The sequence below is a fragment of the Salipiger marinus genome (assembly GCF_035481585.1).
Taxonomy (GTDB): Bacteria; Pseudomonadota; Alphaproteobacteria; order Rhodobacterales; family Rhodobacteraceae; genus Salipiger; species Salipiger marinus.
Genome location: NZ_JAYKSL010000002.1, coordinates 53420 through 109288 on the forward strand (window position 1 = coordinate 53420; position 55869 = coordinate 109288).

Below are 55869 nucleotides of genomic sequence, written 5' to 3' on the forward strand. Positions count from 1 at the left end.
AACTGCCCATCGCGTCGCGAAGGGCGCGCTGCGGCGTGGCTTGCGGGTCGGCCATGGCAGTCTCTCCTGTGCTTCGGTCAGAGCGGGATGTCGATGTCGAGCACCGGCGCGTGCTGCTGGCAGCCATAGACATCGGTATCGCCGATATCTCCGGCGGGAACGGCGCGCGGGAAGGTGATCTTGAACGCCGCCGCCGGGTCATAGGGGGTAAAGAGGATGTCCGCCTCCGCCACGCCGTAAAGCTGCGCGAACAGCGCGGGCGTCAGCACCCCCGTCGCCTTCACGGCGCGATACATGTCGTGATCCTCGAACAGGATGTCGACCGTGACGTTGAAAGGCCCGGCATTCTTGCTTTTGCAGATCTGGGCGATGTCCTTGATAAGCGCCATGGCTTAGACCTTTTCATGTTCGATGGGGAACATCGCGCAGGGATCCTTCACCGCGACGGTGTGGAACACCGAAAAGCGGTACATGGCCCCCATGGCGATGTCGGAGGGGCTGAACGGGAAGGCCATGTTGCCCTCCTTGCAGAGCCGCCCCGGGAAATCCGCGTGCAGCAGCGAGGTGCGGGCCATGGCCAGCACGGCATCCGCGATTTCCTGCGTGTCGGCGACCACCTCGACCACGAAGCCCAGTTCATGCGCGGCGCTGTCCTGCTTCGGCTCCCACGGGCCCATGACGCCGTTCTTGCCATAGGCATGCACGATCATGCGATAGGTGCCGGGCGCCACGCCGAAGCTTTCCGCCTTGGCCGCCACCTTGGCCCGGTGGGTGTCCAGATAGCTGTCGATCTGGCCGATCAGCACCGGGTCGCGCGTGCCGCAGATGGTGATGGCGCGGTATCCGGCAAGCTCGACGCCCTCAAGCTTCACGGTATACTGCTCTGCCGGGGTCCATGTCATGCCGTCGATCTTCACCGCGCGGTCGCTCACGGCGGTGAAGCGGCAGGCGGAGGTGTCAAGCAGCCCGCCCGGTTCGGTGTGATGAATGGGGCTCGCGTTTTCATGCAGGGCGAAGTTCGACACGGCCAGCGGGGTAGAGCGGCGGATCGGGTTCGGCGGCTCGCAGATGACGTGATCGTCGCGCACCCGCAGGAAGATGCAGTCCGGTTCTTTCGGCACGCTGGGTTCGGCGCCGCATTCCAGCATCTTGCCTGCATACCACGACGGCGCCGGGGCCATGCCCGCGCGGATCGCCGGGGCCGCCCATTGCGCGGGATCGCTGCTGCGCCCGGTCAGGATCACCTGCGCGCCTTCGTCCAGCGCCTTGGCGATGGGTTCGGGCCCCATCATGCCGACGATGCGGGTGGCGCGGCGGATCGTCGCCTCGTCCAGCGGCGGCATCTTCACCAAGGGCGCGGTCAGCCCCTGCGCCACCCAGTCCACCAGCGCATCGGCGGGCTGTTCGGAATGGATCAGCGCCATGTTGAAATGCAGCCCCTCCTCGCGCGCGATCTCGCGCACCAGCGCGGCGGTGTCCTGCAGATGCGGCTCGCCGCCCGCGCCGCCGGAGGTGCCGATGATGCAGGGGATCCCAGCCTCCACCGCCGCCATCAGCATCAGCCGCAGGTCGCGCTTCACCGACAGGCGCGAGCAGAACGAGGTGCCCGATCCAAGGTAATGCGGGCCGGGATCGGTGCTGCCGCCATCGCAGCCGATCACATGCGGCTGCCATGACATGCCGATTTTCAGCGATTCCTCGGCATAGCCATAGCCAAGGATGCCGCTCGTCGAGAGCATTCGAAATTCGTCCAAGATTGTCTCCTCCTGCAACGCGGTCCGGGGCTCAGAGCGCCGGAAGTCCAAGATTTTCGCGCAGCGTCGTGCCGGCGTAGTCCTTGTGGTAGACGCCGCGGCGCTGAAGTTCGGGCACCACGAAGCGGGTGAAATCCTCGAACGCGCCGGGGGTGTGGGTGGCGGCCAGCACGAAACCGTCGCAGGCGCGGGCCTCGAACCAGTCCTGCATCTGGTCGGCGACTTCAGTGGGCGTGCCGCAGAAGATCGGAAATTCCGCGATGGTGCCGCGCTTCGAGAATTCGACAAAATCGCCGACGGTGGGGTTCTCCTTGCCGCTCAGCGCCACGACCCGCTCGCGGAAGCCGGTCCACGAGATTTTCGCCAGCTCTTCCTCGGTGAACTCATCCTCCAGCGACTTGCTGCCGAAGTCGAAATTCAGCGCCTCCGACAGCAGGCAAAGCGCGTCGATGGGCTTGGCGAGGTTCAGGATGAAATCGCGCTTCTGCTCGGCGATCTCGCGGGTTTCGCCCACGCAGACATAGCAGGCGGGGCAGATCGCCACCTCGTCGGGGTTGCGCCCGGCCTTGGCCACCTCTTCCTTCACGGCGGCATACTGTTTCTGGCCCAGCTCCTTGTTGGGATAGACCACGAAGATCAGGTTGCCCCATTTGCCCGCGAATTCGCGCCCGCGCCCGCTTTGGCCGGCCTGAATCAGCACCGGCTGGCCCTGAGGGGAGCGCGGCACCGGCAGCGGACCCTTGCAGCTGAAATACTTGCCCTTGTGATCCAGCCTGCGGACCTTGTCCGGATCGGCGAAGCGCCCGCCTTCCTTGTCGAGCACGATGGCGTCATCGTCCCAGCTGTTCCAGAGCCCGGTCACCACATCCAGAAACTCGTCGGCGCGGTCATAGCGTTCGGCATGGGCCAGATGGCCCGCGCGTCCGAAATTCGCCGCCTCGCTGTCATTGAGCGAGGTCACGACGTTCCATGCGGCGCGGCCCCCGGTCATCAGATCCAGCGTGCCGAACAGCCGCGCGACGTGGAAGGGTTCGTAATAGGTGGTGGAATAGGTGATCCCCAGCCCGATGCGGCTGGTGGCCATGCCGATGGCGGTGATGATCGACACCGGATCCATCTTCACCACGCGCACGCCGTTTTCCACCGCCTCGCGGTGGTCGTCGTTGTAGATGTCGGGCATGGCCAGCCGGTCGTCAAAAAACGCGAGGTGGAACTTGCCCTCCTCCAGAACCCGGCCCACGCGCTGGAAATAGTCGGGGGTCAGAAAATCGGTCGCCCCCGCAGGATGACGCCAAGACCCCGGCGCGATCGAGCAGTTCTGAGCCTGCAGGAATCCCACCATCTTCATCTGTCTGCCGGTCGCGGCCATATGTCCTGATCCTCCCTTGATTGCGGCGGTGCGCCGCGTAAGTTGCGCACACGTTTGCGCACTGTGTTCAAGCAATCCGACTGGTGTATAAAAGTCAAGGCTCGGTTATGGGATTTGGCGGTCGAAATGCGGCGCGCGCGGTGCTGCGGCCATCGCCGGAGGGGAGAAGACGTTTGAAACGCAAAGCTTTGCAGCACCCCGCAGGCAGTTCCGGGCTGCCCGGATGAGCCGCTCTGACGAGGAGGGCGGCACCCGCAGGCCCACCGTGGTCACGCTGTCGAAGCTGGCGGGGGTCGCGCCGTCGACGGTGACCCGGGCGCTGCGCGGCGATTCCCGCATCTCCAAAAAGACCCGCGACCGGATCCTCGCGCTGGCCAAGGGCGCGGGCTACACGCCCAACATCATGGCGCGCACCCTGTCCTCGGGGCGCAACGGGCTTTACGGGCTGGTGCTTGGCCCGCAGGACAACCCGTTTTACGCCCATATCCTGTATGAAGCGACAGCCCAGGCCGAAGACCTTGGGTTCCGGCTGCTCATCATCCATGCCGGGCCCGGCCCGATCGAGGAAAGCACCGCGCAGGCGCTGCTGAACTATCAGGTGAATGGCTGCCTGATCTCCTCCGCCATGCTGTCTTCGCAGGCGGGGCGCATCTGCGAGGAGAACCGGGTGCCGCTGGTGATGGTCAACCGCGTCGCCTATCAGCAGGGCTGTGCGGTGACCTGCGACAATCGCGGCGGCGGGGCCGAACTGGCGCGCCATCTGCTGTCCCGGGGGCGGCGCAGCTTCGGCATCATCCGCACCTCGAACTTCAGCTCCACCGCGCGCGACCGCGAGGAGGGCTTCGCCGGGGCGCTGGCCGAGGCGGGGCTGGAGGTGATGCTGCGCTATGACGGCAAGTCGAATTATGACGGCGGGTTTGCGGCGGGCGAAGAGATCGCAAGACTGCCCGACAGCCAGCGTCCGGATGCGTTTTTTGCCCTCAGCGACATCATGGCGATGGGGCTGATGGACGGGCTGCGGCTGAACGGCCTGCGCGTGCCGGAGGATGTGGCGGTGGTGGGCTTTGACGGGCTGCCGCAGGCGGCGCGGCGCATCTATGACCTGACGACCATCGAACAGCCGCTGACGCTGATGCTGCGCCGCGCCTTCCAGATGGTGGAGGCGCGGATGGAGGATCGCAGCCTGCCGGAAGAGGTGGTCACTCTTCGCGGCAGGCTGATCGCGCGCGCCAGCGGGTAGCGCGCGCGCAGGCTCAGCTGGCGAAAGGCAGCCAGAGCACGATGGCCGGGAAGGCGTAAAGCACCCCCACCATGGCCAGCATGATCAGCGCATAGGGCACGACGCCAAGGATCACCTCCTTGAGATCGGCGCGGGCCACGGACTGGATGACGAAGAGGTTCATCCCCACCGGGGGCGAGATCAGCGCCAGTTCGATCATCAGCACGAAGAAGATGCCGAACCAGATCGGGTCGATGCCATGCACGCCAAGCGAGGGCAGCAGGACGGGGAGCACGATGAGGATCATGGCGATCCCTTCAAGGAACAGCCCCAGCACGATCAGCAGCAGCATGACCACAAGGATGAACATGCCCGCCGAGGTGATGTTGGCGGCGATCCATGTCGAGATGTCGAAGGGAATCCGGTAAAGCAGGATCGCCTTGCCGAAGACATTGGCGCCCCCCACGATCAGCAGCAGGTTGGCCGTAGTGGTCCCCGACTGGACCACGGCACCGCGCAGGCCGCGCATGTCCAGCGACCGGCGCAGGAACATCACGTAGATCACCGTCATCGCAAGGCCCACGGCGGCGGATTCCGTCGGCGTGAAGATGCCCGCATAGATGCCGCCGATCATGGTCAGCGCGATGGCCACGGTAGGCAGCGCCTTGAGCGAGACACGCCAGCGCGAGCCCAGTTCGGCGGCGGAATCCTCGTGCACCGGCGCGCCGCCCATGAAGGACTTGATCACGCAATAGACCAGAAAGGCCCCCACCAGAACGATGCCCGGCCCCACACCGGCCAAGAACATGGCGGCGGTCGACTGTTCGGTGACGGCGGCATAGACGATCAGCGGAATGGAAGGCGGGATCAGGATGCCCAGCGTCGCCCCTGCCGCCAGCGTGCCCATGACAAAGCGCTGGTTGTAGCCGCGGCGGGTCATCTCGGGAATGGCGACGGTGCCGATCATCGCCGCCACGGCCACGGATGAGCCCGAGATCGCGGCGAAGATCGCACAGCTGAGGATGGTGGAGACGGCAACGCCGCCCCGGATGCCGCCGACCCAGCGCTGCACCGCGTCGAACAGATCGCGCGCCACGCCCGCCCGCAGCAGGATGTTCGAGGTCAGCAGGAAGATCGGCACGGCAAGCAGGATGAAGCTGTTGAAAGATCCCAGAAATTCCTCCGGGATACCTGCCAGCGGGATGCCCTTGAAGAGATAGAGCGCGGCCCCCATCAGGGTCAGCGCAAGCCCCACCGGCACACCGGCAAAAAGGCAGGCGAACAGGGCCGTAAGAATGGCGACGGTCTGCATGTCAGATTTCCTCTTGGCCGAAGCCGGGCTTGAGACGGTGGCCGGTCAGCAGCATCGCCCCGATTTCGGCCAGCGCCTGCAGCAGGAACAGCACGAAGCCCAGAACGATCGGCAGGTAGAAGATCCAGTAGGGCAGCGACAGCGTGGTGTTGGTGCGCCGGTTGACCGAGATGGTCTGGATCATCGACTCGATGCCGTACCATGCGATCACCCCTGCCAGCAGCGTGAAAAGCACAAAGATCACAAGCTCTTGCACGAACCGCGCCCGCGGGCCAAGCGCTTGGGAGACGATGGTGATGGTGATCAGCTGACGGCGGCTGAGGCAGGTGGCGAGGATCAGGAACGTGCCCCAGACCATGCCGAGCCGCGACATCTCTTCGACCCAGTGGGTCGGGCTGTTGAACACGTAGCGCGAGACCACTTCGTAGACCACGCAGACGCCGATGATGAAATAGATCCACGATCCGATCTCGCCGGCGGTGTGGGACACCCGTTCGCACAGGCGCAGGAGTCGCGGGTGCGGACCGGTGGGAGGGGAATGGGGGTCGGTGGGCATGGGCTGCTCGCTTGGAAAAGGGAAGGGAGCCGCGCTGCACCCGGTGCGCGCTGGTCCCCGGCAGCCACGGGGGCGCCGGGGACAGGGCTGCAGCAGGCGCGCCGTGCGGCGTGTTACTGGATCTTCTCGGCTTCCTCGAAGACCGTAACGGAGACGGGATCGGCGCCTTCGACAAACTGCCGGGCGATCGGGGCGGTGGCCTCTTTCCACGCGGCCTTTTCTTCGGGCGTCAGTTCGACGACCTCCATCTTGCCGTCCAGCTCTGCCTTGACCTCGTCGACCACGGCAAAGACCTCGTCCAGCAGCTTGCCTTCCAGATCCTGACCAACCTCGCGGAAGACCTCCTGATGCTCGGGCGACAGGCTTTCCCATGTGCTCTGCTTCATCAGGGCGAAATGGGTTTCATACATGTGGTCGGTGGTGACCACATATTGCGCCACGTCATAAAGCCTGCGTCCGGTGATCGAACTCCAGCCGGTGAGCCCGCCATCGACCAGCCCGCGCTGCAGCGCAAGGAACTGCTCGCCCCCGCTGGTCACGACCGGGGCCGCACCAACGGATTCGATGAATTCGCTGACGGTGGCGCCGAAGCTGCGGATCTTCTTGCCCTGCATCTGGTCGGGGGTGCGCACCGGATCGTCGCGCATCACCATGGCGATGGCGCCATAGGGAATCCAGAACACGGCGTTCAGGCCGACATTGCGGATTTCGGCATCAAGCGTGTCCCGGATGGGCGTGCCGACGCTGACGGAATTGTCCAGCTTCTCGCGCGTGTCGAAATAGAACGGCACCGCAAAGATGTTGAGCGCGGGAATGGTCCCGGCAAGGATCGAGGCGGAGCCAACACCAATATCGACGATGCCGCTGGCCACGGCCTGATCCATCTGCTGGTCGGTGACCAGCGACTGCGCCGGGTAAATCTCGAACGCGATGTCGCCGCCGGTCCGTTCGGTGACCTGATCGGCGAATTCGGCGATGCTGACCGTCAGGTAATGATCCTGCGGCACGCTGGTCGCGATGCGCAGGGTCCGCTCCTGCGCCCATGCAGCCGTCGATCCGACCGCAAGCACAAGGGCAGCCCCCAAGGTGACATGAGTTTTCATTTTTCCTCCTCCGTTGTTGGTGGTCCGAAGTCCCGTGCGCAGCGTCTGGCCGCGCGCCGGGTCTCCCCTCCCGGGCGAAAACGGCTGGCATTTATGCAAGCGTTTGCGCACTTCGATCAGAGAAGAAAAAGTTACATCCGTCAACCCGGTTTATGGGGGAGGCGGCGAAGTTCTTGTGGCAGCCCCCGCCCTGCCGCGCCGCTGGCAGGGGCCGCAGCGCCGGCAGTCCCGCCACGGTGACCGCCGCATAGGGCGGGCCACGCGGCAGGGGGCGGCTCAATCCGTGACGGGCTGGGGCAGGTGGAACAGGTCGACAAAGCGGCGCAGCAGATCCGGATCGCCAAGGCAGCGCACCCCCGCCTGATCCGGCGGAACCTTGCCGTAGACCATCGCCGCAAGCGCGGGCGCGGCAGGCGCCTCGATCCGCAGGTCGGGCGAGGCCGCAGCGCCCCGCTCCACCGGCATGGCCCCCCCGGCCAGCCGCGCGGTGAACTGCATGCGGTCGATCTCGAACACCACCGTCGCCGTCAGGGCCCGCGCCGCCGCACCGTCAAGCATGGTGCGCAGCGACAGCATGAAGGCGGCAGGGGAAAGCGGCAGCGTCGGGTCATGCAGCGGCGAGGCGGCGGCCCAGCGGCCCAGATCCTGAATGATGGGCTCGGCGGCGTAGCCCCATGCGGTCAGCCCGTAAAGCTGCGCGGGGGCGGGGTCAGGGGCCGCGTGACGGCGCAGCACGCCGCTCGCCTCCAGCCCCGACAGCCGTTCGGTCAGCACCTTGGCGCTGAGGCCGGGCAGCTGCGCGCGGATGTCGCTGAAGCGGCGCGGCCCGAACATCAGTTCGCGCACGATCAGCAGCGACCAGCGTTCTCCAAGGACTTCCAGCCCGAAGGCCGTGCCGCAGGCATCACCATACCAGCGGCCATGGGGGGTTTTCGCCTGCTCAGTTTCTTTTTGTAACTTCATGGTTGCTTTTTGTAATCGACTCCGCCTAGCCTGTCCATATCGAAACCGTGGCGTGCCCGGAGGCCAACATGTCGAGACTGATTTTCGTGAACCTGCCCGTGACCGATGTGGCGCGCGCCACCGCTTTTTACGAAGCCATCGGCTTCGAGAAGATCGCGGCCTTTTCCAACGAACAGGCCAGCGCGATGCGCTGGTCCGATGCGATCCATGTGATGCTGCTCGATCAGGCCTATTACGCCACCTTCACCTCCAAGCGCATCATCGATGCCAAGACGGAAAGCGGGGCGCTGCTCTGTCTGTCCTTCGACAGCCGCGAGGCGGTGGACAGCATCCATCAGCGCGCCGCCGCCGCAGGCGGGCACGTGACGCGCCCGATCGAGGATCAGGGCTTCATGTATGGCGGCGCCTTCGACGATCCCGATGGCCATGGCTGGGAAACGGTCTGGATGTCCCCCGCCGCCATGGAAAACGGCCCGGAGGCAGCGCAGGCCAAGTGATCCCGCCCTCCGCCCCGGCGGGCGGCTGACGTCCCGAGCCAAGACCCCGATCCCACAGGAAGGACCGATCATGCGCAACGAACACGGCGATTTCATCTGGTATGAACTGGTGACCGACGATGCCCCCGCCGCGACGGCGTTCTACAGCCGGATCGTGGGCTGGCGCACGTCCCCCGCCGATGCCTCGGCGGCGGAGGGCTACCAGCTGTTCCGGGCAGACGGCCCGCCCGTCTGCGGCCTGCTGCCCCTGACCCAGCAGATGCGGGCCTCGGGCGCCCGGCCCGCCTGGCTGGGTTATATCGGTGTTTCGGATGTCGACGCCACCGCCGAGGCCGTCCGCCACGCGGGGGGCGCGGTGCTGATGCCGCCGGTCACGATGGAGGGCGTCGGGCGGCTGGCGCTGGTGCAGGATCCGCAGGGACTGCCCTTCTACATCATGCGCGGCGCGGTCGACATGCCCAGCCAGTCCTTCGCGCAGGACGCCCCGCGCGACGGGCATTGCGCATGGAACGAACTGGCCACCCCCGATCCGGAGGGCGCGCTGGCCTTTTACGGCAGCTGCTTCGGCTGGGAGGTCGCGGACAGCCTCGATATGGGGCCGATGGGCGCCTACCGCATGCTGCGCAACCCGCCGCACCGGACCCTGCTGGGCGCGGTGATGAAGGCGCAGGAGGCGCCGCCGGGCTGGAGCTTTTACATGCGTGTCCCCGACATCGATGCCGCCGCTGCCGCAATCGCCGCGCAGGGGGGCAGCCTTTTGATGCCGCCCGGCGAAATCCCCGGCGGCGAATTCACCCTTGCCGCCCGCGACCCACAAGGCGCCGCGTTTGCGCTTATCGGCCCCCGGATGGCCTGAGGAGAAAGCCATGACCCAGCCGAAAGCCGCCGTCTTTCTGTGGTTCGACAGCGACGCCGAGGAGGCGGCGCGGTTCTATGCCGCGACCTTCCCCGAAAGCGCCATCACCCAGATCATCCGCATCCCCGAAGGCCATCCCACCGCCGCGCCGGGGTCGGTGCAGGTGGTGGAGATGGTGCTGCTTGGCCTGCCCTATGTGCTGCTGAACACTGGGCGGCCGATGCCACCCAATGACGCCTATTCGCTGCAGGTCTATACCGAGGATCAGGCCGAGACCGACCAGCTCTGGGATGCGATCCTCAGCGATGGCGGTGCCCCGATCATGTGCGGCTGGTGCAAGGACCGCTGGGGATACCGCTGGCAGATCACCCCGCGGATCCTGATGGCGTCGCTGTCGCATCCGGATCCCGCCGCCTCGGCCCGGGCGCAGGCCGCGATGATGCAGATGCAGAAAATCGACATCGCGGGGATCGAGGCGGCGCTTGCGGGCGCGTCCTGATCCCGCGCGCGCCCCCGGTCAGTCCGGGAACAGCTCCACATGGGTTTCGGCGGTGCGCCCGAAATAGACCACGCGGCGCCCGGGGAAGGACACCAGATAGCCCGCGCAGCCCGCAGCCTTGGCCCGTGCGGAAAAGCGGGCATAGCTGTAACCGTCAGGCTGCGCCTGCGCCCAGCGGACAAGGCGGGCCATCTCGGCGGCGTCAAAGCGCGGCGCGACCGGCGCCTCCGGCTGGTCCATGGCCAGCACAAGGCTGTCGCCCTCGGGCAGATAGAAGGTCTGGCTGGTGCGGCGGTAATCCACCATGTAGCCGTCAAATCCGGCGGCGATCAGCCTGCCGGTGATGTCGGGAAAGCTCAGGCTGCCATCATGGGCGGCCTTCAGGCAGGTTTCGGCAACGGCACTCCGGTCCGCATCCATGGCGGGTCCTTTCGGTCTGGGGTGGGGGGCAGATCCGGCGGGTCAGTCCACCGGCGGTTTCGTCAGGCCCCGGCGTTCGGCAAGGGCTCGCAGGATCCGGTCAAGCGCGTCACGCTCCTCCGCGGTCAGCACGCCGAAATGCGCGGCGTCATTCTCGTCGGCGAGCCGCGCCAGCACGGGCAGCTTCGCCCGCCCTTCCGGCGTCAGCGTCAGGCTCTGACCGCGCCCGCCGGTGGCCGAGCGGCGCAGCAGCCCTTTCGCCACCAGCCGGTCGGCCAGCTTGCTGATCGCGCCGCGCGTCATGCCCATCCTGTCCGCCAGCGCGGTCGGAGAGGTGCCGTCCTCGCCATAGACAGCCCGCAGAAACGCCCATTCCGCAACCGTCACCCCCTCTGCCGTGACCTTGCGGGCAAACTCCTGCGACACCGCATTGGACACCATGCGCAGCCAGTATCCGGTGTGGTCGGTCAGGTCAGAAAGGGGCATCGCGACTCGCTTCATCTTGTTGACTAGGAAACTAACCCGCGCGTGTTTCCTAGTCATCATGAAGGAGCGCGCCACGGACCGCAGCCCGGATGCCTTGACCGCGCGCAGGGGGGCGTGTCACCTCGGACCAGCAACGGAGAGATCATGACGCAGAGCACAGATATGGTGGCCGGGATGCCGGTCCTGTTCGTGATGGCCGCCGAGGCGGAATATGGCCCGGCGCTGCGCGCCCGGATCACGCCGCTGATGACCGGCGTCGGCCCGGTGGAAGCGGCGGTGGTGCTGACCGCGACGCTGGCGGCGCTGCCGCGGCCGCCGCGCCTGATCGTCTCGCTGGGGTCGGCAGGCTCGCGCCATCTGGAGCAGGGGCAGGTCTATCAGGTCTCCGCCGTGGCCTATCGCGACATGGATGCCTCTGCGCTGGGGTTCGAGCGGGGGCGCACGCCGTTTCTGGACCTGCCCGCGCGGGTCGACCTGCCGCACCGGCTTCCCGGTCTTGCCGCCGCCAGCCTGTCCACCGGGGCGAATATCGTCAGTGGTCCCGCCTATGAGGCCATCGCCGAGGAGATGGTGGATATGGAAACCTTTGCCCATCTGCGCGCGGCGCAGCGTTTCGGCATTCCGCTGATGGGGCTGCGCGGCATCTCTGACGGCGCCGAAGAACTGCGGCACCTGTCCGACTGGACGCAGTATCTGCACGAGATCGACCTGCGGCTGGCCGAGGCGGTGGATCTGCTGCGCGACACCATCGCCGCAGGCGGGCTGCGGCCCTGATCCCGCGCCTAGCGCTGCGACCAGTCCTCCAGTGCTGCGACCACGCCCGCGCCGATGCCATGCGGCTTGGCCGTCAAGAGCGGGCAGGGGGAGGACAGCCGGTCCCGCGCATCGTCCATGTGAAAGCCGTCGGCGCGGTCCAGACCGGCCAGCTCTGACCAGCTGACCGGCAGGGCCACGGCGGCCCCGGGCCGGGCACGCAGGGCGTAGGGCGCGATGGCGGTGGCGCCGCGTTCGTTGCGCAGCCAGTCGATGAAGATGCGGCCCTTGCGCTTGGCCTTGGACATGGTCGCGGTATAGCGGTCGGGATGGCGTTCGGCGAGGATGCGGGCGAAGGTCTGCGCAAACCCCTTCACCGTGTCCCAGCCCGCGACGCGGCGCAGCGGCACCACCACATGCACGCCCTTGCCGCCCGTCACCATCGGCGCGCTGTCGAGCCCCACCGCCGCCAGCCCCTCGCGCAGGTCCGTGGCTGCGGCGACCACATCGGCGAATCCCAGCGACGGGTCGGGATCAAGGTCAAAGACCAGCCGGTCGGGCCGCTCCAGCCGGTCGCGGCGCGCGCCCCACAGGTGGACTTCCAGCGCCCCCATCTGCGCGGCCCCGACCAGCCCTTCGGCTGTGGTCACATACATGTAATCGGCGGTCGTGCCGTCCTTTTCGCGGATCGGCACCGGCTTCACGGCATCGGGAAAGCCCTTGCCGGCATGCCGCTGGAAAAAGCACTCCGCGCCGATGCCATCGGGACAGCGCAGCAGCGACAGGGGCCGGTCCGCCGCGTGCTGCAGCATCCGGTCGGCGATGTCGGCATAATACTGCGCCACCTCGCCCTTGATGACGCCCGCCCCGGGATAGACCACGCGCCCGGCGCTGGACACGCGCAGGCCCGCGATGCTGCGGGTTTCCGTCTGGCTGTCGGCTTCGGCTTCGGCTTCAGCCATGGCGCTGACCTCCTCTGCTGGCTTGTCCTCGCGCAGCCCCCGGAACACGCCGTGGCGCAGACGGCCCTCGCCGGTGAAATCGGCATAGGACACCTCCACCACCAGCCGGGGGGTGATCCAGCGCGCGCCGCGCGCCTCCTCCGGCAGGGTGCCGTCAAAGGGCGTGGTCTTGCGCGAAATCGGCGCCATGGCCGCCGTCAGCGCCTCAAGATCCCGTTCGGTGAAGCCCGAGCCGACCCGCCCGCGATAGACCAGCGCGCCATCCTCGTAACTGCCGAGGATCAAAGAGGAAAACGCCCGCCCGCGCTTGTCCGACGGCGACCAGCCCGCCACCACGAATTCGGCGCGGCGCAGACATTTCGACTTGATCCAGCTGCCGCTCCGCCCGCCGCGATAGGGCGCATCCAGCCGTTTTGACACCACGCCCTCGCCGCCCGCCGCGCAGACCGCAGCCAGCGCCGCCGCGCCATCTCCCGCCAGCACCGGGCTCAGCCGCAAGGGGCCGCGCGGGGGCAGCGGCTGCATCAGCCCCTCCAGCGCGCGGCGCCGGTCCGACAGCGGCCGGGTGGTCAGGTCGGCACCATCCAGCGACAGGCAGTCAAAGGCGTAATAGGTCAGCGGCGCGCCCGACCTCAGCGCCTCCTGCAGGGCGCCAAAATCGCCGCCATGACCCGCAACCACCTCGCCATCGATCAGCGCCGCCGCGCAGGGCAGGGTGGCGGCAGGGGCGCAGAGCGCGCCGAAGCGGTCCGACCAGTCCTTGCCGTTCCGGGTGTAAAGCCGCACGCCGCCCTTGCCGACCGCCATCAGGCAGCGGTAGCCGTCGAACTTCGCTTCGTGCTGCCAGCCCTCGCCCGAAGGCGGCGCGTCCTTCAGCGTGGCCAGCTGCACCGCGCGGAACCGGGGCGCGGGCTTGGTATGACGGGCCTCAGCGGGGGGCTGCGCCTGCGCGATGGCCCGCATGGCGCGCCCGGTGGTGACGCTGGTCCGGTGGCGACGGGTAAGCCCGTCCGGACTGCGCCCGGCGAAGCGGTCGCGTTCCTTGATCAGCAGCCAGTTCTCGGCCCGCTCGCGCGGCTTGCCCCGCATCCGCACCAGCGTCCAGCCGCCCTTCATCCGCGCGCCATGCAGGCGGAATTTCAGCTTGCCCGCCGCAAGCCCTTCGTCCGGATCGCCAAGCGGCTCCCACCAGCCGCTGTCCCACAGCATCACCGTGCCGCCGCCATACTGGGATTCGGGAATGGTGCCCTCGAAAGCGCCATAGGCCAGCGGGTGATCTTCGGTGCGCACCGACAGGCGCTTCTGCCCCGGATCCGCCGAAGGCCCCTTGGTGACCGCCCAGGACAGCAGCACGCCCTGCCATTCCAGCCGGAAATCGTAATGCAGGCGGCTGGCGTCATGCTTCTGCACGACAAAGGAAAGCTGCGGGCTCCCGGCCTCCGCCAGGTCGGCGCGGGGTTCGGGCGTCGCCGCAAAATCGCGCTTCGCCTCATAGGTCTCCAGCGATCTCATGACGCTTTCTTGCGGCGCGCGCCGCCCCGGCTGTCCTTGAGGCTTTTCTTCAGCGCATCCATCAGATCGACGACGTTTTCACCCTCGCCACCCTTGTCCTTGTCATCCGCCTTGGCGCGGGGCGTCTTGCGGGATCTGCGCTTGCGATCGATCAGATCCTGCAGCGCCGAGGCATAATGATCCTCAAACGCGGTGGCATCAAACGGCGCCGTCTTCTTTTCGATCAGCTGTGTCGCGACCTCCAGCAGCTCGTCGTCAGAGGCGGCATCGGCGATGCCTGAAAACATCGGATCCGCCGCGCGCAGGTCTTCCTTGTAATGCAGCGTCTCCATCAGCAGCCCGTCGCCGCAAGGCCGGATGGCACACAGATGCTCGCGCCCTCGCATGGTCAGCTGCCCGAGCCCGCATTTGCGGGTCTTGCGCAGCGCGTCGCGCACCACGCGATAGGCGTCTTCGGCCAGCTCGTCCGTGGGCACGACGTAATAGGGCCGGTCAAACCAGATCGGCGCGATCTCGGAGCTTTCGACGAACTGCACCAGCTCCAGCGTCTTTTTGGTGTCTAGCTTGATGGCGTCGATCTCGTCCGGGTCCAGCAGGATATACTCGCCCTTGTCGGTCTCGTATCCCTTGAGGATGTCGGCGCTGTCGACCGGGCCCACGCCCTCCACCGTCTTCTGGTAGCGCACCGGCTTGCCGGACGGCCCGTGGATCTGTCGAAAGGACACCCGCGCGCCGGAATTGCGGGCAGAGTAGATCTCGACCGGGATCGACACCAGCGACAGGCGCAGCTGGCCTTTCCAAAGCGCTCTTGGGGCCATGTTCACGTCCTTTCCCCAGGCGGGGCCGGGCGCACCCGGCCAGACACCTGTTCCAGACGTGAACCCGCAACCCGGCAGAAGGTTTCCGAAACCCTGCGGCGCGGGCGCGCGCTATTCGCGCCACGCCCGTTCGCTGACGGTGTAAAGAAAGGTCGCCGACCATGTCAGCACCATGAAGCCGCCCAGCGACTGCATCATGCTGACAAGGCGGATCGGGCCGCTGGTTTCGATCTGCGTATAGCCCAGCGTGGCGAAATTCATCCCAGAAAAATAGACAAGCTGCTCCCAGTCCATCTCCTGCCCGGTGCCGATGCCGCCAAGCGCGCCCCAGTGCAGCAGGCCGCGATAGATCGCGGCAAAGGCCACGATTTCCAGCATATGCAGCGCCAGCAGCCCCAGAAACGCGATGGCGATGGCGCGCTGCGGCGCCTCGTTCGGGTTCGGTTTCAGCGCGCGCACACCCCGCAGGCCAAACTGATGCGCAATCCCAAGCGCCGCAACAAGCAGGAAGCCGATGATGAGTGCCATGTCCAATCCTTTCGCGCGGGGCTGCCGCTGCGCCCCTAGCGGGTCGGCGTCGGGCAGGTCAACCGTAGGGCTGTCGCGTAGAGCGTTGCAGGGGTGGGAGGCGACGGCCTCAAACCGGCACACAGACCATATGGACTTTACTTTACGGCCATATGGCCTATGTTTGCCCCAAAGGAGATCAAGATGCAGCTTGTCGCCGAAACCCGCGATTCCGCCCGGATCACTGCCGTCGCGCTCAAGGCCTATGCGCGCATCGTCGAAGCTTGGGCGCTGAGCCTGAAAGAGGCGGCGGCGCTGGCGGACATGTCCGAAAGCACGTGGAAGCGCGCCAGAAAGCCCGATTTTGCCGGCGAGTTGACCAAGGACCAGCTGCTGCGGCTTAGCGCGGTGGTGGGCATCTACAAATCGTTGGAGCTTTACTTTTCCGACCCGCTTGCCCGGACATGGATCACCCGGCCCAACACCGGCCCGCTTTTTGGCGGGGCACGCCCGCTCGACAGCGCGATCGAAGGCGGCCTGCCGCAGATCCTTGCGATCCGGACCTATCTGGATGCCCTGCGGGGCGGCGCATGACGCAGACCCAGATTTCGGACCGCGGGCTTGTCCGCCTGCTGCCCGCGACCCATCACAAGCCGCCCGCGCTGCGCGGTCTGGTCGATAGTGATGACGAACTGGCGATCCTTGCCGAAATCGAAGGCATGACCAGCGGGCGGCTGCAGGCCGAGCGGGGCCGCAACCCGCATCTTGACCCGCGCGAACTGGCATGGCGGCGGCGCAGCCAAGACCTGCGCATCTATGGCGACACCCATGTCAACGCCGCCTTCACCTATACCCGGGCGGGCGGCAACCGCTTCAACAGCGAAGAGCGCGGCGCATGGTATTGCGCGTGGGATGTCATGGTGTCCGTCAGCGAGGTCGCGTGGCACCGCACGCGGGAGCTGACCTATACCGGCAGCCTGCGGGACAGCGCCCGCTATGTGGAACTGCTGGCGGATTTTATCGGCGGGTTCAAGGACATCACCGCCGAACCCGGCCATCCGGCGCTGCATCCCGACCCCGCGATCGGCTATCCCGAGGGCCAGAGCCTTGCGCAGCATCTGCGGCGGCAGGGCGCGCGCGGGCTGATCTATCCCTCCGTGCGCGCGCCCGCACCGGGTGGCACCTGTCTGGTCTGTTTCGAACCCCAGGCCATCCAGAACGTGCGGCCCGGGGCGTCATGGGATCTCGTCTGGGACGGCACGCCGGACTATTCGATCATCGCCGTCGCCTGAGGCTCCGGCCCCGGCAGCGGCATTCCCTTGCGCCTGCGCAGGGGAGGGCGCTCAAGCGCCCTCCTCCTCCAGCAGCTTGTCCAGCGTCAGCGGCAGATCCCGCAGGCGCGTTCCGGTGGCGTTGAACACCGCGTTGGCGATGGCGGCGGCGACCCCGGTGATGGCGATCTCGCCGATGCCCCGGGCGCCAAGCGGCGATCTGGGATCGGGAAGGCCGGTCCAGCGCACATCGATCTCGGGAATGTCGAGATGGGCGGGAATGTGGTAATCGGCAAGGCCCGCATTCATGATCCGCCCGCTGCGCTCGTCAAACAGCACCTCCTCGCTTAGCGCCATGCCAAGCCCCATGATCATCCCGCCGCGCAGCTGGCTGGCGGCGGTGCGGGGGTTGAGGATGGTGCCCACATCAAAGACGCCCAACAGCCGGGTGATGCGGATCTCGCCGGTCACCGCGCTGACCCGCAGGTCGCAGAAATTGGCGGACTGGCTTTGCATCGCATATTTGAACATCTCCAGCGGGGCTGCGGCGCTTTCGGTCACCGTGATGTCCTCGCGCCCCGCCCGGGACAGGATCGCGTCAAAGCTGTCGCGGCGCGTGGGATCGGCAAGGCTGACCAGCCCGCCCTCCTGCAGCCGCACCTCGCCCGCGCGCAACCCGGCCAGCGGGCTGGCATTGCCCGCAAGCCGCAGCAGTTCGCCGGTCAGCTTGGTTGCGGCAGCGGCCACCGCCGCCACAATCGATACGGTCTGCCCCGATCCCCCGGCCATCGGCGCGGGCGGAAGGTCTGAATCCCCCATCTCGAAACTGACCGCCGCCAGCGGCAGGCCAAGCCGGTCGGCGGCGTGCTGGCTCTGCACCGTGGCGGTGCCCATGCCCATGTCCTGCGCCGAACAGGCAACGCTGGCCCGCCCGTCACGGGTCAGGCGGATGCGGACGGCACCTGCAGGCATCCGGACATAGGGAAAGCTCCCCGTCGCACAGCCCATCCCCAGCAGCCATTCGCCCTCGCGCCGGGATCGCGGCGTGGCGCTGCGCGCGGCCCAGCCGAACGCCTCCGCCCCCTGACGGTAGGCTTCGGCCAGCGCCCGCTGCGAAAAGGGGATGCCGCTGAGCGGGTGAACCTCGGGATCGTTGCGCAGCCGCAGCTCGATCGGGTCCATGCTCATCTGATGCGCCAGCTCGTCCACGGCGCTTTCCAGCGCAAAGCTGCCCACGGCTTCGCCCGGCGCGCGCATGTAGGTGTTCGGCACCACGTCAAGGTCGAGATGTTTCTGCCCGAACCGGACGTTCTGCGCCCGATAGAGCGCACGGCTGCCCAGCGTATACTGCTCGGGGCAGGCGCCATAGGGGGGCATGACCGAATAGCCGGTATGGATCAGCGCCGTGAACCGGCCCCCGGCCTCCGCCGCAAGTGCCACGCGCTGTTCGGTCGGGCTGCGGCCACCGACCATGCGGAACACCGCCTCGCGGCTCAGCACCAGCCGCACCGGACGGCGGACCAGCCGGGCGGCGGCAACCGCCAGCACGTGATGGTCCCAGAACCCCTTGGCGCCAAAGCCGCCCCCGACAAAGGGCGACAGCACGCGCACATCCTCGCGCCTGATGTCGAAAAGCTTGGCCAGCGCCGCCGCCGTTGGGGCGATGGCCTGCGTCGCGTCATGCAGCACCAGCCTGTCGCCGGTCCAGGCGGCGGTCACCGCATGCGGCTCGATGGCGGCGTGGTTGTGGCCCGGGGTGGTGTAAATGGCATCGACCTGAAACGCGGCCTGCCGCAGCGCCGCCTCGGCATCGCCGACCGCCTCCTCGTTCCGCTCCACAAGGATGGAGGCGGGGGTGCGCGCCTGCGGTTTGGCTGCGTCGAACCGGGTGCGGGCGGGGGCCTCGTCATAGCTGATGTCGATCAGGCTTGCGGCAAAATCGGCCTGCTGCGGGGTCTCGGCAAGGACAAGCGCCACGACCTGCCCGTTATAGCGGATTTCAGGATCCTGCAGGATCGGCAGCGCGCTGTTGCCGACCGCCGTCATGTTGGTGATGCTGATCAGCGGCACGGGCTCCAGGCGCGGCATGGTGCGGTGCGTCAGCACCAGAACCACGCCCGGAGCCGCCTCTGCCGCGCGGGTGTCGAGCGTGGCGATGCGCCCGCGCGCGACCGGGCTGTGGACCAGCGCGGCATGGCAGAGCTGCTCCAGCGGCACCTCGGCGGCAAAGCGCGCGGCCCCGGTTACCTTCAGCGGGCCGTCGAGATGGCCAAGCTGCCGCCCGACCTCGCCATGTCGCCCGATCAGCGGATCGGGCGACCCGCCCGGCAGCCAGCGTTCCGGCAGCCAGCCGACCACGGTGCGGACGGAGCCGATGACGGCGTTCTGAACCCGGCTCATGCGGCATCTCCGATCAGATCGGCCAGAACCGCCATGGCGGTGCGGCTGGCAAGTGGCAGTTTGAAGGCGTTTCCGTCCAGCGGCTTGGCCTCGGCAAAGTCCAGCGCCAGCGCTGCCGCGATGGCCTGCGGCGTGGCGGGGGCGCCGCGCAGCGCCTCTTCGGCCCGCAGGGCACGCCATGGCTTGGGCGCGATGCCGCCAAAGGCCAGCCGGATGTCGGTCAGCGTGCCCCGGTCAACCGTGACGCAGGCCGCGACCGAGACCAGCGCAAAGGCATAGCTCGCCCGGTCCCGCACCTTGCGATAGGCGGACCGCATCGCGGCGGGCGGGGGCGGCAGTTCAAGGGCGGTGATGATCTCGCCGGGCTGCAGGACAGTGTCCAGATGCGGCGCATCGCCGGGCAGGCGGTGAAATTCCACCAGCGGCACCACCCGCAGACCGGCGGCATTGGCAAGGTGGACCTGCGCGTCCAGCGCGGCAAGGGCCACGCACATGTCCGAAGGATGGGTGGCGATGCAGGCGGAGGACCCGCCAAGGATGGCGTGATAGCGGCTGAAGCCGCCCTGCGCGTCGCAGCCGCTGCCGGGGCTGCGCTTGTTGCAGCCACGGGTGGCGGCATCGGTGAAATAGGCGCAGCGGGTGCGCTGCATGATGTTGCCCGCCACCGTCGCCATGTTGCGGATCTGCGCCGAGGCCCCGGCAAGCACCGCGCGCGACAGCACCGGATACTCGCGGCGCACCGCAGGATGCCCCGCCAGCGCGGCGTTGCGGACGGCGCCGCCGATCATCAGCCCGCCCTGCGGCGTCGGGCGGATGTCATCCGACAGGCCGGTCACATCGACCAGCCTCTCCGGCTGCTCCACCCCCCGGCGCATCAGGTCGACAAGGTTGGTCCCGCCCCCCAGCAGACGGTGCCCGGATGCGGCGGCGGCGGTGGCCTGTTCTGCGGTGCCGGCGCGGCTGTAGCTGAAGGGGATCATGCCGCGCGCTCCTCTGCCACCTGCAGGATCGCCGCGACGATCCCGGGATGGGCGCCGCAGCGGCAGAGATTGCCGCTCATCCTTTCGCGGATTTCCTCGGCGCTGAGCGGGGCCGGGGCCGTGATGTCAGCGGTGACATAGCTGGGCAGCCCCTCCGCCAGTTCGCGCAGCAGCGCCTCGGCGGCGCAGATCTGGCCGGGCGTGCAGTAACCGCACTGAAACCCGTCCTGCGCGATGAAGGCCGCCTGCAGCGGGTGAAGCTGGTCTGCCTCCGCCAGCCCTTCGATGGTGGTGACCCGGCGGCCTTCGGCCTGCACGGCCAGCGTCAGGCAGGACAGCACGCGCGCGCCGTCCAGCAGCACGGTGCAGGCGCCGCAGCCGCCCTGATTGCAGCCGATCTTGGTCCCGGTGAGGTTCAGGTCGTCGCGCAGCAGATCGGCCAGCGACACGCGCGGGTCGTCCGGAAGCGCTACGTCTCTGCCGTTGATGGAAATGGCCATGTCTTCATCCCTTGCGATGTTGGGGTGAGCCGTCATGCAAGGAGATATTACTACGACATTCGGACTATTCAATCCTCGGAGGAAGAGATTTTCCCGATCAGGCCGATAAAAACGGGCCGTTCCTCTGGCAGAAGCTGGTCCAGCATGGCGCGGAACATGGTCTGATGCGCGGCGCGCTGCGCTTCGGCATAGGCGACGCCCTCGTCGGTCAGCTGCAGCGCCACCGCGCGGCGGTCATCCGACGGGCGCAGCCGCTGCAGCAGTCCGCGCTTGGCCAGCCGGTCCGTGGCCGAGGAAATGGTCGTCAGCGCAATCCCGAAAGCGCGCGCCACATCCGAGGGCCCGCAGCCGGGCTGGGCCGCCACATGCTGGAGGATATGCTTGTCTATCTCGGCCAGCGGGCGCCCGCCCAGACTGGCATCCGACAGCTTGAATCGCCGCGAGAGCCTGTCCAGCGCGGCAGCGAGTTCCGCAACCTGATCGTTCGTAGGATCTTTCATCCCGCCAGTTTACGGCCCCGCGCGCCGCGGTGCCAGAGCTGTTCGCCGGGTGCGGAGTTTCTGCCGCGCGCGGGGCCGCGCGGAGGCCACACCACCCTGTGTTTGCCGCGCGGGCTTTGCCCTTGCGTTGGCGCAGGCTCGGGCAGACCGCCCCGGGCGCCCGGTTCAGGCCAGCGCCGAAGTCAGCCATGTGCGGAAGCTGCGCATTCCTTGCGTTTCCTTGCGGGTCTGCGGCCATGTCAGCCAGTAGCTGCCCATGTCCACCTCCGGCGCGAAGGGGCGGACAAGGCGCCCGGTCTCCTCCCAGAGCCGGAAGAGCCGGTGCGGCAGGATCGCGACCCCGTGGCCCTGCGCCGCCATTTCGGCCAGCGCCAGCGAGCTGTCCAGCGTCGGGCCGCGCAGGGGCGGGCAGGGCAGCCCCACCTCCTCGAACCACCGCTCCCATTCCGAACTGCGGTAGGACCGCAGCAGCGTCAGCCCGCGCAGATCCGCCGCCCCCTCCAGCCCCGCGGCAAGAGCGGGCGCGCACATCGGCGTCAGCGGCGCCTCCATCACCTTGACCGAGGCCAGCCCGTGCCAAGACCCGTCGCCAAAACGCAGCGCCAGATCCAGCCCCTCGCCGGTGATGGTGACGCGGTTGTTGTTGGTGAAGATGCGCAGGTCGACCTCGGGATGCGCGGCCTCGAACTCGGGCAGGCGCGGGATCAGCCAGCCGATCGCGAAGGTGCCGACCACGCCAAGGTTGAGCGCTTCGTGGAACCGGCCCCCGGAAAACCGGTCCAGCGTCTCGCCGATGCTGTCCAGCGCGGCGGTCACCACGGGGGCCAGCGCCACACCCTCCTCGGTCAGCACCAGCCCGCGCGGCACGCGGCGGAACAGCGCCACGCCCAGCCGGTCCTCCAGATTGCGGATCTGATGGCTGAGGGCGGCCTGCGTCACGCAAAGCTCCACCGCCGCATGGGTCAGCGTCAGATGGCGGGCGGCGGCTTCGAAGGCGCGTAGCGCATTCAGCGGAAGGTTCGGGCGATCCATGGTGACCTATTAGTTTTTCTACAGACTATCTCAAGAATTGATCTTTTGAAGCGGGTAATCACCCAAGATAGGCAGGGACAGGCAAATTCAGTTCAAGTCAGGCGTAATGACACGCCCCCAGCGACAGGCGACAAAACCATGACATCCCCCTTTGTGTTTACCCTCGCGGCTGCGGTTTGCGCCGCCCCGGCTCTGGCCGCGCCCCTGTCCGACGCGCGGATCCAGCAGCTTGGCGACGCGGTCTTCGGCCCGGTGATGGCCGCGCATGACATCCCCGGCATGGCCATCGGCATCACCTACCGGGGCGAAAGCCATGTCCTCACCCGTGGGCTGGCCGTGCGGGAGGGCGCGCAGCCGGTGACCGCCGACACGCTTTTCGAACTGGGCTCGGTCAGCAAGCTGTTCAACGTGGCGCTGGCCGGGCTCGCGGCAGAGCGTGGCCTGCTGTCGCTGGACGCCGCCGTGTCCGATCTGCGGCCCGACCTGCAGGGCAGCGCCTTTGACTGGATCTCGCTTTATGATCTGGCCGCACATGCCAATGGCGGGCTGCCGCTGCAGGTGCCGGACACGATCACCACCGAGGCCGAGCTGTCCGACTGGCTTGCGGGCTGGACCACCGCCGCAGAACCGCAGAGCCTGCGCGCCTATTCCAACCTGAGCATCGGCCTGCTGGGATGCCTGACCGCCGAGGCGTTTGGCCGCGATTACGAGACGGCGCTGACCGAGGAACTGCTGCCGGAGCTTGGTCTGAGCTACACCTATGTCACCGTGCCGGAAGCGGCGATGCCCGACTATGCCTTTGGCTATGCCCGGTCGGACGACAGCGCGGTGCGGGTCACTCCGGGGATGCTGGATGCCGAGGCTTATGGCATCAAATCCTCCGTCACCGACATGCTGCGCTTTCTGGACGCCCATCTTGGCGCATGGCCGGTGTCGCCGGAGGTGGAGGCGGCGCTGTCCCGCACGCGCGAGGCCCGTTATGATACCGCCCATTACGCGCAGGCGATGATCTGGGAGGACTATGCGTGGCCCGTCACCGCCGCGCAGCTGGCGGCGGGCAACAGCAGCGAGATGGCGCTGACCCCGCAGCCGATCACCCGCCGCGACACTGCGCGCAGCGGGCCGGTGTTCCTGAACAAGACCGGGGCGACAAACGGCTTTGGCGCCTATGTGGCCATGGTCCCGCAGGAAGAGATCGGCGTGGTCGTTCTGGCCAACCGCAACTATCCCAACGCGGCCCGCGCCGAGGCGACGCTGGACCTGATCACCCGCATCCTTGCCGAAGACTGAAACCCGCGGCGGGGAGGGCTTTGCCTTCCCCGTCCAGACCCTTGCGCTTGAGTCCTGTAATGATGATTATGTAATATCAATGTCGAAAGCTCCGCCCCGTCAGGCGGCCCGCCTTTTGGCAAAAAGCGGCTTGCTCTGCCGCGCGACATGTTCGACGAAAAGCCGGATCTTCGGATCCTGCAGCTTCTTGTGCGGGTAAAGACAGCCGAAGATCGTCGGCAGCGGCGGCGTCTCGGGCAGCACCTCGACCAGACGTCCCGTGGTCAGATGATCCTGCACGTCAAAGCGCGGCTTGTTCACGATGCCCCGGCCCGCCAGCGCCCAGTCGGTCAGCACGTCGCCGTCATCCGCATCATATTTGCCGCGCACTTCCAGCTTCTGCGGCCCGGCGGGGGTCATCACGGTCCAGAAATATTCTGGCGACCGGGGATAGCGCAGCAGCAGGCAGTTATGCGCCGCCTGCAGCAGATCGTCGGGCGTGCGCGGCGTGCCCGCGCGCGCCAGATAGTCGGGGGCCGCACAAAGCACCCGGTCGCAATCGGCGATCTTGCGCAGCTTCAGGTTGGAATCGCCCGGCTCGCCGACAAAAAACGCGATGTCGAGCCCGTCCGCCAGCAGATCCACCTTGCGGTCGGACAGACGCATCCGCACCTCGGTTTCCGGGTATCTGTCGGAAAATCCGGGCACCAGCGGCGCCACGATCCGCCGCCCGACCCCAAGGGGCGCGGTGACGCGGATCGCCCCGCGCGGCACCTGCGAAAAGCTGGCCACCCGCGCTTCGGCATTTTCCAGCGCCAGCAGCACCGCACGCGCCTCGTCATAAAAGACCCGCCCCGCCTCGGTGGGGTTGATCGACCGGGTGGTGCGGTTGAACAGCCGCACGCCAAGATGTTTCTCCAGCTCTTTCAGCCGCTTGCTGGCCACAGCTGGGGTCAGCCGCAGATCGCGCCCGCCCGAGGTGATGCTGCCCAGTTCCAGAACCCGGACAAAGACCCGCAGGCTTTCGATATAGGACATGGGCTGCCTCCCGCGCTGCCAGCGGCCCCCATTCTGCGCGCAGCGCCCGGCTTTTTCAACAATCTGTTGAAAGTATTTGCCGATACGAGCGATTTTTCGAGCCAATTTCGCACCGTATGCTGTGCGTGGCCCCGGGATGCGTGACCCAAGACCCAAGGCCAAGCGGAGGACAGCATGACAGATCGCGACGACATTCGTTTCATACTCAACGGCAAAGAAATCTCGGTCCGCGATGTCGAGGCCAGCCGCACCCTGCTTGATTTCCTGCGGCTGGAGCGGCGCCTGACCGGCACCAAGGAAGGCTGCGCCGAGGGCGACTGCGGCGCCTGCACCGTGCTGGTCGGACGGCTGACCGCCACCGGGCTGGTCTATGCGCCGGTCAATGCCTGCATCCGCTTTCTGGCTTCGGTCGATGGCTGCCACGTCGTCACCATCGAACATCTGGCCGGGCCCGACGGACGGCTGCACCCGGTGCAGCAGGCGATGATCGACCATCACGGCAGCCAGTGCGGCTTCTGCACGCCGGGCTTCGTGATGTCGCTTTACGCGCTGTGGATGCAGACGCCGGAGCCGACCGAGGCGCAGGTGGAAACCGCCCTGCAGGGCAATCTCTGCCGCTGCACCGGCTATGCGCCGATCATCCGCGCCGCCGTGGCGGTCAGCCGCTACGGCACCCCCGCCTCGGATCACCTGACCGCCGAACGCGAGGCGATGACAGCACGGCTTGCCGCGCTGCGCGACGGGCGGCGCGTGGTCAGCGGGCCGCAGGACAATCTGGCCATCCTGCCTGCCGATGTGGACGATCTGGCCGACTGCCTGCTGCGCTGGCCGGGGGCGACGATCATCGCCGGGGCCACCGATGTCGGGCTCTGGGTCACCAAATTCCTGCGCCCCATCGGGCCTGCGATCTTTATCGGGCATCTGGACGCGCTGAAACGGGTCGAACGGCAGGGCGACAGCCTGCTGATCGGCGCGGGCGCCAGCTATACCGACTGCCAGAGCGTTCTGGCCCAGCACCTGCCGCATCTGTCGCGCTACTGGGACCGCATCGCCGGATGGCAGGTGCGCAACATGGGCACCGTGGGCGGCAACATCGCCAATGGCTCGCCCATCGGGGACACGCCGCCGGTGCTGATCGCGCTTGGGGCAGAGATCGTGCTGCGCCGCGGCGCCGACCGCCGCCGCCTGCCGCTGCAGGACTTCTTCCTTGATTACGGCAAGCAGGACCGCGCGGCGGGCGAATTTGTGGAAAGCATCCACATTCCCCTGCCCGGCGCCGATGACCTTCATGCCGCCTACAAGCTGTCCAAGCGCCGGGACGAGGATATCTCGGCGGTGGCGGCGGGGTTCCGCATCACCGTGGAGCAGGGCCGGATCACGCAGGCCCGGCTGGCCTTTGGCGGCATGGCGGCGACCCCCAAACGCGCCAGCGGTGCCGAACGGGCGCTGACCGGCCAGCCTTGGTCGGAAGCGGCGTTCGAGGCGGCGGCAGAGGCGCTGGCGCAGGATTTCACCCCGCTGGACGACTGGCGGGCCTCGGCGGCCTACCGGATGCTGGGCGCGCAGAACCTGCTGCGCCGCTTCTTTCTGGAACATGACGCCGCCACCACCGCCCCCATCCAACTTGAAACCGCGTAAGCCGGGAAAGGACAGCACGATGAAGGATACCCTGACCATCAGCGGCGCGGCCCATACCGACCGCACCCATGACAGCGCCGTCAAACATGTGACGGGCCGCGCCGATTACACCGATGACATCGCCCAGCCCGAGGGCACGCTGCACGCCTATCTGGGCGTGTCGGACGTGGCCCATGCCCGGCTGAACGGGCTCGACCTCACGGCAGTGCTGGCCTATCCGGGCGTGGTGGGCGTGCTGACCGCCGCCGACGTGCCCGGCGTCAACGACATCAGCCCCACCGGCCAGAATGACGAGCCGGTCTTTCCCACCGACCTGATCCAGTTCCATGGCCAGCCGCTGTTCGCGGTGGTGGCCGAAACCCGCGACATCGCCCGCCGTGCGGCAGCACTGGCACGGATCGACTGCGAGGTGCTGCCCCATGCGCTTGATCCCATCGCGGCACAGGAGGCGGGCTATCCCCATGTGACCGCGCCCCTGAAGCTGGAGCGGGGCGATGTGGAGGCAGGTTTCGCGCAGGCACCGCACCGGATCAGCGGGCGGATGCATGTGGGCGGGCAGGATCACATGTATCTGGAAGGCCAGATCGCCTTTGCCATCCCCGGCGAGGATGACGACATCGTGGTGCACTGCTCCACCCAGCATCCTTCGGAAGCGCAGCATATGGTGGCCCATGTGCTGGGCGTGCCCTCCAATGCGGTGGTGGTCGACGTGCGGCGCATGGGCGGCGGGTTCGGCGGCAAGGAAAGCCAGATGAACCTGTTCTGCGTCGTGGCGGCGATGGCGGCGAAGAAGTGGAACCGTGCGGTCAAGATCCGGCCCGACCGCGATCAGGACATGACCGCCACCGGCAAGCGCCATGATTTCGTGATCGATTACGACGTGGGCTTTGACGAGACGGGCCGCATTCTGGCCGTGGGCGGCACCTTTGCGGCGCGCTGCGGCTTTTCCGCCGACCTCTCCGGCCCGGTCACCGACCGCGCGCTGTTCCATGCCGACAACGCCTATTTCTATCCGCATGTGCGGCTGACCAGCCGCCCGATGAAGACCAACACCGTCTCCAACACCGCGTTTCGCGGCTTTGGCGGGCCGCAGGGGGTAATGGCGGCGGAACGGATGATCGAGGAGATCGCCTATGCCACCGGGCAGGATCCGCTCGACGTGCGCCGGATCAACTTCTATGGCGGTGCGGGCCGCGACCTGACCCCCTATCACCAGCAGGTCGAGGACAACATCCTTGACCGGCTGGTCACGGATCTGGAGGAAAGCAGCGCCTATCGCCAGCGCCGCCGCGACATCGTGGCCCATAACGCCGCCTCGAAGGTGCTGAAAAAGGGCATCGCGCTGACGCCGGTCAAGTTCGGCATCTCCTTCACCGCGACATGGTACAATCAGGCGGGCGCGCTGGTGCATGTCTATAGCGACGGCTCCATCCACCTTAACCACGGCGGCACCGAGATGGGCCAAGGGCTCAACACCAAGGTGGCGCAGGTGGTGGCCGAGGCGTTTCAGGTCGATTTCGAGCGCATCAAGATCACCAAGACCACGACGGAAAAGGTGCCCAACACCTCCGCCACCGCCGCCTCCTCGGGGACCGACCTCAACGGCATGGCAGCGCTTGACGCGGTGGAACAGATCAAGGCGCGGCTGCTCAGCTTCGCGGCGGAGCGCTGGAGCGTCGCCCCCGATGCCGTGCGGTTTGTCGCCAATCAGGTGCATGTCGGCGACGAGGTGCTGTCCTTTGATGCCTTCATCCGGCAGGCCTATCTGGCGCGGGTGCAGCTGTCGGCGGCGGGCTTCTACAAGACGCCGAAAATCCACTGGGACCGCGCCAAGGGACAGGGCCGCCCCTTCTATTACTACGCCTATGGCGCCGCCTGTTCCGAAGTGACCATCGACACGCTGACCGGCGAATACCGGGTGGACCGCACCGACATCCTGCATGATGTGGGCCGCTCGCTGAACCCGGCGCTGGACCGGGGGCAGGTGGAAGGCGCCTTCGTACAGGGCATGGGCTGGCTTACCACCGAAGAACTGTGGTGGGACAAGGCCGGGCGGCTGCGCACCCACGCGCCCTCCACCTACAAGATCCCGCTCGCCTCTGACCGGCCGCGCATCTTCAACGTGCGGCTGGCGGACTGGTCGGAGAACCGCGAACTGACCATCAAGCGGTCCAAGGCCGTGGGCGAGCCGCCCTTCATGCTGGGCATCTCGGTCTTTGAGGCGCTGTCCATGGCGGTGGCCTCGGTCGCGGATTACCGTGTCTGCCCGCGCCTTGACGCGCCCGCCACCCCCGAACGGGTGCTGATGGCCGTGGCGCGGCTGCGGCGCGGGGACTGAGGCCATGGCACGGCAGGTCACCGAGCTTGCCCGGTTCCTTGGGGCGCAGGGCGCGGTGATCCGCGTGGCGCTGACCCGGGTGCGCGGCTCCTCGCCGCGCGAGGCAGGCACCGAGATGTTCGTGGCGCCGGCAGCGGTTTACGGCACCATCGGCGGCGGCCAGCTGGAACACCGCGCCATCGAGGCGGCGCGCGCCATGCTGCGCGACGGCGTGCTGACCACGGCCATGGACGTGCCCCTGGGGCCGGAGATCGGCCAGTGCTGCGGCGGGCGGGTGGAAATGGCGCTGACCCGGATGCGCGGTTCGGACAAGCGCGCGGCCCTCCGCCGCGCCGGGGCCGAGGCGCGCGCCCTGCCCCATGTCTATGTGCTGGGCGCGGGCCATGTGGGCCGCGCCATCGCCCTGCAGCTGCAGCACATGCCGGTGCGCTGCATCCTGATCGACCCGCGCGCGCAGGAACTGGCGCTGTGCGAGGCGTCGGTGGAAACCCGGCTGTCGGTCATGCCGGAAATGGACATCACCGCCGCCCCGCCCGGCAGCGCCTTTGTCGTGCTGACCCATGATCACGGGCTGGATTTCCTGCTGACCGCCGCGGCGCTGGCCCGGGGCGATGCGGCCTATGTCGGCATGATCGGTTCCGCCACCAAACGCGCCAAGCTGAAAAGCTGGATGCGCGCGCAGGGCGGGCTGGCCGGGTTCGACCAACTCATCTGCCCTATCGGGGCAAGCGGCAGCCGCGACAAGCGGCCCAGCCTGATCGCGGCCTTTGTCGTGGCCGAGATCATGGCTGATCTGACCTCTGAAACTGTCGCAACCAGCCCCGCTCAGGCGGGACAGGGGCCCGAGGCGGGCCATTACCACGACCAGAAGGGAGCGTCGGCCCGGTAGCGGACGGCGGAGCTGGTCAAAGCGGAGGAGGATACCGTCATGGACGGGACACGTTACAGCTACCGGGTGTTTTCACCCGGCGATACCAGTGCCTTCTGGGCGCTGTTCACCGACAATCTCGTGAACCTGCTGATCCTGTCGGGGATCTGCCAGTTCGTGTTCGGCATGCCCGCCGAGATCGTCTTCGGGCGCATCGTGCCGGGGGCGGCGGTGGCCATCCTTGCGGGGGTCGCGGTCTATACCGTCATGGCGAAGGTCACGGCGACCCGGCAGGGCCGCGACGTCACCGCCCTGCCCTACGGCATCTCGACCCCGGTCATGTTCGTCTACCTCTTCGGCGTGATCGGCCCGATCTACTGGGCGACGCAGGATCCGCTGCTGGCGTGGCAGGTCGGCATCGGCGCGGGCTTCATGGGTGGCATCGTCGCGGCCATGGGCGCCATCATCGGCCCGTGGCTGAAGCGGATCACCCCGCGCGCGGGCATGCTGGGCACGCTCTGCGGGATCGCGCTGATGTTCATCGGTGCGGTGCCGCTGTCGCAGATCTTCGAACATCCGGTGATCGGCTTCACCTCGCTGCTCTTCATCCTCTGGGGGCTGATCGGGCGGTTCCGCCTGCCCGGCAACATCCCCGCCGGGCTTGCGGCCATCGCGGCGGGCACGCTGATCGCGCTGTTCCTGGGGGAATCGCGGATCGACACCTCGGGGCTCCGGTTTTATGCGCCGGTGCCCTATTTTGGCGATCTGATCGCGGGGATCCAGTATCTCTTCGCCAATCCCGAACTGTTCCTCGTTCTGGTGCCGGTGCAGATCTACAATTTCATCGAGACGATGAACAACGTGGAATCCGCAGAAGCGGCGGGGGACAGCTATCCGGTGGGGCTGTGCCAGCTGACCGACGGGGCGGGCACCATGATCGGCGCGGTCTTCGGCTCGCCCTTTCCCACCACGGTCTATATCGGCCATCCCGCCTACAAGCGGCTTGACGCGCGCGCGGGCTATATCATCGGCGTGGCGCTGGTGATCGCGGCGGCGGCGTTTCTGGGCTTCCTGTCGCTGCTGGCTGGGCTGATCCCGGTGGCGGCGGCAGCGCCGGTGCTGGTCTTTGTCTCGGTCAGCCTCATCACCAACACCGCCTGGGCGGTGAAGCCGGCGCATATGGCTGCGGTGTCATTCGCGATCCTGCCGCATGTCTCGTCGCTGCTCATCACCAAATGGGGCTCGCTGATGAACGCGCTGCGCGCCTCGGGGGCGGAAAACCTGCCCGCGCTGGGGGAGGACGGCCTGACCGCCGCCCTGCTGATGGAGGGCGCGCATTACGAGGGCCATCTGGCGCTGAGCCAGGGCGCGATCCTGACCGGGCTGGTCTGGGGCGCCATCGTCGCCGACGTGATCGAAGGGCGGTTCCGCCGCGCGGGCGGCTTTGCGCTGGCAGCGGCGGTGATGTCCTCGGTGGGGGTGATCCATGCCGCGGCCCTGCAGGTGCCGCAGTTCGACGGCATCACCATCGGCTATCTCATCATCGGCGGGTTCCTCTGCCTCTATCCGCTGGTGGCCCCGCGCGAGGATCTGACCCAGCGCGTCATCGTCCCCGACGAGCCCGACATGATCGACGACACAAGCCCCGCGCAGCGGGCCTGATGTCCCCGGGGGCGGCGGCGCCGCCCCCTTCCCTTTCTGACAGACCGGAGACCGCCCATGACCGAAACCCTGCTTCGCGGACGCCTGCTGACCTTCCATCGCGACCCTGCCGGTCCGGACGATGCCGAGGCCTATACCTATCTTGAGGATGCGGGGCTTCTGTCGCGCGACGGGCGGATCGCCGCCTCCGGCGCTTTTGCCGATGTCGCGCCGCAGGCCCCCCATGCGCCGGTGGTGGATCACCGCCCGCATCTGATGATGGCGGGGTTCATCGACACGCATATCCATTTCCCGCAGGTGCAGGTCATCGCCTCGTGGGGGGCGCAGCTGCTGGACTGGCTGAACGGCTATACCTTCCCCGAAGAGCTGCGCTTTGCCGATCCCGACCACTGCGCGCGCATGGCGCAGGCCTTTCTCGACCAGCTCACCGTCAACGGCACCACCACCGCCGTGGCCTTCTGTTCGGTCCATGCCGCCAGCGCCGAGGCGCTGTTTGCCGAGGCCACGCGGCGCGACATGCGGATGCTGGGCGGCAAGGTGATGATGGACCGCAACGCGCCCGACGGACTGCGCGACACGCCGCAGCAGGGCTATGACGACAGTGCCGCGCTGATCGCGCGCTGGCACGGGCGGGGGCGCAACGGCTATGTGATCACCCCGCGGTTCGCCATCACCTCGACCCCCGACCAGCTGGAGATGGCAGGCGCGCTTGCCGCCGCGCATCCCGGCTGTCACATCCAGACGCATCTGTCGGAAAATCTGGCGGAAATCGCCTATACCGCCGAACTTTACCCCGAGGCGCGCGATTACCTCGACATCTACGAACGCTTCGGCCTGCTTGGCCCCCGGACCCTGCTGGGCCATGCCATCCACCTGCGCCCGCGCGAGATCGACGCGCTGGCCGCGACCGGGGCGCATCCGGTGTTCTGCCCGACCTCGAACCTGTTTCTTGGCAGCGGGCTTTTTGACGAAGGCGGGCTGCGGGCGCGCGGCATCACCAGCGGCATCGCCACCGATGTGGGCGCGGGCACCAGCTATTCCATGCTGCAGACCCTGAACGAAGGCTACAAGGTGCTGCAGCTGCAGGGCCAGCCGCTGCATCCGCTGCGCGCCTTCCACTGGGCGACGCGCGGCAATGCCGAAGTGCTGGGGCTGGCGGACCGCATCGGCACGCTTGATCCGGGCACCGAGGCGGACATCACCGTGCTCAACGTGCGCGCGACCGAGGCGATGGCGCTGCGTGCCGAACGCGCCGACACTCTGGCGGAGGAACTGTTCATCCTGCAGATGATGGGCGATGACCGCGCCATCGCCGAGGTCTATGTCGCCGGCACCCCGCGCAAGGCCGCGGCGCGCGGCGCGGCGCGGATCCGGCATCCCGAACCGGCCTGATCCGGGTGCCACCGGCGGCGGGCGCCCCCGCCGCCACGATTTTCAATATTTTCGGAAAAGAGCTGTCCGACCTTTATGGGTTTCACTGGAAATGGCGCCGCGCCATACAGGTCCGGACAGCCGCGACCTTCAGGAGATTTGCATGTCCGCGACCTATTACGCCCCCCATGGCGGCCTGCCCGGCCAGGACCAGCTCCTGACCGACCGCGCCATCTTTACCGAGGCTTACGCGGTCATTCCCAAGGGCACGATGCGCGACATCGTCACCAGCTTCCTGCCCGGCTGGACCGGCACGCGGCTTTGGGTGATCGCGCGCCCGCTGTCGGGATTTGCCGAAACCTTTTCGCAATACATCATGGAAGTGCAGCCGGGCGGCGGATCAGACACGCCCGAGACCGACCCCGAGGCCGAAGGCGTGCTGTTCGTGGTCGAGGGCGAGGCGGAGCTGGAGGTCAATGGCGACACCCACCGCCTGACCCCCGGCGGCTATGCCTATCTGCCGCCCTCCGCCGACTGGCGCCTGCACAACCGCGGCACCGAGGTGCTGCGCTTTCACTGGGTGCGCAAGGCCTATGAGCCCGCGCCGGGGCTCGACGAGCCCGATGTGCTGATCCTGAACGAAAACGACATCGCCCCCACCCCCATGCCCGACACCAATGGCGCATGGGCCACCACCCGCTTTGTCGATCCCAACGACCTGCGCCATGACATGCATGTCACCATCGTGACCTTCCAGCCGGGCGGGGTCATTCCTTTCCTTGAAACCCATGTGATGGAGCACGGGCTTTACGTGCTGGAGGGCAAGGCGGTCTACAAGCTCAACAATGACTGGGTCGAGGTCGAGGCGGGCGATTTCATGTGGCTGCGCGCCTTCTGCCCGCAGGCCTGCTACGCAGGCGGGCCGGGGCGGTTCCGCTACCTGCTCTACAAGGATGTGAACCGCCACATGGCGCTGCGCCCCGGCGCGCAGGCCCTGCCCCGCAGGACGAACAACCGGTAAACCGGGCGCGTCTAGGGCCCGGCCTCAGACCGCCTGCCGCAAGTTGACAAGGCCCCTCCTGAGGCAAGGGTCGAACCCGCGCCCGGCAGAGACCGGGCGCGTCAGAACCGTCTTCAGCAGGAAATGGTGGTTCGGTCGAAGCTGAACTCTGCAGGGGCGGCGCAGCGATCCAGAGTGTAGGGTACTCTTCCCGTTTGAAGCGCAAAAGGATCAGCAGGCAGGGCAGAGACGACCGTGCTCCGCGCAAGAGCCAAGCTTTCACACGCAAACGTCCCGCCCTGTTTGCGGGTCACTGGATTGAAGCTGTTCGGGGGATGGCGCCAGCACATTGCCTCTTGTCCGGCCACGACATCCCTTTTGTAGTCTTCCGGCACGCCAAGCCTGTTGCCGGGATACCAAAGCCACGCCTTTCCTTCAGGCGCGAGATAATTCACCTGAAACCCATGCGCGCGGGAAAAGGACAGATAGGTCGTGTCAGGCTGAGGATAAGTCGGGACACGGTTCTGGCGCGCACTTGCCTCTGCAATCGCATGTGCCGAAACCGGTGGCGGCTGTTGATCGGAACAGCCGCCGAGCAAGACAAATAGGGCCGCAATCGCTCCCCGCGTCATGGTGGGATCCGTCAGCACTCCAGTGAAACGGACCAGCCCGCGAAGCGGCCTGACACCTTGGTGCGCAATGCGGCAAGGTCAGTTGTCGCAATGTCTCCCCCCAGAAAAGCCAGAATGCCCGGGTCGAAGGTGCCCGCACATCCCGTGGCCGTGCGCGATGCCGCTTCTATATCCGCGGCGAAATACGGCGTGGACGGTCCCACAAGGTCCACAAGCGCTTGATCGCGTTCGGTCACATGGGCGACGCGAAACGTTTTGCCATTGACCGTCACCGTTTTGGCTTCGGACAGCGCAGCGTCTGTTTGCGCAAGCTTGGCCTCTCGCTCTGCCCTTTGTTCCGGCGGAAGCTGCGAGCCGCCACACGCCGACACCAGCGATGCGAGAATAACGATAGAAACTGCAATGCGCATGATCTGCCCCTCATATCAATTTCCCAAAAAGTATCCATCTGACCGCAGGGAAGAAAGGGAAATCCGCAAGATAACCTGCAAACGTCTGAATGCGCCAGAAACCCCTATTGATATGTCTCGAGGCGTGGAACTGACATTTGCCCGACCGCAGCGGAATTGCGCTTCGCTGATCTTCTTGAGTGGTGGACCAAGGTCGCAGATAAATTGGCCCTGCTGACCCACCAAAATCGTCTCCCTTGTCGCGTGGCCGTCGCCGGCAAGGCTCAGACCCGCCGCGGAGTGACCTTTCCGCCGATCGCTTCCGTCAGCATGCGGGCCGCCTCGACCACGGGGCGGCTCAGCTTGTGCAGCGCCTCCGCCGTGACCCGGCTGGTGGGGCCAGACACCGACAGTCCGGCGATGGCCTCGCCGTTGATGTCAAAGACCGGCGCCGCGATGCAGCGCATGCCGATATTGCGTTCCTCGTCGTCGCAGGAATAGCCGCGCGCCCGGATCTGCCGCAGATCCGCCATCAGCCTGTCCCGGTCGGTCACCGTCTTTTCGGTGAAGGCGTCAAGGCCCCCCTCCAGCCTGCGCGCCAGCCGCGCGTCATCCATCTGCGCCAGCAGCGCCTTGCCGATGCCAGAGGCGTGCATCGCCGACAGCGTGCCCGGCGGAAAGAAGGCGCGGATATTGGCGTGGGTTTCGACCTGACTGAGGAACAGCACCTTTCCCTCTTTCTCGACGCCCAGATTGGCGGTCTCGCCCGTCGCCTCCATCAGGGCGCGCATCACCGGGCGGGCGCGGTCCACAAGGCTGGTGCGGCGCAAGAACCGCGACCCGATCATGAAGGCGCGCGGGCCGATATGCCAAAGCTGCTCTTCCGCGTCGAATTCCACCAGCCCCCGCCCCTCCAGCGTCACCAGCACGCGATAGATGGTGGAGGGTGACTGCCCCATGTCATCGGCGATGGCGCTCAGCGCGATCCCCTGCCGTTCGCTGAGAAATTCAAAGACCTCCATCGCCCGGTCCAGCGACTTGATGGTGTTCTGCGCCGTCTTGTCCTCCCAGTCGCGCGGCCGTCCCCGGGCCTTGCGGGGACCGCGCGCGGCATTGTCTTGGAATTCCATGAGATGCCTTCTGTTTTTAATGAAAAGTGAATTCACGATATGAAAAATATAAACCTCTGTAAACGGATGATTTTTCCGGATCACCCCCAAAATGAAAAAGCCATTCAAAAAAATATGCGGCAGGGGCGGGGCTCCGTAAGGTGATGGACATGACGGAAGGAGACACGCCATGAGCTTTCAGAACCCGGTTTTCATTCCCGGTCCGACCAACATCCCCGAGCGGCTGCGCAAGGCCTGCGACATGCCGACGATCGACCACCGCTCGCCGCTCTTCGGCCAGATCCTGCATCCCGCCCGCGACGGCGTGCGCCGGGTGCTGAAAAGCGACAGCGCGCAGATCTTCATCTTTCCGTCCACCGGCACCGGGGGCTGGGAAACCGCGCTGAGCAACTGCCTGTCCGCCGGGGATACGGTTCTGGCCGCCCGCAACGGCATGTTCAGCCACCGCTGGATCGACATGTGCCAGCGCCACGGGCTCGGGGTCGAGATCGTGGAAACCCCGTGGGGTCACGGCCTGCCCGCCGACCGCTACGAAGAGATCCTGACCGCCGATACCGGCCACCGGATCAAGGCGGTTCTGGCCACCCATAACGAGACCGCGACCGGCGTAAAATCCGACATCGCCGCCGTCCGCCGCGCGCTGGATGCCGCAGGCCATCCGGCGCTGCTGTTTGTCGACGGGGTCAGCTCCATCGCCTCCATGGACTTCCGCTTCGACGAGTGGGGGGTCGACGTGGCCGTGACCGGATCGCAGAAGGGCTTCATGCTGCCACCCGGCCTTGCCATCACCGCCTTCAGCGCGAAGGCGATGGCGGCCACCGACACCGCCACCCTGCCCCGCACCTTCTTCGACGTGAAGGACATGGCCAAGGGCTATGCCAACAACGCCTATCCCTACACCCCCGCCGTGGGGCTGCTGAACGGGCTGAACGAAGCCTGCGGGATGCTGCTGGCCGAAGGGCTCGACAATGTCTTCGCCCGGCACCACCGCATCGCCGAAGGCGTGCGCGCCGCCGTCCGCGCCTGGGGGCTGGAGCTGTGCGCGGTGTCGCCGGAGGTCTATTCGGACACGGTCAGCGCCATCCGCACCCCCGAAGGTTTCAACGCCACCGACATCGTCTCCCATGCCGCCAGCGCCTATGGCGTTGCCTTCGGCACCGGGCTGGGCGAGGTTGCGGGCAAGGTGTTCCGCATCGGCCATCTGGGGTCGCTCACCGATGTCATGGCGTTGTCGGGCCTTGCCACGGCAGAGATGGTCATGGCCGATCTGGGACTGGACATCCGGCTGGGATCCGGCGTGGCGGCGGCGCAGGACTATTATCGCGGCTGCCGCATCGAGACCCGGAAGGCGGCCGCCTGAGATGAAGGACAGCGCGATGATCATCCCCACCTTCGAGGACATGCTGGCCGCGCATGAGCGGATCAAGCCGCATATCCGCCGCACCGAGGTCCGCAGCTCGGCCTTTCTGAACGAGCTGACCGGGGCGGATCTGTTCTTCAAATGCGAGAACTTTCAGGAGCCGGGCGCCTTCAAGGTGCGCGGCGCCGCCAACGCGGTCTTCGGACTGGACGAGGCGCAGGCGAAGCTGGGCGTGGCCACCCATTCCAGCGGCAACCATGCCTCCTGTCTCAGCTATGCCGCGATGCGCCGGGGCATCCCCTGCAACGTGGTGATGCCGCGCACCGCCCCGCAGGCCAAGAAGGACACGGTGCGCCGCTATGGCGGCGTGATCACCGAATGCGAGCCCTCCACCTCCAGCCGCGAGGCGACCTTTGCCGAGGTGCAGGCCGCGACGGGGGGCGATTTTGTCCACCCCTACAACGATCCGCGCGTGATCGCGGGTCAGGGCACCTGTTCGCGGGAGTTCATGGAACAGACCGACGGTCTGGACATGGTCGTGGCCCCCATCGGCGGCGGCGGCATGATCTCCGGCACCTGCCTGACGCTCGCGACGCTGGCGCCGGAATGCCGGGTGATCGCCGCAGAGCCGGAACAGGCGGATGACGCCTATCGCAGCTTCAAGGCCGGGCATATCATCGCCGATGACGCGCCCAAGACCATCGCCGACGGGCTGCTGGTGCCGCTCAAGGATCTGACATGGCATTTCGTGTCCCGCCATGTCAGCGAGATCTACACCGCCTCGGATCAGGAAATCATCGACGCGATGAAGCTGATCTGGAAGCATCTGCGCGTGGTGATGGAACCGTCCAGCGCCGTGCCGCTCGCCACCATCCTGAAACAGCCCGACGCCTTCAGGGGCAAGCGCGTGGGCATCATCATCACCGGCGGCAATGTCGATCTTGACCGGCTGCCGTGGACCCAGTGAGGGAGACAAGACAATGAACGCACCCGTGAATTTCGACCAGCTCGAAGTGGGCTTCGACATCCCCGCCCTGCCCGGCATGGACGAGGCCGACATCCAGACGCCCTGTCTGGTGCTTGACCTTGACGCGCTGGAACGCAATATCCGCAAGATGGGCGACTATGCCCGCGCCCATGGCATGCGCCACCGCGCCCATGGCAAGATGCACAAATCCGTGGACGTGCTGAAGCTGCAGATGGAGCTTGGCGGCGCGGTCGGCGTCTGCTGCCAGAAAGTGTCCGAGGCCGAGGTCTTCGTGCGCGGCGGCATCAAGGAAGTGCTGGTGTCCAATCAGGTGCGCGACCCCGCCAAGATCGACCGTCTGGCCCGCCTGCCCGAACAGGGCGCCGACATCATCGTCTGCGTCGATGACGTGGCCAATATCGCCGACCTCTCGGCGGCGGCGCAGCGCTACGGCACCCGGCTGGGCATCTTCGTGGAAATCGACTGCGGCGCGGGCCGCTGTGGCGTGACCACGACCCCCGCCGTGGTAGAGATCGTGCGCGCCGTCGAGGCGGCCCCGAACCTCAGCTATCGCGGCATTCAGGCCTATCAGGGCGCGATGCAGCACATGGACAGTTTCGAGGACCGTCAGGCCAAGATCGACGCCGCCGTGGCACAGGTCAAGGACGCGGTGGACACGCTGAAATCCGAAGGCATCGACACCGAACTGGTCTCGGGCGGCGGCACCGGATCCTATTATTTCGAGTCGACCTCGGGGGTCTATAACGAGCTTCAGTGCGGATCCTATGCCTTCATGGACGCGGATTATGGCCGCATCCTCGACAAGGACGGCAAGCGCATCGACGCGGGCGAGTGGGAAAACGCCTTCTTCATCCTGACCTCGGTCATGAGCCATGCCAAGGCGGACAAGGCGATCTGCGATGCGGGCCTCAAGGCGCAGTCGGTGGACAGCGGCCTGCCGGTGATCTTTGGCCGCGATGACGTGGAATATGTCAAATGCTCGGACGAGCATGGCGTGATCAGCGATCCCAAGGGCGTGCTGAAGGTCAATGACAAGCTGCGCCTCGTGCCCGGCCATTGCGACCCCACCGCCAATGTCCATGACTGGTATGTGGGCGTGCGGAACGGCAAAGTGGAATGCGTCTGGCCGGTCTCGGCGCGCGGCAAGGCCTACTGATCCCCACAGGGGGGCCGGTTCGGGAGGAGCCGGAAGTCGCCCGCCGTGTATGCCATCCCCCCGGCAGCGGCACGCGGGCGCATGAAACATCATCCACGGAGAGACCCATGCTGATCGTGCCCGAACGCGAGATCGCCGACCTGATGACCCGCGACGCGGCCTTTGCGGCTGTGGAACAGGTCTTTGCCGCCATGGCCGCCGACAAGGCCTACAACTTCCCGGTGGTGCGCGAGGCCATCGGCCATGAAGACGCGCTTTACGGCTTCAAGGGCGGGTTCGACCGCGCCGGGCTGACGCTGGGTCTGAAGGCCGGGGGCTACTGGCCGAACAACATGGACAAGCGCGGGCTGATCAACCACCAGTCCACCGTGTTCCTGTTCGACCCCGACACCGGCAAGGTGCGGGCGATGGTGGGGGGCAACCTGCTGACCGCGCTGCGCACCGCCGCCGCCTCCTCGGTGTCGATCCGGCATCTGGCCCGCAAGGACGCAAAGGTGATCGGCATGATCGGCGCCGGGCATCAGGCCACCTTCCAGCTGCGCGCGGCGCTGGAACAGCGCGGCTTTGAAAAGGTGATCGGCTGGAATTACCACCCCGAGATGCTGCCCAACATCGAAAAGGTGGCGACCGAGGCGGGCCTGCCCTTCGCGGCGGTGGATCTGCCCGGCATGGCCGAGGCCGATGTCATCATCACCATCACCTCGGCCTTTGCGCCCTCGCTGCTGGCGGAACATGTCAGCCCCGGCACCCATATCGCCTGCATGGGCACCGACACCAAGGGCAAGCAGGAGGTGGAGGCGGCGCTGCTGGCCCGCGCCACGGTCTTTGCCGACGAGATCGCGCAGTCGGTCAGCATCGGCGAGGCGCAGCACGCCATCGCCGAGGGGCTGCTGCAGGAAGCGGATATCGCCCAGCTGGGCGCGGTGATCAACGGCACCCATCCGGGCCGCAAAGACGCCGCCGAGATCACGCTGTTTGACGGCACCGGTGTCGGCCTGCAGGATCTGGCGGTCGCGGCGGCGGTGGTCGATCTGGCCGTGGCCCAAGGCCGCGCGATCGAGGTCGATTTCTAGACCCCCCCTCACCTTTCGACAGATCACCGGGCTGCGGCGGATGCGCCGCAGCCTGCCTCTCCGCTCATGTCCGATGCAAAGGCCCGCGCCATGCTGCTGCCCCTGTCTCTGCTGTTTGTCGGTGCCGTGCTGGTGCTGAACGGCCTGTGGATGGCCGGACGCATTGACGACCGCGAGATCGTGCTGATCAACGGCGCCACCGCCGCGATCACCGCCGCCGTCGCCGCCGTGTCGCTGGTGCAGGCGCGGGACGTGGCCGATGTGCGCGCCGTGGCGATGACCCTGCTGTTCAGCGTCACCTATCTGTGGGTGGCCTTCAACCGGGTCAGCGGGTCGGACGGGCGCGGGCTGGGGTGGTTTTCGCTGTTCGTGGCACTGTCGGTGCTGCCCGAGGCGGTGCGGACCCTGCGCGCCGCCACCACCGCGATGGAGACATGGCTGGGCCTGTGCTGGCTCGCTTGGGCCGGGCTGTGGTTCCTGTATTTCCTGACGCTGGCGCTGCAGCGCGGTTTCCGGCGGCAGACGGCGCTGGCCACCCTGTGCAGCGGCGTGCTGACCGCATGGCTGCCCGCGCTGGTGCTGATGTATGGGGGCCGCGCATGACCCGCCCCGTCCGCATCTTTCTCAACGGTTTTGGCAGGATCGGCCGGACGGTGTTTCGCCAGATCGTCGCGGCGGGGGCCAAGCTGGACCTCGTCGGGATCAACGACATCGCCCCGCTCGACACCTGCGCCTATCTGCTGCGCTATGACAGCGTCTATGGCCCCTTCCCCGGCACGGTCAGCACCGGCAGGGGCTGGATCGGAGTGGACCGGCGCCGCATCGCCGTCACGCAGGCGCCCGACCTGCGCACGCTGGATCTGCGCGACATCGATGTGGTGCTGGACTGCACCGGGCAGGCGCAGGCGCGGCCCATGGCCGAGGCGGGGCTGGTCGCGGGCGCGCGCTCTGTCCTGATCTCGGGGCCGTCGCCCGCCGCTGACGTGACGGTGGTGCTGGGCGCCAACGATCAGGAACTGGGGGCGGCGCGCATCGTGTCCAACGCCTCCTGCACCACCAATGCCATCGCGCCGCTGCTGCGGATGCTTGATCTTGGGCTCGGCATCGAAAAGGCCCATGTCACCACGGTGCACTGCTACACCGGCAGCCAGCCCACGGTGGACCGGCCCGGCCCGTCGCCCGAACGCAGCCGCGCCGCCGCCGTGTCGATGATCCCCACCACCACCAGTGCCGCCGGGCAGGTGATCGGCGTGCTGCCGGAATTTCAGGGGCGGCTCAGCATCGCCGCCCTGCGGGTGCCCTGCCTGTCCGTCTCGGCCATCGATGCGGTGATCCGCACCTGCGAGGATTTCGAACAGCCCGTCACCGATTTCCTGCGCGAGGCCTTTGACGGCTCGCCGCTGGTGGGGCTGACCGACGATCCCTGCGTGTCGACGGATTTCCGGGGCCGCCCGGAATCGCTGGTGCTGGCGCTGCCCGAAACCATGACCACCGGCACCCGGCAGCTGCGGCTGATGGGCTGGTATGACAACGAATGGGGCTTTTCGGCCCGCCTGATCGAGATGGCGCAGCGCATGGCCGCCCGCCCCGATCCGGCGGCCTGAGCCACCCCACCCCGACAGGAGGAGAAACGCATGGATCCCGAAGCCTCGCGGCAGCAGCTGGAACGGCAGGCGGCGCTTGACTATCACGCCTATCCGCGCCCCGGAAAGCTGGAGATCCGCCCGACCAAGCCCATGGCCACGGCCCGCGACCTGAGCCGCGCCTATTCGCCCGGCGTCGCCGAGGCCTGTCTGGAGATCGCGGCGGATCCGGCGCTGGCCACGCGCTACACCGCCAAGCGCAACCTTGTCGCGGTCATCTCCAACGGCACCGCCGTGCTGGGTCTGGGCAATATCGGCGCGCAGGCCGCCAAGCCGGTGATGGAGGGCAAGGCGGTGCTGTTCAAGAAATTCGCGGGGATCGACTGTTTCGACATCGAAGTGGACGAACCCGATCCCGAGGCGCTGGCCGATCTGGTCTGCCGGCTGGAGCCGACCTTTGGCGCCATCAACCTTGAAGACATCAAGGCGCCCGACTGTTTCACCGTGGAGCGGATCTGCCGCGACCGCATGGGCATTCCGGTCTTTCACGACGACCAGCACGGCACCGCCATCGTGGTCGCCGCCGCCGTGCAGAACGCGCTGCGCCTTGCGGGCAAGCGCGCGCAGGACATCCGCATCGTCGGGCTGGGGGCGGGGGCTGCCGGGGTGGCCTGCCTGACCATGCTGCACAAGATGGGCGTGCCGCTGGACAACATCACCGTCTTTGACCGGTCGGGCGTGCTGCATGCCGGGCGCACCGGGCTCGCCCCCGAACAGATGATCTTTGCCACCGCCCCCGCCGGGCTGACGCTGGAACAGGCGCTGAAAGGCGCGGACATGTTTCTGGGCCTCTCCGGTCCCGGCGCGCTGCCCGCCGAAAGCGTGCGCGAGATGGCCGAGACGCCGATCATCTTCGCGCTCGCCAATCCGACCCCGGAAATCATGCCCGATGCGGCGCGCACCGCGGCCCCGGGGGCGATGATCGCCACCGGCAGGTCGGATTTCCCGAACCAGGTCAACAACGTGCTGTGTTTCCCGTTCATCTTCCGCGGCGCGCTTGATGCCGAGGCGACAGAGATCAACGACGCGATGAAGCTGGCCTGCGTCGATGCCATCGCGGCGCTGGCCCGGCAGACCACCTCTGCCGAGGTGGGCGTGGCCTATGAGGGCGAACGCCTGACCTTCGGCCCCGACTACCTGATCCCCAAACCCTTCGATCCGCGCCTGCTGCCAACCGTCGCCGTGGCCGTGGCGCGGGCGGCGATGGAGTCGGGCGCGGCGCGGCGCCTCTTGGATCTGGAGGATTACCGGCAGGCGCTGGAGGCGGAGGTGTTCAAATCCTCGCTGGTGATGCGCGGGGTTTTTGCCGCCGCCCGCCTGTCGCGCCGCCGCATCGTCTTTGCCGAGGGCGAGGATGACCGCGTGCTGCGCACGGCACAGGTGATGAGCGAGGACAGCACCGATCGCGCGATCCTCATCGGGCGCCCCGAGGTGATCGCACAGCGCATCGACCGGGCCGGGCTGTCGATCCAGCCCGGGCGGGATTTCGAGATCGTGAATCCCGAAAGCGACGAACGGTACCGCGATTACTGGCAGAGCTATCATCAGGTCATGCGCCGCCATGGCGTGACGCCCGATCTGGCCAAGGCGGTGCTGCGCACCAACACCACGGCGATTGCCGCCACCATGGTCCATCGCGGCGATGCGGACAGCCTGATCTGCGGCACCTTCGGCCAGTATCTGTGGCACCTGAACTATGTCAGTCAGATGCTGTCGACGCCGGAACTGTCGCCTGCGGGGGCACTGTCGCTGGTGATCCTTGAAGACGGGCCGCTATTTGTCGCCGACACCCATGTGCATGTCGAACAGGGCCCCGAAACGCTGGCCCGCACCGTGCTGGCCGCCGCCCGCCATGTCCGCCGCTTCGGGCTGGAGCCGAAGATCGCGCTCTGCTCGGGGTCGCAGTTCGGCAATCTGGACAGCCGGTCGGGCCGGGCCATGCGCGGAGCGCTGGCGATCCTCGACAGCCAGCCGCGCGATTTCCAGTATGAGGGCGAGATGCACACCGATGCGGCGCTGGATCCGGCGCTGCGCGAGCGGCTGCTGCCCGGCAACCGGCTGGAGGGTGCGGCCAATGTGCTGGTCTATGCCACCACCGACGCGGCAGGCGCCGCGCGCAACCTGCTGAAAAGTGCCGCAGGCGGGCTGGAGGTGGGCCCGATCCTGATGGGCATGGGCAACCGCGCCCATATCGTCACGCCCGGCGTGACGCCGCGCGGCCTGCTGAACATCGCCGCTCTGGCTGGCGCCGACGTCGCCACCTACGGCTGAACGATCCCGCGGCGCGCGGTCAGGGAGGGTCGCGCGCCCCCGCCACCGCAGGGTGGCACCCTTTGGAGGAGGAAAACATGTCAACAAAAGATCTCGTGGATCCGGTCAATGAACGGCTGCCTGCGGGCAAGCTCTTTACGCTTGGCCTGCAGCATGTGCTGGTGATGTATGCGGGCGCCATCGCGGTGCCGCTGATCGTCGGGCGGGTGCTGCAGCTGACCCCGGAACAGGTGGCTTTCCTGATTTCGGCAGATCTGTTCGTCTGCGGTCTGGTCACCATCATCCAGTCGATGGGGGCCACGAAATGGTTCGGCATCCGCATGCCGGTGATGATGGGGGTGACCTTCGCCTCGGTCGGGCCGATGGTGTCCATCGCCGCCAGCAACCCCGGCACCGATGGCGCGCGGATGATCTTTGGCGCCATCATCGGGGCGGGCATCATCGCGATGCTGATTGCGCCGCTGGTCAGCCGGATGCTGCGCTTTTTCCCGCCCATCGTCACCGGCACGATCATCCTTGTGATCGGCGTGACGCTGATGCGGGTGGGGATCAACTGGATCTTCGGCGTGCCGGTGGGCGCCACCGCGCCGCAGGTCGTCGATCCGGCCCATGCCGACTGGCTGCAGCGGCTGGCCAGCCTGCCCGAGGGCACCGTGCCCGCCATGCCCGAAGGGCTGCGGCTGGCCGCCACGCTGGACAACGTGAATTATGCCACCCCGCTCAACATGGCGATTTCGGCGGTGGTGCTGACCACGATCATTCTGGTGATGAAATTCGCCCGCGGCTTTCTGGCCAACATCTCGGTGCTGCTGGGGATCATCGTGGGCGCGGTGCTTGCCGCCTCCATGGGGCTCATGCATTTCGACCATGTGGACCGCGCCGACTGGTTCGAACTGATCACCCCCTTCCGCTTTGGCCTGCCGATCTTTGATCCGGTGATGATCCTGACCATGACGCTGGTCATGATCGTGGTGATGATCGAATCCACCGGCATGTTCCTTGCGCTGGGGGATATCTGCGGGCGCACCATCGAACGCCCGTCGCTGTCCGCTGGCCTGCGCACGGACGGGCTGGGCACGCTGATCGGCGGGCTGTTCAACACCTTCCCCTATACCTCGTTCAGCCAGAATGTCGGGCTGGTCGGCGTCACCGGCATCCGCTCGCGCTATGTCTGCGTGATGGGCGGCGCGATCATGATCGTGCTGGGGCTGGTGCCCAAGATGGGCGCGCTGGTGGAATCGCTGCCGGTCGCCGTGCTGGGCGGGGCCGGGCTGGTGATGTTCGGCATGGTCGCGGCCACCGGCATCCGCATCCTTGGCGGGGTCGATTTCAAGGCCAACCGTTTCAACGGGCTGATCGTGGCGATTTCGCTGGGGATGGGGATGATCCCGCTGATCGCGCCGCAGTTTTCCATGTGGCTGCCGCACGCCATCGAACCGCTGATCGACTCCGGCATCCTTCTGGCCTCGATCACCGCCGTCGCGCTGAATGTCGTGTTCAACGGCGCCCGCGAGGTCAGCGAGGAGGATCTGCGCCACGCCGCGCTGCAGGCGGAAGGCGGGCACTGACCCGGCCCTTGCCCCTGACAGACCCGCCCCGGCCGTCGCACGGCCGGGGCTTTTGCCGTAAGGACAGACGACAGACCGCAGGAGAAGACCATGCCGCACGCCCCGTCCCACGTCGTCACGGTGATCCTGCGCCGGATGCGGCAAGAGGCCCGGCCCGAGGTGATCGCCACCCATGCCCGGCTGCGGGCCGCCGCGGCGCAGGCCGAAGGCTTCCTTGGCGCACAGGACAGCTGGCTGCCGCCGCATGGCGACGAGATCGATCTGGTGACGGTGTTCAGCTTCCGCTCCCGCAGGGATCTGGAGGCATGGGACCGCGCGCCGGAACGGCAGCGGCTGATCGCGGATCTGGACCGGCACTGTCTCGACATTTCGGAACGGGCGGCGTTTGACGGGCTGGCGCTGCTGCAGCCCGACCGGGTCAGGGTCAGCAAGCCCGAGACGGTGGCGATCCTGATCGGGCTGATCCTGACGCTGGGCTGGCTTGCGGATCTGCTGCTGCCGCCGTTTCCGGAACCGGGACGGACCGTGCTTGCCGTGTCGGTGAATGTCTGCCTGATCAGCTATGGTTTCCTGCCATGGTCGATCCGGCTGCTGGACGCGCTGAAACGGAAGGCCCGCTAGGGCCCTCCGTCCTGCAACCTCCGGCAAGCGTGGCTCAGACCCGGTCGGGGGCGGTCGTGGATTTGCCGCGTCCTGCCATGCCGCCCGACACTTCTTCGGTGGCTTCGTCGGCAAGCTCCTGCGGCAGGATGAGGTTGAGCGCGATGGCAATGACCGCCGCAGGCAGGATGCCCGAGGTCGCCAGCACCATCATCGTGCCCGGCAGATATTGCAGCGCGGCGGGTTCCAGCTGCAGGCCAAGGCCCAGCGACAGCGCAATGGCAAAGATCACCATGTTGCGGCGGTTCCACGTCACGTCCGACAGCATCGAGATGCCCGCCGCCACGACCATGCCGAACATCACGATGACGCCGCCGCCCAGCACCTCGATCGGCACCGAAGAGATCACCGCGCCGATTTTCGGCACCAGCCCGCAGAGGATCAGAAAGACCGCGCCGATGGTGACGACCGTGCGGCTCATGACGCCGGTCATGGCGATCAGCCCGACATTCTGGCTGAACGAGGTGTTGGGCAGCGCGCCGAACAGGCCCGACAGCGCGGTGCCCAGACCGTCGGCAAAGGTCGCGCCCTGAATTTCGGTATCACTGGCCTCGCGGCCCGCGCCGCCCTTGGTGATGCCGCTGACATCGCCCACCGTCTCCACCGCCGAGACAAAGCCCAGCAGGCAGAAACCGATGACCGCCGCCACCGAAAATTCCAGCCCGAAATGCAGCGGATCGGGCAGCGCGAAAGATGCCGCACTGCCGACGCTGGCAAGGCTCACCTCGCCCAGGGCAAAGGCCAGCACATAGCCGACCAGCAGCCCGATCAGCACCGCCGACACCGACAGCATGCCGCGCGCGAAAAACTTCAGCCCCAGCGTCACGACGATCACCGTGGCCGCCATCAGCCAGTTCCGCCCCGATCCGTATTCCGCCGTGCCGATGGCGGGGACACCCCCCGCCGCATACTGGATGCCGGTCTTGACCAGCGCGAGCCCGATCATCGTGACCACCAGCCCGGTGACCAGAGGCGGCAGGGCAAAGCGGATTCTGCCGATGAAAAAGCCAAGGCAGGCATGGAAAAGACCCCCCACCAGAATGCCGCCCATCAGCACGGCCATGGCCTCCACCCCCTTGCCCGCCACCAGCGGAATCATGATCGGGATGAACGCGAAAGAGGTGCCCTGCACGATCGGCAGGCGCGCGCCCACCGGACCAAAGCCGATGGTCTGGTACAGCGTCGCGATGCCCGCAAAGAACATCGACATCTGGATCATGTAGATCATCTGCGGGAAGTCGGGCGAATTGGACCCATAGCCAAAGCCCGCCGCCCCGCAGACGATGATCGCGGGCGTCACGTTGGACACGAACATGGCCAGCACATGCTGGATCCCCAAGGGCACCGCCTTGATCAGCGGCGGCGTGTAATTCGGATCGCGGAGCTGCTCCGGCGTGCCGATGGATCTGTCTGCCATTCGTCGTTCCTCCCTTGGGGTGCGGGTGCCAGCTCCTCTTCCGACGGCCCTTGTCACATTTCGATCAGGTAAGGCTCCGTGAACCAGTGTTCTTCAAGGTTCGGCCCCGCGCCGATGCGGTCGACCACCGCAAAAAGGCCGGGGGCGGAGAGCGGGCAGAGCACGCCGTGCCAGACCCCGCGGTGATAGTTCACGCCCTGCCCCGGCTGGGTCAGGAAAGCGCGCGGCCTGCCGGGGGTGCCGCCCTCGTCGGGGGCCACCACCACCAGAAACGGCGCCTCGCTCATCGGGAGGAAGGCCTGACTGCCGTCGGGGTGGCGTTCCACCATGTCCAGCACCAGCGGCAGTTGCCGCGGCTCGGCCCGGAACAGGCTGATGCCCGCCCGGCCATCGGCAAAGTCCAGCGCGGCGCGGTCGTGAAACCGCCCGCACAGGCCTTGGTTGATGATCCGGTCGGGCGCACCCGAGGTGTCGAGCACGTCGCCGAACGGGGCGAACGCCTCTGCGGTAAGCGGCTGCAGCGCGATCCGGGTCATGCGCCCAGCTTGTCGATCAGGCGCAGTTCCGCGATGCGTTCCACCTGACGGCAGGCTTCGGCGAACTCGGTGGCGCGGTCATTGTCGATACGGCGCTGGAAGGCGTCCAGAATGCTCGCCTTGGTGTTGTCCTTCACCGCGATGATGAAAGGAAAGCCGTGCTTGGCGGTATAGGTGTCGTTGAGCCGCGTGAAGCTGGCGCGTTCCTCGTCGGTCAGAAGGTCAAGCCCCGCCCCCGCCTGTTCGGCGGTCGACTCGGCGGTCAGCCGCCCGGCGGCAGCGAGCTTGCCGGCAAGGTCGGGGTGGGCGGTCAGCACGCTCAGCCGCTGTTCGTCAGAGGCGGAGCGGAACACCCGGGCCAGCGCGTTATGCACGCCCGCCGCACTGTCGCTGTAGCTGCCCAGTTCCAGCGCATGTGCGCCTTCGGCGATCCACGGGCTGTGTTCGAACACGCCGCCAAAAGCCGCCACGAAGCTGTCGCGGTCCATCTCCGAAGGGCGCGGGCCGGATACGGGCGGATGCGTCGCCGCCCAGTGATCGGCGATCTGCGCGCGCGTGGCGAACCAGACACCGTCATGACCCGCCATATACTCCATCACCCGCTTCAGCGCGGCGGCGCGGCTGGGGCGACCGATCAGGCGGCAGTGCAGGCCGATGGACAGCATCTTGGGCGCGCCCGCCTGCCCTTCGGCATAAAGCACGTCGAAGGCATCGCGCACCATCACCTCGAAATCGTCGCCCCGGGTGAAGCCCGCCTGAATCGCGAAACGCATGTCGTTGCAGTCCATCGTATAGGGCACGATGAGCTGGTCCTTGCCGCCCGCCTTCATCCAATAGGGCAGGTCATCGGCGTAACTGTCTGCGATATAGGCGAAATCGCCCTCTTCGGCAGCCAGATCCACGGTGTTCATGGAACAGCGCCCGGTATACCAGCCACGCGGCGGCGCGCCCACCACCTCGGTATGCAGCCGGATCGCCTCGCGGATCTGCGCGCGCTCTTCCTCGGCGGGCATGTCCTTGTGTTCGACCCATTTCAGCCCGTGGCTGGCAATCTCCCAGCCCGCATCCTTCATCGCCTTGAGCTGCGCGGGCGCCCGCGCCAAGGCGGTGGCCACCCCGTAGACGGTGATCGGCGTATCCTTCAGCAGCGCATGCACCCGCCAGAACCCGGCGCGCGATCCGTATTCATAGATCGTTTCCATGTTCCAGTGCCGCTGCCCCGGCCAGGGCTGCGCGCCCGTGATCTCGGACAGGAACCCTTCGGACGCAGCATCGCCGTGCAGGATGTTGTTCTCGCCGCCTTCTTCGTAATTCAGCACGATCTGGACGGCGATCTTCGCGCCGTTCGGCCAGTCTGCCGCAGGCACGGTCTGCCCGTAGCCTGCCATGTCTCGGGGATATCTGTTCACCTGCGTCACCTCCGCTTTCGCAGATTGATAATCCATAAAATTCCCGGAGATTATCAAAAAAAAGAAGAAGGAGCCTTTGGTTACTGAACCTTTGTCACCAGAGCGCGCCAATGCCTATGAAGGGGGCAGAGTTCAGGAGAGCCACATATGACCGGATATCTGACGACGCACGTTCTGGACACGGCGCGGGGCTGCCCCGCCGCAGGCCTGAAGATCGAGCTTTACCGCCTTGAGGGCGAAAGCCGCACCCATCTGAAAACGCTGGTCACCAATGAGGACGGGCGCACCGACACGCAGATCCTGCCTGCGGCGGAATTTGCCACCGGCACTTACGAGCTGGTCTTTCACGCGGGCGCCTATCTGGATGCCAGCGGCACCCCGCCCGAGACGCCGCGTTTTCTGGACGTGATCCCGCTCCGCTTCGGCATGTCGGAGGCGCAGCATTACCATGTGCCGCTGCTGCTGTCGCCCTTCGGCTATTCCACCTATCGCGGCAGCTGACCGCCTTACCGGATCGGATCGGCCTGCTGAAAGGCCGCGCCGATCCGGTCGATGACAAAATCCATGAAAATCCGGGTCTTCGGATCCTGCCTGCGCCGATGGGTGAACAGGCAGGCCATCTGAATGGCCTCGGGCGGGGTGCGGACCGCGACCGGCACCAGCGCGCCAGACCGCAGATGCTCCGACACCTCGAACACCGGCTTCAGCACGATCCCGTGCCCGGCCAGCGCCCAGTCGGTCAGCACGTCGCCATCATCGGATTCGTAGCGCCCGGCCACGGCAAAGCGGCGCGGCCCGTCGCTGGTTTCCAGCCGCCACTGGAATTCCGACACGCCGGGAAACCGCAGGTTCAGGCATTCATGCCGCTCCGACAGCAGCGCGTCGCCATCCGCAGGCATGCCGCGCCGCGCGATATAGTCGGGCGAGGCACAGAGCACGCGCGGCACATCGGCGATCTTGCGGATGCGCAGGTTGCTGTCTTCGGGCTGGCCCAGAAAAAACGCGAGATCAAGCCCCTCGGTGGTCAGATCGACCTTCCTGTCGGTCAGGCGCAGGCGGATGCTGACATCCGGATATTCCGCCAGAAAGCCGGGAACCTGCGGCGCGATCAGACGCCGTCCCACCCCCAGCGGGGCTGCCACGTAAAGCGCGCCCTTGAGATGTTCGGTCACGTTGACGATCTGCGCCTCGGCGCTTTCGATCGCCTCCAGAATTTCCGTGGCGCCGCGATAGAAGGATTTGCCATGTTCGGTGGGCGTCAGGCTGCGGGTGGTGCGCTGGAACAGACGCACGCCCAGATGATCCTCCAGCTGCGAAATACGCGAGGAGGTGACCGCCGAAGAAATGCGCAGATCCCGGCCTGCGGCGGACATGCTGCCCAGTTCATAGACACGGACAAAGGTCCGGATGTTGTCGAAATAGGACATTGTTCCGATTTTTTTGATACTGCTTGGTCTTTCTTGCAAATAGCAGCAAATGCAAGGCTCCGCTACTGTCCGGCCAACACGAGACTCGGGAGGACACCATGTACGACATGGCTATCATTTGGGACTGGATCGCCTTTTCGGTCCGCTGGCTGCATGTCATCACCGCGATGGCGTGGATCGGCGCATCCTTTTACTTCATCGCGCTGGATCTGATGCTGAAGCCCAATCCGGCCCTGCCCAATGGCGCGCATGGCGAGGAATGGGAGGTGCATGGCGGCGGTTTCTACCACACGGTGAAATACCTCGTGGCGCCCGCGCAGATGCCGGAGCACCTGACATGGCACAAATGGCAGAGCTATTCGACATGGCTCTCGGGTGCCGCGCTGCTGATGATCATCTACTGGGTGGGCGGGGAGCTGTTCCTGATCGACCCGACCAAGGCCGATCTGGCGCTGTGGCAGGGCATCCTGATCTCGGGCGGATCGCTGACCATCGGCTGGCTTGCATATGACGCCATGTGCAAGTCGAAGCTGGCGGATCACCCGACCCTGCTGATGCTGCTGCTGTTCGTGATCCTCGTGATCATGTCATGGGGCTATCACCAGATTTTCACGGGCCGCGCCGCGCTGCTGCATCTGGGCGCCTTCACCGCCACGATCATGACCGGCAACGTGTTTTTCCAGATCATGCCGAACCAGCGCATCGTGGTCGAGGATCTGAAGGCCGGGCGGACGCCTGATGCCAAATACGGCAAGATCGCCAAGGTCCGGTCGACCCATAACAATTACCTGACCCTGCCGGTCGTGTTCCTGATGCTGTCGAACCATTACCCGCTGGCCTTCGCCACGCAGCACGCATGGATCATCGCGGCGCTGATCTTTCTGACAGGCGTCACCATCCGGCACTATTTCAACACCATGCACCGCACCGGGCGCGGCCCGAACTGGACATGGCCGGTGACCGTGGGCATCATGATCCTGATCGCGTGGCTGTCCACCCAGCCCGGCATGGACAGCTATGAAGAGAGCGAGGCGCGCGCCCTCACGGCGCATGAGACGCGCTTCGCCTCTGCCGCAAGCTTCGAGGATGCCTATTTCGCGGTGGTCGGCAACTGCTCCATGTGCCACGGGCGCGAACCGTCTTGGGACGGGATGAACTGGCCCCCCAAGGGTGTCGTGCTGGAAACCGAGGCCGATGTGGCCCGCCATGCCGAACAGATCTACCTGCAGGCGGGCCGGACCCATGCCATGCCGCCCCCCAACGCGATCCAGATGGATCCCGAGGCCCGGCGGCAGATCGTGACATGGTATAACGACGTCACCCGCGGCGACCAAGGCTGAGCGCGCCATGACGGACATTGCCCCGCTGCGCCTCGCCCTGATCGGATATGGCGCCATCGCGCAGAGCCTGCTTGACCTGCTGCCGCAGGGCCTTGCGCCGGAGGTGGTGGTGCTGGTCCGGCGCCTGCCCGACGCGCCACGCCCCGGCTGCCGCTTTGTCACCGACGCGGCGGCGCTTGTGGCGGCGGCGCCCGATCTGGTCGTGGAATGCGCCGGGCACGGGGCTGTTGCCGCTTATGGCGAGCAGGTGCTTGCCGCCGGGATCGACCTTGTCCCCGCCTCCGTGGGGGCGCTGGCCTGCGCCGATCTGCACGCGCGGCTGCGCGCGGCGGCGCAGGTGGCAGGGGCGCGGCTGATCCTGCCGAGCGGGGCCATCGGCGGGCTCGACCTGCTGGCGGCGCTGTCTGTGCAGGGCGCGGTCGAGGTCAGCTATGAGGGCATCAAGCCACCCGCCGCATGGCGCGGCACCCCGGCGGACGCGACCGTCGATCTGGCCACCCTGACCGCCCCGCGCATCGTCTATGAAGGCACAGCGCGCGAGGCGGCGCGGCTTTTCCCGAAGAATTCCAATGTGGTGGCAGCACTGGCCTTGGCCGGGCCCGGCTTTGACGCCGTGTCGGTCCGGCTCATCGCCGATCCCGCCGCGACCGGCAATCGCCACCGCTACCATGTCCGCGCCGCAGGCTGCCGCGCCACGGTCGAAATCGAAAGCCAGCCCTCCTCCGGCAATGCGCGCAGTTCGCAGACGACAATCTACAGCCTGATCCACGAGATCACCGCCGCCGCAGAAGACAAGGCGCGCGGCGCGTAGCGGACGATTGCGCATGACAGCTGCGCCGCGCGCGCCTATTTCTGCGGGCAGACAGTCACGCGCGGGGGGTGCCATGGATCTCAGCTTGTCCCAGAAACAGGCCCTTGTGCCGACCGGGTGCCTGCGGGCGGCGCTCAATCACGGGAATTTTGTGCTGGTGTCGCGCGACGAACAGCACCAACCCATGGGCATCAGCGTCGATCTGGCGCGCGCCTTTGCCAAGGCTGCCGGGCTTGATCTGGATTTCGTCGAATATGACCGGGCGGCGGATGTCTCCGCTTCGGCAGACCGCGGCGCGTGGGACATCTGTTTTCTGGCCGTGGATCCGAAGCGGGCGGAAACGCTGGACTTCACCCAGCCCTATATCCGGATCGACGGGCGCTACCTTGCCGGGCCGCACTGCGATCTGGCCGATGCCGGGGCACTGGTCGCGGCGGGGGCCAAGGTCGGTTCGGTCGAGGGCAGCGCCTATACGCTGACGCTGGCGCGCCAAGAGGGGGCGGAGCATCTGGTGCTGTTCCCGACCCTTGCGGAGTCCCTTGCCGCACTTGACGCAGGCAAGGTCGCGGCGATTGCCGGGATCGGCGAGGCCATGGCGCATGAGGCGGCCAAGCGCCCCGGCAGCCGCGTGCTGTCGCCCCCGTTCATGGAGATCCGGCAGGCGATGGCCATGCCGCAGGGACGGCCGGAGGCCGCGCGGATCCTCAAGGACTGGCTGGCCGGGGCGGCGCGCAGCGGCCTGACCGGCGACATTCTGGAACGCCACGGCGTCGCCCGCAGCTGCGCCCTGATGCCCGACTAGGCGCCGCAGCGCATAAAAAACGGCGAGGCCCGCAAGCCTCGCCGTTCTCATCTGTCAGGACCGCTGCGGCAGCGGCTTAGCGCGCTGCGGCCTCACGGGCCTGCGCGCGGGCGCGGCGGCCCAGCCAAGCCGGCAGGATCACCACAAGCAGCGCCAGACCGTAAAGCAGGACGCTTTTCCAGTGCGCGACGAGGATGCTCCAGTCGCCGCCCGAAATCGACAGGGCGCGGCGCAGGTTGTCCTCGAACAGGCCGCCCAGCACGAAGCCAAGGATGACCGGCGCCAGCGAGAAGTCGAGCTTGCGCAGGAACCAGCCAAAGATGCCAAGCCCGGTGATCATGAACAGGTCATGCGGGTTGCCGACAATCGTGTAGATCCCGATGAAGGCAAGGATGGCGATCAGCGGCGTCAGGTAATGCTGCGGGATGGTCAGCATCCGGGCGAACAGCCCGACCAGCGGCAGGTTGATGATCAGCAGCGCGACGTTGCCGATATACATGGAGGCGACAAGGCCCCATGCCACTTCGGGACGCTGCGCGAACATCATCGGGCCGGGCTGGATGTTGAACATCAAAAGCGCGCCCAGCAGGATCGCGGTGGTGCCGGATCCGGGGATGCCCAGCGTCAGCATCGGCACCATGGCGCCACCCGCCGCCGCGTTGTTCGCCGCCTCCGGCGCCGCAAGGCCGCGCACGTCGCCATGGCCAAAGGTGCCGTCCTTGTCGCTGATGCGCTTTTCGGTGCCATAGGCCACCGCCGAAGCCACCGAGGCGCCGGTGCCGGGCAGGATGCCGATGAAGAAGCCGATCAGCGACGAGCGCAGGATGGTCCATTTGGTCGCCGCAAGATCGGCCATGCGCACGAAGCTTTTGTCGACGGGCAGCGATTTCAGCGTGCCGCGCGCCTGATGCTCCACAAGGGTCAGCAGTTCGGCCATGCCGAACAGGCCGACGACCACGATCAGGAAATCGATCCCGGCAAGGATGTCCGGAATGCCGAAGGTGTAGCGCGGCACGCCGGTATTGGCGTCGATGCCGATGGTCGCCATCATCAGGCCGATGGTTGCGCCCAGCAGGGTCTTGACCGTGCTCTTGCCCACCAGCGACGCGAGCGAGGCGAAGGCGAAGACCATCAGCGCCACGTAATCCGCAGGCCCGAAGGTCACCGCGAAGCCCGCCAGCGCCGGGGCAAAGAGCGACATCAGGATCACCGCGAAGGTGCCGCCGACAAAGGAGGCCACCGCCGACAGCGACAGCGCCCGGCCCGCCTGACCCGCCCGCGCCAGCGGGTTGCCGTCCAGCGTGGTCATCACCGCCCCGGCATCGCCGGGCACGTTGAGCAGGATCGACGAGATGCGCCCGCCATATTCCGCGCCGTAATAGATGCCCGCCAGCAGGATCAGCGCCGATTCCGGCGGAAAGCCAAGGCTGTAGGCGATGGGCAGCAGGATCGCCACGCCATTGATCGGGCCAAGCCCGGGCAGCGCGCCGATCAGCGTGCCGAAGAAGCAGCCGACCAGCACCAGCATGAGGTTGAACGGGTCAAGGGCGACCGTGAAGCCGGTCGCAAGACCGGACAGGACCGTATCCATCAGCTCTCTCCTTGCTGGCTGGTCTCGAAGAGCGGCTCAAGCAGCGCGCCGTCGGGAAGGTTGAGATCCATCAGGGTGACGCAGAGCAGGTAGCCCGCTACGCCCGAGGCCACGCCGAAGCCGAGCGCGCGCAGCTTCCGGGCGCCCAGCATGGCCGACAGGATCGTGCCGAACAGGATGGTCGACAGGATGAATCCCAGCGGCTCGTAAAGT

General features: G+C 66.9%; 55 protein-coding genes (2 of these 55 only partly in view). 27 read left to right on the top strand and 28 right to left on the bottom strand.

The features are described 5' to 3' along the window. The 4 genes in view from VK682_RS03380 to VK682_RS03395 are tightly spaced (at most 31 nt apart) and all read right to left on the bottom strand, a layout consistent with a single transcriptional unit that may run on beyond the window. On the bottom strand, positions 1-55 hold the start of the coding sequence (locus VK682_RS03380) for a flavin reductase (protein WP_324781450.1). 914 nt of this gene lie to the left of the window's left edge; 55 of the gene's 969 nt are visible here — the first part of the coding sequence; it begins with the start codon at positions 53-55; its stop codon lies off the left edge, out of view. Between the two features lie 22 nt (positions 56-77). Continuing rightward, positions 78-389 carry a DUF4387 domain-containing protein gene (locus VK682_RS03385; RefSeq protein ID WP_230796240.1) on the bottom strand — a complete coding sequence of 104 codons (312 nt, stop codon included), beginning with the start codon at positions 387-389 and terminating at the stop codon, positions 78-80. Positions 390-392: 3 nt separating this feature from the next. Beyond that, a complete protein-coding gene (locus VK682_RS03390; protein ID WP_230796238.1) occupies positions 393-1754 on the bottom strand; it encodes an acyclic terpene utilization AtuA family protein in 1362 nt (453 codons plus the stop codon). 31 nt (positions 1755-1785) lie between these two features. Then, positions 1786-3123 (bottom strand): LLM class flavin-dependent oxidoreductase, encoded by a 1338-nt coding sequence (locus VK682_RS03395; protein ID WP_324781451.1) that lies wholly within the window; start codon positions 3121-3123, stop codon positions 1786-1788. Between the two features lie 223 nt (positions 3124-3346). Here VK682_RS03395 and VK682_RS03400 point away from each other — a divergent pair, with 223 nt between their 5' ends. Continuing rightward, a complete protein-coding gene (locus VK682_RS03400) occupies positions 3347-4363 on the top strand; it encodes a LacI family DNA-binding transcriptional regulator (protein ID WP_230796235.1) in 1017 nt (338 codons plus the stop codon). A 13-nt stretch (positions 4364-4376) separates the two neighbouring features. Here VK682_RS03400 and VK682_RS03405 read toward each other — a convergent pair whose 3' ends face one another. The 4 genes from VK682_RS03405 to VK682_RS03420 all read right to left on the bottom strand — a co-directional run bounded on the left by VK682_RS03405 (position 4377) and on the right by VK682_RS03420 (position 8276). Further along, a complete protein-coding gene (locus VK682_RS03405) occupies positions 4377-5654 on the bottom strand; it encodes a TRAP transporter large permease (RefSeq protein WP_089844877.1) in 1278 nt (425 codons plus the stop codon). Between the two features lies 1 nt (position 5655). Beyond that, a complete protein-coding gene (locus tag VK682_RS03410) occupies positions 5656-6144 on the bottom strand; it encodes a TRAP transporter small permease (protein ID WP_324781452.1) in 489 nt (162 codons plus the stop codon). A 179-nt stretch (positions 6145-6323) separates the two neighbouring features. Further along, positions 6324-7313 carry a TRAP transporter substrate-binding protein gene (locus tag VK682_RS03415; RefSeq protein WP_089844882.1) on the bottom strand — a complete coding sequence of 330 codons (990 nt, stop codon included), beginning with the start codon at positions 7311-7313 and terminating at the stop codon, positions 6324-6326. 276 nt (positions 7314-7589) lie between these two features. Next, positions 7590-8276, bottom strand: coding sequence for a winged helix-turn-helix transcriptional regulator (locus tag VK682_RS03420; RefSeq protein WP_230796232.1), 687 nt, complete (start codon positions 8274-8276; stop codon positions 7590-7592). A gap of 68 nt (positions 8277-8344) precedes the next feature. On the opposite strand from VK682_RS03420, the gene VK682_RS03425 reads away from it, so the two are divergent. The 3 genes from VK682_RS03425 to VK682_RS03435 all read left to right on the top strand — a co-directional run bounded on the left by VK682_RS03425 (position 8345) and on the right by VK682_RS03435 (position 10128). Further along, complete coding sequence (locus VK682_RS03425; protein WP_324781453.1) at positions 8345-8773, top strand: VOC family protein; 429 nt, start codon at positions 8345-8347, stop codon at positions 8771-8773. A 70-nt stretch (positions 8774-8843) separates the two neighbouring features. After that, positions 8844-9629: a VOC family protein gene (locus VK682_RS03430; RefSeq protein ID WP_230796228.1), complete on the top strand. Its 786-nt coding sequence runs from the start codon at positions 8844-8846 to the stop codon at positions 9627-9629. Positions 9630-9639: 10 nt separating this feature from the next. Further along, positions 9640-10128 (top strand): VOC family protein, encoded by a 489-nt coding sequence (locus tag VK682_RS03435; protein WP_230796226.1) that lies wholly within the window; start codon positions 9640-9642, stop codon positions 10126-10128. 18 nt (positions 10129-10146) lie between these two features. Here the strand turns inward: VK682_RS03435 and VK682_RS03440 are convergent, their stop codons facing one another. Together VK682_RS03440 and VK682_RS03445 are read right to left on the bottom strand one after the other, a co-directional pair. Then, a complete protein-coding gene (locus tag VK682_RS03440; protein WP_230796224.1) occupies positions 10147-10548 on the bottom strand; it encodes a DUF1398 domain-containing protein in 402 nt (133 codons plus the stop codon). A gap of 42 nt (positions 10549-10590) precedes the next feature. Beyond that, the gene (locus VK682_RS03445; protein ID WP_324781454.1) at positions 10591-11034 is read right to left on the bottom strand and encodes a MarR family winged helix-turn-helix transcriptional regulator; all 444 of its coding nucleotides are present in this window, start codon (positions 11032-11034) and stop codon (positions 10591-10593) included. Positions 11035-11178: 144 nt separating this feature from the next. Between VK682_RS03445 and VK682_RS03450 the strand changes: the two genes are divergently transcribed. Next, complete coding sequence (locus VK682_RS03450; protein WP_324781455.1) at positions 11179-11808, top strand: 5'-methylthioadenosine/S-adenosylhomocysteine nucleosidase; 630 nt, start codon at positions 11179-11181, stop codon at positions 11806-11808. 8 nt (positions 11809-11816) lie between these two features. Here the strand turns inward: VK682_RS03450 and ligD are convergent, their stop codons facing one another. From ligD to VK682_RS03465, 3 genes are all read right to left on the bottom strand, one after another. Next, positions 11817-14261 carry a DNA ligase D gene (gene ligD / locus VK682_RS03455; protein WP_324781456.1) on the bottom strand — a complete coding sequence of 815 codons (2445 nt, stop codon included), beginning with the start codon at positions 14259-14261 and terminating at the stop codon, positions 11817-11819. Then, positions 14258-15079, bottom strand: a complete 822-nt coding sequence (gene ku, locus VK682_RS03460; RefSeq protein WP_230796220.1) for a non-homologous end joining protein Ku — start codon at positions 15077-15079, stop codon at positions 14258-14260. Before ku ends, ligD begins: the two co-directional genes overlap by 4 nt. A 111-nt stretch (positions 15080-15190) precedes the next feature. After that, positions 15191-15607 (bottom strand): ion channel, encoded by a 417-nt coding sequence (locus VK682_RS03465; protein WP_230796219.1) that lies wholly within the window; start codon positions 15605-15607, stop codon positions 15191-15193. A gap of 183 nt (positions 15608-15790) precedes the next feature. Between VK682_RS03465 and VK682_RS03470 the strand changes: the two genes are divergently transcribed. Next, positions 15791-16180, top strand: coding sequence for an MbcA/ParS/Xre antitoxin family protein (locus tag VK682_RS03470; RefSeq protein ID WP_230796218.1), 390 nt, complete (start codon positions 15791-15793; stop codon positions 16178-16180). After that, on the top strand, positions 16177-16878 hold the full coding sequence (locus tag VK682_RS03475; RefSeq protein ID WP_230796216.1) for an RES family NAD+ phosphorylase: 702 nt from the start codon (positions 16177-16179) through the stop codon (positions 16876-16878). Before VK682_RS03470 ends, VK682_RS03475 begins: the two co-directional genes overlap by 4 nt. A gap of 51 nt (positions 16879-16929) precedes the next feature. Here the strand turns inward: VK682_RS03475 and VK682_RS03480 are convergent, their stop codons facing one another. The 5 genes from VK682_RS03480 to VK682_RS03500 all read right to left on the bottom strand — a co-directional run bounded on the left by VK682_RS03480 (position 16930) and on the right by VK682_RS03500 (position 22269). After that, the gene (locus VK682_RS03480) at positions 16930-19257 is read right to left on the bottom strand and encodes a xanthine dehydrogenase family protein molybdopterin-binding subunit (protein WP_230796214.1); all 2328 of its coding nucleotides are present in this window, start codon (positions 19255-19257) and stop codon (positions 16930-16932) included. After that, positions 19254-20237 carry an FAD binding domain-containing protein gene (locus VK682_RS03485; protein WP_230796213.1) on the bottom strand — a complete coding sequence of 328 codons (984 nt, stop codon included), beginning with the start codon at positions 20235-20237 and terminating at the stop codon, positions 19254-19256. Before VK682_RS03485 ends, VK682_RS03480 begins: the two co-directional genes overlap by 4 nt. After that, positions 20234-20737 carry a (2Fe-2S)-binding protein gene (locus tag VK682_RS03490; protein WP_324781457.1) on the bottom strand — a complete coding sequence of 168 codons (504 nt, stop codon included), beginning with the start codon at positions 20735-20737 and terminating at the stop codon, positions 20234-20236. The genes VK682_RS03485 and VK682_RS03490 overlap by 4 nt, the downstream gene beginning before the upstream one ends. Positions 20738-20805: 68 nt before the next feature. After that, positions 20806-21237 (bottom strand): MarR family winged helix-turn-helix transcriptional regulator, encoded by a 432-nt coding sequence (locus VK682_RS03495; protein ID WP_089844910.1) that lies wholly within the window; start codon positions 21235-21237, stop codon positions 20806-20808. A 165-nt stretch (positions 21238-21402) separates the two neighbouring features. Then, positions 21403-22269, bottom strand: coding sequence for a LysR family transcriptional regulator (locus VK682_RS03500; protein WP_230796211.1), 867 nt, complete (start codon positions 22267-22269; stop codon positions 21403-21405). 138 nt (positions 22270-22407) lie between these two features. On the opposite strand from VK682_RS03500, the gene ampC reads away from it, so the two are divergent. Further along, on the top strand, positions 22408-23559 hold the full coding sequence (ampC, locus tag VK682_RS03505) for a class C beta-lactamase (RefSeq protein ID WP_324781458.1): 1152 nt from the start codon (positions 22408-22410) through the stop codon (positions 23557-23559). 99 nt (positions 23560-23658) lie between these two features. Here ampC and VK682_RS03510 read toward each other — a convergent pair whose 3' ends face one another. Further along, on the bottom strand, positions 23659-24576 hold the full coding sequence (locus tag VK682_RS03510) for a LysR family transcriptional regulator (protein WP_230796209.1): 918 nt from the start codon (positions 24574-24576) through the stop codon (positions 23659-23661). Positions 24577-24750: 174 nt separating this feature from the next. Between VK682_RS03510 and xdhA the strand changes: the two genes are divergently transcribed. From xdhA to VK682_RS03540, 6 genes are all read left to right on the top strand, one after another. Then, entirely contained in the window at positions 24751-26214 is a 1464-nt protein-coding gene (xdhA, locus tag VK682_RS03515) for a xanthine dehydrogenase small subunit (protein WP_230796208.1), read from the top strand. A gap of 19 nt (positions 26215-26233) precedes the next feature. Continuing rightward, positions 26234-28552: a xanthine dehydrogenase molybdopterin binding subunit gene (gene xdhB, locus VK682_RS03520; protein WP_324781459.1), complete on the top strand. Its 2319-nt coding sequence runs from the start codon at positions 26234-26236 to the stop codon at positions 28550-28552. A gap of 4 nt (positions 28553-28556) precedes the next feature. Further along, positions 28557-29441 (top strand): xanthine dehydrogenase accessory protein XdhC, encoded by an 885-nt coding sequence (gene xdhC / locus VK682_RS03525; RefSeq protein WP_230796206.1) that lies wholly within the window; start codon positions 28557-28559, stop codon positions 29439-29441. 39 nt (positions 29442-29480) lie between these two features. Further along, the gene (locus VK682_RS03530) at positions 29481-31082 is read left to right on the top strand and encodes a permease family protein (protein ID WP_230796205.1); all 1602 of its coding nucleotides are present in this window, start codon (positions 29481-29483) and stop codon (positions 31080-31082) included. 57 nt (positions 31083-31139) lie between these two features. After that, positions 31140-32474: a guanine deaminase gene (gene guaD, locus VK682_RS03535; RefSeq protein ID WP_230796204.1), complete on the top strand. Its 1335-nt coding sequence runs from the start codon at positions 31140-31142 to the stop codon at positions 32472-32474. 142 nt (positions 32475-32616) lie between these two features. After that, positions 32617-33474 carry a bifunctional allantoicase/(S)-ureidoglycine aminohydrolase gene (locus tag VK682_RS03540; RefSeq protein WP_230796203.1) on the top strand — a complete coding sequence of 286 codons (858 nt, stop codon included), beginning with the start codon at positions 32617-32619 and terminating at the stop codon, positions 33472-33474. A 113-nt stretch (positions 33475-33587) separates the two neighbouring features. On the opposite strand, the gene VK682_RS03545 is transcribed toward VK682_RS03540, so the two are convergent. The 3 genes from VK682_RS03545 to bhcR all read right to left on the bottom strand — a co-directional run bounded on the left by VK682_RS03545 (position 33588) and on the right by bhcR (position 35604). After that, the gene (locus VK682_RS03545; RefSeq protein ID WP_230796202.1) at positions 33588-34085 is read right to left on the bottom strand and encodes a hypothetical protein; all 498 of its coding nucleotides are present in this window, start codon (positions 34083-34085) and stop codon (positions 33588-33590) included. An 11-nt stretch (positions 34086-34096) separates the two neighbouring features. Next, a complete protein-coding gene (locus VK682_RS03550; RefSeq protein WP_131821793.1) occupies positions 34097-34495 on the bottom strand; it encodes a hypothetical protein in 399 nt (132 codons plus the stop codon). A gap of 263 nt (positions 34496-34758) precedes the next feature. Next, entirely contained in the window at positions 34759-35604 is an 846-nt protein-coding gene (gene bhcR, locus VK682_RS03555; protein ID WP_230796201.1) for an HTH-type transcriptional regulator BhcR, read from the bottom strand. A 169-nt stretch (positions 35605-35773) separates the two neighbouring features. Here bhcR and bhcA point away from each other — a divergent pair, with 169 nt between their 5' ends. The 9 genes from bhcA (at position 35774) to VK682_RS03600 (ending at position 46284) form a co-directional block, all read left to right on the top strand. Continuing rightward, the gene (gene bhcA, locus VK682_RS03560) at positions 35774-36964 is read left to right on the top strand and encodes an L-aspartate--glyoxylate aminotransferase BhcA (protein ID WP_230796200.1); all 1191 of its coding nucleotides are present in this window, start codon (positions 35774-35776) and stop codon (positions 36962-36964) included. Between the two features lies 1 nt (position 36965). Next, positions 36966-37931, top strand: a complete 966-nt coding sequence (gene bhcB, locus VK682_RS03565; RefSeq protein WP_230796199.1) for a beta-hydroxyaspartate dehydratase BhcB — start codon at positions 36966-36968, stop codon at positions 37929-37931. A gap of 13 nt (positions 37932-37944) precedes the next feature. Beyond that, complete coding sequence (gene bhcC / locus VK682_RS03570) at positions 37945-39108, top strand: 3-hydroxy-D-aspartate aldolase BhcC (protein ID WP_230796198.1); 1164 nt, start codon at positions 37945-37947, stop codon at positions 39106-39108. A 107-nt stretch (positions 39109-39215) separates the two neighbouring features. Continuing rightward, a complete protein-coding gene (bhcD, locus tag VK682_RS03575) occupies positions 39216-40181 on the top strand; it encodes an iminosuccinate reductase BhcD (protein ID WP_089844936.1) in 966 nt (321 codons plus the stop codon). Between the two features lie 90 nt (positions 40182-40271). Next, the gene (locus tag VK682_RS03580) at positions 40272-40784 is read left to right on the top strand and encodes an AmiS/UreI family transporter (RefSeq protein WP_089845185.1); all 513 of its coding nucleotides are present in this window, start codon (positions 40272-40274) and stop codon (positions 40782-40784) included. Continuing rightward, positions 40781-41785 (top strand): type I glyceraldehyde-3-phosphate dehydrogenase, encoded by a 1005-nt coding sequence (locus VK682_RS03585; protein WP_230796196.1) that lies wholly within the window; start codon positions 40781-40783, stop codon positions 41783-41785. The genes VK682_RS03580 and VK682_RS03585 overlap by 4 nt, the downstream gene beginning before the upstream one ends. A gap of 30 nt (positions 41786-41815) precedes the next feature. Next, positions 41816-44095, top strand: coding sequence for an NADP-dependent malic enzyme (locus VK682_RS03590; protein WP_324781460.1), 2280 nt, complete (start codon positions 41816-41818; stop codon positions 44093-44095). Positions 44096-44172: 77 nt separating this feature from the next. Continuing rightward, positions 44173-45663, top strand: a complete 1491-nt coding sequence (locus VK682_RS03595) for a nucleobase:cation symporter-2 family protein (RefSeq protein ID WP_230796193.1) — start codon at positions 44173-44175, stop codon at positions 45661-45663. Between the two features lie 90 nt (positions 45664-45753). Next, entirely contained in the window at positions 45754-46284 is a 531-nt protein-coding gene (locus VK682_RS03600) for a putative antibiotic biosynthesis monooxygenase (RefSeq protein ID WP_230796192.1), read from the top strand. A gap of 34 nt (positions 46285-46318) precedes the next feature. On the opposite strand, the gene VK682_RS03605 is transcribed toward VK682_RS03600, so the two are convergent. Genes VK682_RS03605 through puuE form a run of 3 tightly spaced genes read right to left on the bottom strand, consistent with a single transcriptional unit; the run spans position 46319 to position 49685 of the window. Next, positions 46319-47740 (bottom strand): uracil-xanthine permease family protein, encoded by a 1422-nt coding sequence (locus VK682_RS03605; RefSeq protein WP_230796191.1) that lies wholly within the window; start codon positions 47738-47740, stop codon positions 46319-46321. A gap of 53 nt (positions 47741-47793) precedes the next feature. After that, positions 47794-48276, bottom strand: a complete 483-nt coding sequence (locus tag VK682_RS03610; protein WP_230796190.1) for an ureidoglycolate lyase — start codon at positions 48274-48276, stop codon at positions 47794-47796. Continuing rightward, positions 48273-49685 (bottom strand): allantoinase PuuE, encoded by a 1413-nt coding sequence (gene puuE / locus VK682_RS03615; RefSeq protein ID WP_230796189.1) that lies wholly within the window; start codon positions 49683-49685, stop codon positions 48273-48275. Before puuE ends, VK682_RS03610 begins: the two co-directional genes overlap by 4 nt. Positions 49686-49832: 147 nt before the next feature. Here puuE and uraH point away from each other — a divergent pair, with 147 nt between their 5' ends. Then, entirely contained in the window at positions 49833-50186 is a 354-nt protein-coding gene (gene uraH / locus VK682_RS03620) for a hydroxyisourate hydrolase (protein WP_089844947.1), read from the top strand. A 5-nt stretch (positions 50187-50191) separates the two neighbouring features. Here the strand turns inward: uraH and VK682_RS03625 are convergent, their stop codons facing one another. Further along, the gene (locus VK682_RS03625; RefSeq protein WP_089844949.1) at positions 50192-51112 is read right to left on the bottom strand and encodes a LysR family transcriptional regulator; all 921 of its coding nucleotides are present in this window, start codon (positions 51110-51112) and stop codon (positions 50192-50194) included. 98 nt (positions 51113-51210) lie between these two features. Between VK682_RS03625 and VK682_RS03630 the strand changes: the two genes are divergently transcribed. From VK682_RS03630 to VK682_RS03640, 3 genes are all read left to right on the top strand, one after another. Next, the gene (locus VK682_RS03630; RefSeq protein ID WP_324781461.1) at positions 51211-52452 is read left to right on the top strand and encodes a urate hydroxylase PuuD; all 1242 of its coding nucleotides are present in this window, start codon (positions 51211-51213) and stop codon (positions 52450-52452) included. A gap of 7 nt (positions 52453-52459) precedes the next feature. After that, complete coding sequence (locus VK682_RS03635) at positions 52460-53263, top strand: aspartate dehydrogenase (protein ID WP_230796188.1); 804 nt, start codon at positions 52460-52462, stop codon at positions 53261-53263. 85 nt (positions 53264-53348) lie between these two features. Continuing rightward, positions 53349-54065: a transporter substrate-binding domain-containing protein gene (locus tag VK682_RS03640; protein WP_230796187.1), complete on the top strand. Its 717-nt coding sequence runs from the start codon at positions 53349-53351 to the stop codon at positions 54063-54065. 76 nt (positions 54066-54141) lie between these two features. Here VK682_RS03640 and VK682_RS03645 read toward each other — a convergent pair whose 3' ends face one another. Together VK682_RS03645 and VK682_RS03650 are read right to left on the bottom strand one after the other, a co-directional pair. Further along, the gene (locus VK682_RS03645) at positions 54142-55656 is read right to left on the bottom strand and encodes a tripartite tricarboxylate transporter permease (protein ID WP_230796186.1); all 1515 of its coding nucleotides are present in this window, start codon (positions 55654-55656) and stop codon (positions 54142-54144) included. Continuing rightward, positions 55656-55869: the final stretch of a tripartite tricarboxylate transporter TctB family protein gene (locus tag VK682_RS03650; protein ID WP_230796185.1), read on the bottom strand. Its footprint extends 254 nt past the window's final position; 214 of the gene's 468 nt are visible here — the last part of the coding sequence; its start codon lies off the right edge, out of view — the gene reads right to left on this strand; it ends in the stop codon at positions 55656-55658. Before VK682_RS03650 ends, VK682_RS03645 begins: the two co-directional genes overlap by 1 nt.

Coding starts and splice junctions, on each gene's coding strand:
- VK682_RS03415 (WP_089844882.1), bottom strand. CDS start 7,313: ATGAAAACTCATGTCACCTTGGGGGCTGCCCTTGTGCTTGCGGTCGGA.
- VK682_RS03470 (WP_230796218.1), top strand. CDS start 15,791: ATGCAGCTTGTCGCCGAAACCCGCGATTCCGCCCGGATCACTGCCGTC.
- ligD (WP_324781456.1), bottom strand. CDS start 14,261: ATGAGATCGCTGGAGACCTATGAGGCGAAGCGCGATTTTGCGGCGACG.
- bhcB (WP_230796199.1), top strand. CDS start 36,966: ATGAAGGACAGCGCGATGATCATCCCCACCTTCGAGGACATGCTGGCC.
- VK682_RS03435 (WP_230796226.1), top strand. CDS start 9,640: ATGACCCAGCCGAAAGCCGCCGTCTTTCTGTGGTTCGACAGCGACGCC.
- xdhA (WP_230796208.1), top strand. CDS start 24,751: ATGACAGATCGCGACGACATTCGTTTCATACTCAACGGCAAAGAAATC.
- VK682_RS03500 (WP_230796211.1), bottom strand. CDS start 22,269: ATGGATCGCCCGAACCTTCCGCTGAATGCGCTACGCGCCTTCGAAGCC.
- xdhB (WP_324781459.1), top strand. CDS start 26,234: ATGAAGGATACCCTGACCATCAGCGGCGCGGCCCATACCGACCGCACC.
- VK682_RS03585 (WP_230796196.1), top strand. CDS start 40,781: ATGACCCGCCCCGTCCGCATCTTTCTCAACGGTTTTGGCAGGATCGGC.
- VK682_RS03420 (WP_230796232.1), bottom strand. CDS start 8,276: ATGAAGTTACAAAAAGAAACTGAGCAGGCGAAAACCCCCCATGGCCGC.
- VK682_RS03580 (WP_089845185.1), top strand. CDS start 40,272: ATGCTGCTGCCCCTGTCTCTGCTGTTTGTCGGTGCCGTGCTGGTGCTG.
- VK682_RS03635 (WP_230796188.1), top strand. CDS start 52,460: ATGACGGACATTGCCCCGCTGCGCCTCGCCCTGATCGGATATGGCGCC.
- VK682_RS03405 (WP_089844877.1), bottom strand. CDS start 5,654: ATGCAGACCGTCGCCATTCTTACGGCCCTGTTCGCCTGCCTTTTTGCC.
- VK682_RS03600 (WP_230796192.1), top strand. CDS start 45,754: ATGCCGCACGCCCCGTCCCACGTCGTCACGGTGATCCTGCGCCGGATG.
- VK682_RS03510 (WP_230796209.1), bottom strand. CDS start 24,576: ATGTCCTATATCGAAAGCCTGCGGGTCTTTGTCCGGGTTCTGGAACTG.
- bhcA (WP_230796200.1), top strand. CDS start 35,774: ATGAGCTTTCAGAACCCGGTTTTCATTCCCGGTCCGACCAACATCCCC.
- VK682_RS03395 (WP_324781451.1), bottom strand. CDS start 3,123: ATGGCCGCGACCGGCAGACAGATGAAGATGGTGGGATTCCTGCAGGCT.
- VK682_RS03495 (WP_089844910.1), bottom strand. CDS start 21,237: ATGAAAGATCCTACGAACGATCAGGTTGCGGAACTCGCTGCCGCGCTG.
- VK682_RS03440 (WP_230796224.1), bottom strand. CDS start 10,548: ATGGATGCGGACCGGAGTGCCGTTGCCGAAACCTGCCTGAAGGCCGCC.
- VK682_RS03530 (WP_230796205.1), top strand. CDS start 29,481: ATGGACGGGACACGTTACAGCTACCGGGTGTTTTCACCCGGCGATACC.
- VK682_RS03645 (WP_230796186.1), bottom strand. CDS start 55,656: ATGGATACGGTCCTGTCCGGTCTTGCGACCGGCTTCACGGTCGCCCTT.
- VK682_RS03475 (WP_230796216.1), top strand. CDS start 16,177: ATGACGCAGACCCAGATTTCGGACCGCGGGCTTGTCCGCCTGCTGCCC.
- bhcR (WP_230796201.1), bottom strand. CDS start 35,604: ATGGAATTCCAAGACAATGCCGCGCGCGGTCCCCGCAAGGCCCGGGGA.
- VK682_RS03590 (WP_324781460.1), top strand. CDS start 41,816: ATGGATCCCGAAGCCTCGCGGCAGCAGCTGGAACGGCAGGCGGCGCTT.
- VK682_RS03610 (WP_230796190.1), bottom strand. CDS start 48,276: ATGACCCGGATCGCGCTGCAGCCGCTTACCGCAGAGGCGTTCGCCCCG.
- VK682_RS03550 (WP_131821793.1), bottom strand. CDS start 34,495: ATGCGCATTGCAGTTTCTATCGTTATTCTCGCATCGCTGGTGTCGGCG.
- VK682_RS03490 (WP_324781457.1), bottom strand. CDS start 20,737: ATGGCCATTTCCATCAACGGCAGAGACGTAGCGCTTCCGGACGACCCG.
- guaD (WP_230796204.1), top strand. CDS start 31,140: ATGACCGAAACCCTGCTTCGCGGACGCCTGCTGACCTTCCATCGCGAC.
- VK682_RS03465 (WP_230796219.1), bottom strand. CDS start 15,607: ATGGCACTCATCATCGGCTTCCTGCTTGTTGCGGCGCTTGGGATTGCG.
- VK682_RS03485 (WP_230796213.1), bottom strand. CDS start 20,237: ATGATCCCCTTCAGCTACAGCCGCGCCGGCACCGCAGAACAGGCCACC.
- VK682_RS03595 (WP_230796193.1), top strand. CDS start 44,173: ATGTCAACAAAAGATCTCGTGGATCCGGTCAATGAACGGCTGCCTGCG.
- xdhC (WP_230796206.1), top strand. CDS start 28,557: ATGGCACGGCAGGTCACCGAGCTTGCCCGGTTCCTTGGGGCGCAGGGC.
- VK682_RS03480 (WP_230796214.1), bottom strand. CDS start 19,257: ATGAGCCGGGTTCAGAACGCCGTCATCGGCTCCGTCCGCACCGTGGTC.
- VK682_RS03450 (WP_324781455.1), top strand. CDS start 11,179: ATGACGCAGAGCACAGATATGGTGGCCGGGATGCCGGTCCTGTTCGTG.
- VK682_RS03425 (WP_324781453.1), top strand. CDS start 8,345: ATGTCGAGACTGATTTTCGTGAACCTGCCCGTGACCGATGTGGCGCGC.
- ampC (WP_324781458.1), top strand. CDS start 22,408: ATGACATCCCCCTTTGTGTTTACCCTCGCGGCTGCGGTTTGCGCCGCC.
- VK682_RS03605 (WP_230796191.1), bottom strand. CDS start 47,740: ATGGCAGACAGATCCATCGGCACGCCGGAGCAGCTCCGCGATCCGAAT.
- VK682_RS03625 (WP_089844949.1), bottom strand. CDS start 51,112: ATGTCCTATTTCGACAACATCCGGACCTTTGTCCGTGTCTATGAACTG.
- bhcC (WP_230796198.1), top strand. CDS start 37,945: ATGAACGCACCCGTGAATTTCGACCAGCTCGAAGTGGGCTTCGACATC.
- VK682_RS03430 (WP_230796228.1), top strand. CDS start 8,844: ATGCGCAACGAACACGGCGATTTCATCTGGTATGAACTGGTGACCGAC.
- VK682_RS03630 (WP_324781461.1), top strand. CDS start 51,211: ATGTACGACATGGCTATCATTTGGGACTGGATCGCCTTTTCGGTCCGC.
- ku (WP_230796220.1), bottom strand. CDS start 15,079: ATGGCCCCAAGAGCGCTTTGGAAAGGCCAGCTGCGCCTGTCGCTGGTG.
- VK682_RS03445 (WP_324781454.1), bottom strand. CDS start 11,034: ATGCCCCTTTCTGACCTGACCGACCACACCGGATACTGGCTGCGCATG.
- bhcD (WP_089844936.1), top strand. CDS start 39,216: ATGCTGATCGTGCCCGAACGCGAGATCGCCGACCTGATGACCCGCGAC.
- VK682_RS03540 (WP_230796203.1), top strand. CDS start 32,617: ATGTCCGCGACCTATTACGCCCCCCATGGCGGCCTGCCCGGCCAGGAC.
- uraH (WP_089844947.1), top strand. CDS start 49,833: ATGACCGGATATCTGACGACGCACGTTCTGGACACGGCGCGGGGCTGC.
- VK682_RS03400 (WP_230796235.1), top strand. CDS start 3,347: ATGAGCCGCTCTGACGAGGAGGGCGGCACCCGCAGGCCCACCGTGGTC.
- VK682_RS03545 (WP_230796202.1), bottom strand. CDS start 34,085: ATGACGCGGGGAGCGATTGCGGCCCTATTTGTCTTGCTCGGCGGCTGT.
- VK682_RS03385 (WP_230796240.1), bottom strand. CDS start 389: ATGGCGCTTATCAAGGACATCGCCCAGATCTGCAAAAGCAAGAATGCC.